Origin of the sequence: Streptomyces sp. NBC_00569 (assembly GCF_036345255.1) — a bacterium.
Classification (GTDB): Bacteria; Actinomycetota; Actinomycetes; order Streptomycetales; family Streptomycetaceae; genus Streptomyces.
In genome coordinates this window covers 8861675-8919345 of sequence record NZ_CP107783.1, presented here as the reverse complement: position 1 = coordinate 8919345, position 57671 = coordinate 8861675, and the positions used below count along the sequence as shown (strand labels likewise).

General features: G+C 70.7%; 44 protein-coding genes and 1 pseudogene (2 of these 45 running past the window's edge). 23 read left to right on the top strand and 22 right to left on the bottom strand.

Going from position 1 to position 57671, the window contains the following annotated elements:
- The 7 genes from OHO83_RS40220 to OHO83_RS40190 form a co-directional block, all read left to right on the top strand.
- Positions 1-503, top strand: the 3' portion of a protein-coding gene (locus OHO83_RS40220; RefSeq protein ID WP_266666817.1) for a TIGR03619 family F420-dependent LLM class oxidoreductase. It extends 406 nt beyond the left edge of the window; only the last 503 of its 909 coding nucleotides appear in the window; its start codon lies off the left edge, out of view; its stop codon occupies positions 501-503.
- Positions 504-640: 137 nt separating this feature from the next.
- Entirely contained in the window at positions 641-1663 is a 1023-nt protein-coding gene (locus OHO83_RS40215; RefSeq protein ID WP_266666819.1) for a LacI family DNA-binding transcriptional regulator, read from the top strand.
- A gap of 150 nt (positions 1664-1813) precedes the next feature.
- A complete protein-coding gene (locus OHO83_RS40210) occupies positions 1814-3226 on the top strand; it encodes an extracellular solute-binding protein (protein WP_266666821.1) in 1413 nt (470 codons plus the stop codon).
- A 30-nt stretch (positions 3227-3256) separates the two neighbouring features.
- Entirely contained in the window at positions 3257-4204 is a 948-nt protein-coding gene (locus tag OHO83_RS40205; protein WP_266666823.1) for a carbohydrate ABC transporter permease, read from the top strand.
- A gap of 31 nt (positions 4205-4235) precedes the next feature.
- Positions 4236-5111: a carbohydrate ABC transporter permease gene (locus OHO83_RS40200; RefSeq protein WP_266676107.1), complete on the top strand. Its 876-nt coding sequence runs from the start codon at positions 4236-4238 to the stop codon at positions 5109-5111.
- A gap of 78 nt (positions 5112-5189) precedes the next feature.
- Positions 5190-6791: a glycoside hydrolase family 13 protein gene (locus tag OHO83_RS40195; RefSeq protein ID WP_266666825.1), complete on the top strand. Its 1602-nt coding sequence runs from the start codon at positions 5190-5192 to the stop codon at positions 6789-6791.
- Between the two features lie 150 nt (positions 6792-6941).
- The gene (locus tag OHO83_RS40190; RefSeq protein ID WP_266666827.1) at positions 6942-8372 is read left to right on the top strand and encodes a PP2C family protein-serine/threonine phosphatase; all 1431 of its coding nucleotides are present in this window, start codon (positions 6942-6944) and stop codon (positions 8370-8372) included.
- A gap of 78 nt (positions 8373-8450) precedes the next feature.
- Here the strand turns inward: OHO83_RS40190 and OHO83_RS40185 are convergent, their stop codons facing one another.
- Positions 8451-9950 carry a DNA-binding protein NsdB gene (locus tag OHO83_RS40185; RefSeq protein ID WP_266666829.1) on the bottom strand — a complete coding sequence of 500 codons (1500 nt, stop codon included), beginning with the start codon at positions 9948-9950 and terminating at the stop codon, positions 8451-8453.
- Positions 9951-10182: 232 nt separating this feature from the next.
- On the opposite strand from OHO83_RS40185, the gene OHO83_RS40180 reads away from it, so the two are divergent.
- A complete protein-coding gene (locus tag OHO83_RS40180) occupies positions 10183-11361 on the top strand; it encodes an aminoglycoside phosphotransferase family protein (protein WP_266666831.1) in 1179 nt (392 codons plus the stop codon).
- A gap of 71 nt (positions 11362-11432) precedes the next feature.
- Here OHO83_RS40180 and OHO83_RS40175 read toward each other — a convergent pair whose 3' ends face one another.
- The 6 genes from OHO83_RS40175 to OHO83_RS40150 form a co-directional block, all read right to left on the bottom strand.
- A complete protein-coding gene (locus tag OHO83_RS40175; protein ID WP_266666833.1) occupies positions 11433-14531 on the bottom strand; it encodes a ThuA domain-containing protein in 3099 nt (1032 codons plus the stop codon).
- 90 nt (positions 14532-14621) lie between these two features.
- Entirely contained in the window at positions 14622-15497 is an 876-nt protein-coding gene (locus OHO83_RS40170) for a sugar phosphate isomerase/epimerase family protein (RefSeq protein WP_266666835.1), read from the bottom strand.
- Entirely contained in the window at positions 15494-16699 is a 1206-nt protein-coding gene (locus OHO83_RS40165; protein WP_266666837.1) for a substrate-binding domain-containing protein, read from the bottom strand. Before OHO83_RS40165 ends, OHO83_RS40170 begins: the two co-directional genes overlap by 4 nt.
- Positions 16696-17706 (bottom strand): ABC transporter permease, encoded by a 1011-nt coding sequence (locus OHO83_RS40160; protein WP_266666839.1) that lies wholly within the window; start codon positions 17704-17706, stop codon positions 16696-16698. Before OHO83_RS40160 ends, OHO83_RS40165 begins: the two co-directional genes overlap by 4 nt.
- The gene (locus OHO83_RS40155; RefSeq protein ID WP_266666841.1) at positions 17703-18704 is read right to left on the bottom strand and encodes an ABC transporter permease; all 1002 of its coding nucleotides are present in this window, start codon (positions 18702-18704) and stop codon (positions 17703-17705) included. The genes OHO83_RS40160 and OHO83_RS40155 overlap by 4 nt, the downstream gene beginning before the upstream one ends.
- Complete coding sequence (locus OHO83_RS40150) at positions 18701-20221, bottom strand: sugar ABC transporter ATP-binding protein (RefSeq protein WP_266676108.1); 1521 nt, start codon at positions 20219-20221, stop codon at positions 18701-18703. Before OHO83_RS40150 ends, OHO83_RS40155 begins: the two co-directional genes overlap by 4 nt.
- A 202-nt stretch (positions 20222-20423) precedes the next feature.
- On the opposite strand from OHO83_RS40150, the gene OHO83_RS40145 reads away from it, so the two are divergent.
- The gene (locus OHO83_RS40145) at positions 20424-21638 is read left to right on the top strand and encodes an ROK family transcriptional regulator (protein WP_266666843.1); all 1215 of its coding nucleotides are present in this window, start codon (positions 20424-20426) and stop codon (positions 21636-21638) included.
- Positions 21639-21958: 320 nt separating this feature from the next.
- Positions 21959-23944 carry an N-acetylmuramoyl-L-alanine amidase gene (locus tag OHO83_RS40140; RefSeq protein ID WP_389573524.1) on the top strand — a complete coding sequence of 662 codons (1986 nt, stop codon included), beginning with the start codon at positions 21959-21961 and terminating at the stop codon, positions 23942-23944.
- A 68-nt stretch (positions 23945-24012) separates the two neighbouring features.
- Here the strand turns inward: OHO83_RS40140 and OHO83_RS40135 are convergent, their stop codons facing one another.
- Positions 24013-24513 carry a hypothetical protein gene (locus OHO83_RS40135; RefSeq protein ID WP_266666845.1) on the bottom strand — a complete coding sequence of 167 codons (501 nt, stop codon included), beginning with the start codon at positions 24511-24513 and terminating at the stop codon, positions 24013-24015.
- A 435-nt stretch (positions 24514-24948) separates the two neighbouring features.
- Between OHO83_RS40135 and OHO83_RS40130 the strand changes: the two are divergent.
- Positions 24949-26187: pseudogene (locus tag OHO83_RS40130) on the top strand (RNA-guided endonuclease InsQ/TnpB family protein).
- Between the two features lie 7 nt (positions 26188-26194).
- Here the strand turns inward: OHO83_RS40130 and OHO83_RS40125 are convergent.
- Positions 26195-26824: a CGNR zinc finger domain-containing protein gene (locus OHO83_RS40125; protein ID WP_266666847.1), complete on the bottom strand. Its 630-nt coding sequence runs from the start codon at positions 26822-26824 to the stop codon at positions 26195-26197.
- Between the two features lie 74 nt (positions 26825-26898).
- Here OHO83_RS40125 and OHO83_RS40120 point away from each other — a divergent pair, with 74 nt between their 5' ends.
- The gene (locus OHO83_RS40120) at positions 26899-27609 is read left to right on the top strand and encodes a leucine-rich repeat domain-containing protein (protein WP_266666849.1); all 711 of its coding nucleotides are present in this window, start codon (positions 26899-26901) and stop codon (positions 27607-27609) included.
- Between the two features lie 15 nt (positions 27610-27624).
- On the opposite strand, the gene OHO83_RS40115 is transcribed toward OHO83_RS40120, so the two are convergent.
- The 6 genes from OHO83_RS40115 to OHO83_RS40090 form a co-directional block, all read right to left on the bottom strand.
- On the bottom strand, positions 27625-28539 hold the full coding sequence (locus tag OHO83_RS40115; RefSeq protein WP_266666851.1) for a universal stress protein: 915 nt from the start codon (positions 28537-28539) through the stop codon (positions 27625-27627).
- Positions 28540-28706: 167 nt separating this feature from the next.
- Positions 28707-28949: a DUF397 domain-containing protein gene (locus OHO83_RS40110; protein WP_116500600.1), complete on the bottom strand. Its 243-nt coding sequence runs from the start codon at positions 28947-28949 to the stop codon at positions 28707-28709.
- Between the two features lie 82 nt (positions 28950-29031).
- Complete coding sequence (locus tag OHO83_RS40105) at positions 29032-30213, bottom strand: thiolase domain-containing protein (RefSeq protein WP_266666853.1); 1182 nt, start codon at positions 30211-30213, stop codon at positions 29032-29034.
- The gene (locus OHO83_RS40100; protein WP_266666855.1) at positions 30210-31256 is read right to left on the bottom strand and encodes a thiolase domain-containing protein; all 1047 of its coding nucleotides are present in this window, start codon (positions 31254-31256) and stop codon (positions 30210-30212) included. The genes OHO83_RS40105 and OHO83_RS40100 overlap by 4 nt, the downstream gene beginning before the upstream one ends.
- Positions 31257-32204, bottom strand: coding sequence for a Zn-ribbon domain-containing OB-fold protein (locus tag OHO83_RS40095; RefSeq protein WP_266666857.1), 948 nt, complete (start codon positions 32202-32204; stop codon positions 31257-31259).
- 28 nt (positions 32205-32232) lie between these two features.
- Positions 32233-33069: a crotonase/enoyl-CoA hydratase family protein gene (locus tag OHO83_RS40090; protein ID WP_266666859.1), complete on the bottom strand. Its 837-nt coding sequence runs from the start codon at positions 33067-33069 to the stop codon at positions 32233-32235.
- Between the two features lie 196 nt (positions 33070-33265).
- Between OHO83_RS40090 and OHO83_RS40085 the strand changes: the two genes are divergently transcribed.
- The 3 genes from OHO83_RS40085 to paaK all read left to right on the top strand — a co-directional run bounded on the left by OHO83_RS40085 (position 33266) and on the right by paaK (position 37241).
- On the top strand, positions 33266-34882 hold the full coding sequence (locus tag OHO83_RS40085) for an acyl-CoA synthetase (protein WP_266666861.1): 1617 nt from the start codon (positions 33266-33268) through the stop codon (positions 34880-34882).
- Between the two features lie 108 nt (positions 34883-34990).
- Positions 34991-35782 (top strand): GNAT family N-acetyltransferase, encoded by a 792-nt coding sequence (locus tag OHO83_RS40080; RefSeq protein WP_266666863.1) that lies wholly within the window; start codon positions 34991-34993, stop codon positions 35780-35782.
- 163 nt (positions 35783-35945) lie between these two features.
- Positions 35946-37241: a phenylacetate--CoA ligase PaaK gene (gene paaK, locus OHO83_RS40075; RefSeq protein ID WP_266666865.1), complete on the top strand. Its 1296-nt coding sequence runs from the start codon at positions 35946-35948 to the stop codon at positions 37239-37241.
- Between the two features lie 47 nt (positions 37242-37288).
- Here the strand turns inward: paaK and thrS are convergent, their stop codons facing one another.
- Positions 37289-38623: a threonine--tRNA ligase gene (gene thrS, locus OHO83_RS40070; protein ID WP_266666867.1), complete on the bottom strand. Its 1335-nt coding sequence runs from the start codon at positions 38621-38623 to the stop codon at positions 37289-37291.
- 196 nt (positions 38624-38819) lie between these two features.
- Positions 38820-40340: an acyl-CoA synthetase gene (locus OHO83_RS40065; RefSeq protein ID WP_266666869.1), complete on the bottom strand. Its 1521-nt coding sequence runs from the start codon at positions 40338-40340 to the stop codon at positions 38820-38822.
- 140 nt (positions 40341-40480) lie between these two features.
- Between OHO83_RS40065 and OHO83_RS40060 the strand changes: the two genes are divergently transcribed.
- Positions 40481-42898: a penicillin acylase family protein gene (locus OHO83_RS40060; protein ID WP_266666871.1), complete on the top strand. Its 2418-nt coding sequence runs from the start codon at positions 40481-40483 to the stop codon at positions 42896-42898.
- Positions 42899-42957: 59 nt separating this feature from the next.
- Here OHO83_RS40060 and OHO83_RS40055 read toward each other — a convergent pair whose 3' ends face one another.
- A complete protein-coding gene (locus tag OHO83_RS40055) occupies positions 42958-44529 on the bottom strand; it encodes an acyl-CoA synthetase (protein ID WP_266666873.1) in 1572 nt (523 codons plus the stop codon).
- The gene (locus OHO83_RS40050) at positions 44526-45653 is read right to left on the bottom strand and encodes an NAD(P)H-dependent flavin oxidoreductase (protein ID WP_266666875.1); all 1128 of its coding nucleotides are present in this window, start codon (positions 45651-45653) and stop codon (positions 44526-44528) included. The genes OHO83_RS40055 and OHO83_RS40050 overlap by 4 nt, the downstream gene beginning before the upstream one ends.
- Before the next feature lie 161 nt (positions 45654-45814).
- Here OHO83_RS40050 and OHO83_RS40045 point away from each other — a divergent pair, with 161 nt between their 5' ends.
- Positions 45815-47635: a serine hydrolase gene (locus OHO83_RS40045; RefSeq protein ID WP_266666876.1), complete on the top strand. Its 1821-nt coding sequence runs from the start codon at positions 45815-45817 to the stop codon at positions 47633-47635.
- On the opposite strand, the gene OHO83_RS40040 is transcribed toward OHO83_RS40045, so the two are convergent.
- From OHO83_RS40040 to OHO83_RS40030, 3 genes are all read right to left on the bottom strand, one after another.
- On the bottom strand, positions 47624-47983 hold the full coding sequence (locus OHO83_RS40040; protein WP_266666878.1) for a hypothetical protein: 360 nt from the start codon (positions 47981-47983) through the stop codon (positions 47624-47626). The two genes, OHO83_RS40045 and OHO83_RS40040, sit on opposite strands and share 12 nt — an antisense overlap.
- Positions 47984-48065: 82 nt before the next feature.
- Positions 48066-49538, bottom strand: coding sequence for an IS607 family element RNA-guided endonuclease TnpB (tnpB, locus tag OHO83_RS40035; protein ID WP_266666880.1), 1473 nt, complete (start codon positions 49536-49538; stop codon positions 48066-48068).
- A 372-nt stretch (positions 49539-49910) separates the two neighbouring features.
- Entirely contained in the window at positions 49911-50975 is a 1065-nt protein-coding gene (locus tag OHO83_RS40030) for a LacI family DNA-binding transcriptional regulator (protein WP_266666882.1), read from the bottom strand.
- Between the two features lie 266 nt (positions 50976-51241).
- On the opposite strand from OHO83_RS40030, the gene OHO83_RS40025 reads away from it, so the two are divergent.
- The 6 genes from OHO83_RS40025 to OHO83_RS40000 all read left to right on the top strand — a co-directional run.
- Positions 51242-52513, top strand: a complete 1272-nt coding sequence (locus tag OHO83_RS40025; protein WP_266666884.1) for an ABC transporter substrate-binding protein — start codon at positions 51242-51244, stop codon at positions 52511-52513.
- A 12-nt stretch (positions 52514-52525) separates the two neighbouring features.
- The gene (locus tag OHO83_RS40020) at positions 52526-53497 is read left to right on the top strand and encodes a carbohydrate ABC transporter permease (RefSeq protein ID WP_266666886.1); all 972 of its coding nucleotides are present in this window, start codon (positions 52526-52528) and stop codon (positions 53495-53497) included.
- A complete protein-coding gene (locus tag OHO83_RS40015) occupies positions 53490-54365 on the top strand; it encodes a carbohydrate ABC transporter permease (protein ID WP_266666888.1) in 876 nt (291 codons plus the stop codon). The genes OHO83_RS40020 and OHO83_RS40015 overlap by 8 nt, the downstream gene beginning before the upstream one ends.
- Before the next feature lie 90 nt (positions 54366-54455).
- Positions 54456-55220 (top strand): SDR family NAD(P)-dependent oxidoreductase, encoded by a 765-nt coding sequence (locus tag OHO83_RS40010; protein ID WP_330280613.1) that lies wholly within the window; start codon positions 54456-54458, stop codon positions 55218-55220.
- Positions 55208-56998: a heparinase II/III domain-containing protein gene (locus OHO83_RS40005; protein ID WP_266666892.1), complete on the top strand. Its 1791-nt coding sequence runs from the start codon at positions 55208-55210 to the stop codon at positions 56996-56998. Before OHO83_RS40010 ends, OHO83_RS40005 begins: the two co-directional genes overlap by 13 nt.
- A gap of 58 nt (positions 56999-57056) precedes the next feature.
- A protein-coding gene (locus tag OHO83_RS40000) for a hypothetical protein (RefSeq protein ID WP_266666894.1) crosses the window boundary here: on the top strand, positions 57057-57671 show its 5' portion. 1314 nt of this gene lie beyond the right edge of the window; the window shows 615 of its 1929 coding nt (coding positions 1-615); its start codon is at positions 57057-57059; the stop codon falls past the right edge of the window.

Below are 57671 nucleotides of genomic sequence, written 5' to 3'. Positions count from 1 at the left end.
CGATCCGCGCCGCCTGGGCGCAGGACCCGTGCACCTTCGAGGGCCGCTACGTCTCGTACGAGGGCGTCCGTACGGCCCCCGCCCCCGCTGCCGAGCAGCTGCCGGTCTGGGTCGGCGGCGACTCGCCCGCCGCGCTGCGCCGGGCCGCGCGCCTGGGCGAGGGATGGCACCCGTTCATGCCGACCCTTCAGGGCCTGCGCGCGAAGCTGCCGGTCGTGGCCGCCGAGGCCGAGAAGGCCGGCCGGCCCGTACCGGAGCTGGTGCCACGGCTGCAGATCGCGCTCGGGGAGCGGCCCGACACCGATGACCGTCCGCTCGGCCACGGCAGCGTCGACCAGGTCCGCGCGGACGTGCACGCGCTGGCCGAACTCGGCGCCACGCACGTGCTGTTCGACACCTACCCGGGCGGGCCGGCCGCGCGCGCCACGGCCGACGAGGACCGCCGCGTCCTGGAACTCCTCGTGGACAAGGTTGTCGATCCGGCCACGGGCGACGTGCGCTGACGTCAGGACCCGTAAGCCGTCCGACCGCCTCCTCGACGGATGGACCGTGGGCCCAGGGCGCCTGTCTCCGCGCCCTGGGCGTCCATTCACCGAACTTACGCAAGCAGATTGCAAGTCTTGCGCTAATCTTGCGTTTCATGACACGGAGACTTGCTCAGGTGGCACAGAAGGTCGGCGTCAGCGAGGCGACCGTCAGCCGGGTGCTCAACAACAAGCCCGGCGTCTCGGAGGCCACCCGGCAGGCCGTGCTCACGGCCCTGGACGTCCTGGGCTACGAGCGGCCGACCCAACTGCGCGGCGAGCGCGCGCGCCTGGTCGGGCTCGTCCTGCCGGAACTGCAGAACCCGATCTTTCCCGCGTTCGCGGACGTGATCGGCGGCGCGCTCGCCCAGCAGGGCCTCACCCCCGTCCTGTGCACCCAGACCAACGGCGGCGTCTCCGAGGCGGACTACGTGGAACTGCTGCTCCAGCAGCAGGTGTCCGGCGTGGTCTTCGCGGGCGGCCAGTTCGCCCAGGCGGACGCCCGGCATGAGCACTACCGGCTCCTCTCCGAGCGCAAGGTCCCCGTCGTGCTCGTGAACGCGGCGATCGAGGACCTCGGATTCCCCTGCGTCGCGTGCGACGACGCCGTCGCGGTCGAGCAGGCCTGGCGGCATCTGTCCCTGCTGGGGCACGAACGCATCGGGCTCGTGCTCGGCCCGGACGACCATGTGCCCTCGATGCGCAAACTCGCCGCCGCGCGGGGCGTGGTGCGGGCAGCCGGGGGGACACTGCCCGAGGACGCGGTCGAGCGGGCCATGTTCTCGCTGGAGGGCGGCCGAGCGGCGGCGGCGCGCCTCATGCGGCGCGGCATCACGGGCATTATCTGCGCGAGCGACCCGCTGGCGCTCGGCGCGGTGCGGGCCGCGCGGCGCGAGGGTCTGCGGGTGCCGGAGGACATCTCGGTGGTCGGGTACGACGACTCGGCGTTCATGAATTGCACGGAGCCGCCCCTCACCACCATGCGCCAGCCGATCGAGGCGATGGGCCGGGCCGCCGTCGAGCTGCTCGTCACCCAGATCCAGGGCGGCTCGGTGACGCCCGGTGAGCTGCTGTTCGAGCCCGAACTGGTGGTACGCGGCTCCACGGCACAGGCTCCGTCCGGCGCAACCGAGGCGTAGTCAATATTTTGCGGAGTCTGCACGACATCTTGCGGGCACCTGTTCGCGGTGGTTGAGTGTGCCGCGCCCCGGCTGCGCGGTAGCCGTAGGCCTTCCTGCGGTTGTCGTCAGCCGTGGGCCCTCCATGCTCATGCCCGAAGGGGACCACCGATGAGAAGCTCCTGGTTCCGCCCCACCCGCCGTAGCTCCGCGGCCGCGGTCGCCGCCGTGCTCACCCTGACCTCCCTCGCCGCCTGTGGCACCAGCAGCAGCGACGACGACAGCGGGTCGGGCGGTGGCTCGAAGGCCGACATATCGGCTCCCCTGGATCCGAAGACCAAGGTCACGCTCACCATCGACTGCATGCCGCCGGCGGCGAAGGCGGCCGAGCTCAGGGAGTGGAAGGAGGACGTCAGGGAGTTCAACAAGAAGTACCCGAACGTCACGATCAGCGGGAAGTCGACGCCGGGCCAGTGCGAGGAGCCCGCCCGCTTCACCGCCCAGCTCAAGGCGAAGTCTCAACCGGACGTCTTCTACACGTACTTCACCGATCTCCAGCAGGTGCTCGACAACAACGGCGCCGCGGACATCACCGCCTACGTGACGCCCAGGACCGTGCCGGCGCTGGACTCCATCGACGGGAACGTCCTCGGCGTCCTCAAGAAGGACGGCAAGCTCTACGGCCTGCCCACCAGCAACTACACGATGGGCCTGCTGATCAATCGCAAGCTCTTCGAGCGGGCCGGACTCGACCCGGACAAGCCGCCGACGACCTGGGAAGAGGTCCGCACCGCCGCCAAGAAGATCGCCGGCCTCGGCAACGGCATCTCCGGTTACGGCGAGTACAGCGCGGGGAACACCGGCGGCTGGCACTTCACCGCGGCGATGTACGGCCTCGGCGCCGACGTCGTCTCCGCCGACGGCAAGAAGGCCGCGTTCAACGACGCCACCGGCAAGCAGGTCGCCCAGCAGCTGCACGACATGCGTTGGAAGGACGACAGCATGGGCAGGACGCAGCTGCTGAAGTGGGGCGACCTCCAGAAGCAGATCGCCTCCGACAAGCTCGGCATGTTCCTCGCCGCGCCCGACGACATCACGTACATGGTCCAGCAACTGGGCGCCGAGTACGAGAACTTCGGCATGGGGCCGATCCCCGGCGGCAAGACCACGCTCTTCGGCGGCAACGACTACATGATCAAGAAGGGCTCCTCGCCGGACAAGATCAAGGCGGCTGTCGCCTGGCTCAACTTCAAGACCCTCACCCCGGGCAAGGGCCAGTTCCAGTGGGAGCGCACCAAGGCGGACAAGCTCCCCGTCGGTCTGCCGCAGCCGAACTTCTTCACCGGTGACACCAAGGCCAAGGACCTCGCGTCCCGCACGGAGAACGCGACGATGCCCGTCGAGAACTTCAAGCCGTTCCTGGACAACCCGGTGCCCGGCAAGGCGGAGCCGCCGAAGGCGCAGGAGGTCTACAAGGTCCTCGACAACGTGATGTCGGGCGTGCTCACCAACCGCAACGCCGACATCGACAAGCTGCTCGCCACCGCGGAGCAGCAGGTCAACCAGGTGCTGGCCAACCAGTGACTCACGGCACCCGTGTCCCGAGGAGCGACCATGTCGGCCCCCACCGTGTCCAAGAGCTCGCCGGCGCCCGCACGTGCGCCGCACCAACTTCCGGTGCGGCGCGGCACGTTGGCGCGAGCGGTGCAGCGCAACCTCTCCGCCCACGGCTTCCTGATCGGCGCGGTGCTCTGCTTCTCCTTCTTCTCCTGGTATCCGATGGTCAGGGAGTTCCTCCTGGCCTTCCAGAAGAACAAGGACGGCCGGACCACCTGGGCCGGCTGGTCCAACCTCTCCTACGTCTTCGACGACCCGGCGTTCTGGCAGGCCTGGCGCAACACCCTCCTGTTCACGGGGCTCGCGCTCATGCTGGGCTTCGCGGTGCCGTTTCTCGTGGCGGTCCTGCTCAATGAATTCCGGCACGGCCAGGGCTACTTGAGGATGCTCGTCTACTTGCCGGTGATGCTTCCCCCGGTCGCCTCGGTCCTGCTGTTCAAGTACTTCTACGACCCCGGCTACGGGCTGTTCAACCGGATCCTCGGCATCTTCGGGATACCCGACCAGCAGTGGCTGCAGTCCACGAGTACGGCGATGATCTCCGTGGTCATCGCGGCGACCTGGATGAACATGGGCGGCGCGACCCTGATCTATCTCGCCGCGCTGCAGGGCATCCCCGGCGAGCTGTACGAGGCCGCGGAACTGGACGGCGCCGGACTGTGGCGCAAGATCTGGCATGTGACGATCCCTCAGACGAGGCTGATCCTCTCGCTGATGTTCCTCATGCAGATCATCGCCACGATGCAGGTCTTCACCGAGCCGTTCCTGCTCACCAACGGCGCCGGCCCCGAGGGGTCGACCATGACCGTCGTCTACCTCATCTACCAGTACGCCTTCAACTTCAACAACTACGGCGGCGCGGCGGCCCTCGGACTGGTCCTGCTCGTCCTGCTCGCGGGGTTCTCCGCGGTGTACGTACGCCTCAGCCGCACCCGAGAAGACTGACCGGCACGGAGTTCACATGGCTACCGACACGATGCGCCCCCGGACCCTGATCTCGCCGGCCCAGCTCGGCAGGCGGCGCGGCAAGGTCGTCTACTGGTGCGTCTTCGCCCTGGTGATGGTCCTGTTCACACTGGTCTTCCTGGGGCCGATGTACTGGATGGTCAGCGGCGGCCTCAAGACCACGCAGGAGTTCGTCAAGGCCCCGCCGACGCTCGTACCCACCAGCGTGCACCCCGGCAACTACGGGGACGCGTGGCGGGTGATGGATCTGGCGAAGCTGCTAGGCAACACGCTGTACTACGCGTTCGGCGCGCTCGCCTTCCAGCTCGTCCTCGACGTCGCCGCGGCCTACTCGCTGTCCAAGCTGCGTCCCCTGTTCGGCAAGGTCATCCTCGGCATGATGCTGGCGACGCTGATGATCCCGGCGACGGTCCTGGTCGTGCCGCAGTACCTGACCGTCCTCGACGTGCCGCTCTTCGAGCGCAATCTGCTCAACAGCCCCTGGGTGATCTGGCTGCCGTCCGTCACCAACGCCTTCAACATCTTCCTGCTCAAGCGGTTCTTCGACTCGATCCCCCAGGAGCTGCTGGACGCCGCGTCCATCGACGGCGCGTCCGCGCTGCGGACCCTGCGGTCGGTGGTGCTGCCCCTCTCGCGGCCCATCCTGGGCGTCGTCTCCATCTTCGCGGTCGTCGGTGTGTGGAAGGACTTCCTCTGGCCGATGCTGACGCTGCCCGACCCCGGCAAGCAGACCCTGAACGTCGGCATCTACTCGCTGGCGAGCGGCGTCCCGGAGAACTGGTTGATCGCCGCCCTCACCATCGCGTCACTGCCGACCCTGGTGCTGTTCCTGCTGTTCCAGCGCAACATCATGAGCGGTCTCACCGCGGGCGGCCTCAAGGGCTGACGCCCGCCGCCCCTCCCCCGTACGCCGCCTCTGTGACGGCGCGCCCCGGCGCGCCCTCCTGCCCGAAAGGACCTCCACGTGGCAGCCCCCCATTCCTCAGACACCGGCGACTGGTGGCGCTCCGCCGCCATCTACCAGGTGTACGTACGCAGCTTCGCCGACGGCGACGGCGACGGCACGGGCGATCTCGCGGGGGTCAGAGCCCGGCTGCCGCACCTGGCCCGGCTGGGGATCGACGCGATCTGGTTCACCCCCTGGTACCGCTCCCCGATGGCGGACGGCGGTTACGACGTGGCCGACTACCGGGCGATCGACCCGTCGTTCGGCACGCTCGCCGAGGCGGAGAAACTCATCGAGGAGGCTCGCGACCTCGGCATCCGCGTCATCGTCGACGTCGTGCCCAACCATGTCTCCGACCGGCACGCCTGGTTCAGGGCCGCGCTCGCGGCGGGCCCCGGCAGCCCCGAGCGCGAGCTGTTCCACTTCCGGCCCGGCCGGGGCGCGCACGGCGAACTGCCGCCCAACAACTGGCCGTCCCAGTTCGCCGGCGAGACCTGGACCCGCGTCCCCGACGGCGAGTGGTACCTGCATCTCTTCACGCCCGAGCAACCCGACCTCAACTGGGCGCATCCCGCCGTGCGCCACGAGCACGAGGAGGTGCTGCGCTTCTGGTTCCAGCGGGGCGCGTCGGGCGTACGCGTCGACTCGGCGGCGCTGCTCGCCAAGGACCCGGCACTCGCCGACGCCGCCGCGGACGACACCAGCGGCTACGTCGACCGGGACGAGCTGCACACGGTCTACCGCTCCTGGCGGGCCGTCGCCGACGAGTACGACGGTGTGCTCATCGGTGAGCTGTGGGTCCCCGACCCCGAGCGCTTCTCCCGCTATCTGCGCCCCGACGAGCTGCACACGGCCTTCAACTTCGACTTTCTGTCCCGCCCCTGGGACGCCGCGGAGCTGCGTGACTCCATCGACATGACGCTGGCCCACCACGCGCCGGTGGGGGCTCCCGCGACCTGGGTCCTGTGCAACCACGACGTGACGCGGACGGTGACCCGCTACGGCCGGACGGACACGACGTTCGCGTTCGCGTCGAAGCGCTTCGGCACGCCCACGGACCTGGCGCTCGGCACCCGCAGGGCGCGCGCGGCGGCGCTGCTGTCGCTGGCCCTGCCGGGCGCCGTCTACCTCTACCAGGGGGAGGAGCTGGGCCTGCCCGAGGCGGAGGTACCGCCCGCCCGCATCGAGGACCCGATGCACTTCCGCTCCGGCGGCACCGACCCGGGCCGCGACGGCTGCCGGGTGCCCCTGCCCTGGACGCAGGACGGTTCTTCGTACGGCTTCGGGTCGGCCGGGGCGCCCTGGCTGCCGCAGCCGGCGGACTGGGGGACGTACGCCGCCGCGCGCCAGGACGCCGATCCCGGCTCGATGCTCTCGCTCTACCGCGAGGCGCTGCGCCTGCGCCGCTCGGAGCCGGGCTTCGGCGACGGGCCGATGCGCTGGCTTCCCGGTCCCCCTGGCGTGCTGGCCCTTGCCCGGGGCGAGGGCCTGGTCTGCGTCGTCAACTTCGCCGATCCGGCCGCCGCGCTCCCGCCCCGTGCACGTCTCCTGCTGGCCAGTGGCCCCTTGGACGACGAGGGGCAACTCCCGCGGGACACGGCGGTGTGGCTGCGCGTGTGAACGGCACGCCCGGGAGGACTTAGGTATATGCCAGAAGCATCACCGCGCCGGGTGTTGCCAAACCCCTTACGGGGCCTGTCCGGCTGTGCGACAGTCATTACCGGTCCTTCCGTCAGTCTTGGTCGTGCCGCGCCTGTATCGGAGTACGTCATGTCACCCCATGTCTTCGCGGACCGCCCCGCCGCCCAGCCGCCGGAGCACGGTTCGGTCGACGCGCTGATCACGCAGACGCGTCGGCTGCTCGGTGACGTCGACGCCGTGCGCCGCGAGGCCGTCTCCGACGACGGTGACCCCGAGCGACGCTGGCAGCGCGCCCTCTACGAGCTGGCCGTGCACCAACTCAGCGACCTCGACAAACACCTGGCGCAGCTGCGCGACGGGCCACCGCGTCCGGCCGTGGACCCCCTGCTTCCCGAAGCACGCGGCTCCGCGCCGGCCGAGCCGCAGAGCGGCTCCCTGCTCAGCCGCGTGGGCAGCGCCGAATGGAATCTCCTCACCGACGAGGCGAGCTGGTCCGGAGAGCTGTTCCAGATCCTCGGCCGCAGCCCAGGTGCGCCCCCGCTGACCCTCGACGAACTGCCGTCCGTCGTGCACACCGATGACCAGGCCATGCTCACCAGAATGGTGACGGACTGCCTCATCGAGGGAAAGCCGATCGACGGCGAGTTCCGCATCCTGCGCGCCGACGGCACCGCCCGGACGGTGCACATGATGGGCGAGCCCGTGCTCGACGCCGACGGCGCCACCGCGTCGATGTGGGCGGTCCTGCGCGACGTCAGCGAGCTGCGCCGCACCCAGCGGACCGTACGCGAGACGCATGACTCGCTCCAGCGCCGGCGCCATATCGAGCAGACGGAACACCGGCTCGCGGCCGAGCTCCAGGAAGCCGTACTGCCGCCGTGGCGTGGCTCCCTGCGGTTCTCCCAGGGGGCACCGCACGACCTCGACCTCGCGGCCCGCCATCTGCCGTCGTCCACGGGCGAGCTCGTCGGCGGCGACTGGTACGACGCCCTCCAACTGCCCGACGGACAGACTTTGTTGAGCGTGGGCGGCCTGACCGGACACGGCGTGACCGTGACCTCCGGCATGGCGATGCTCCTCGGCGCCCTGCGCGGCATGGCCGTCACGGGGACCCGCCCCGACGAGCTGATGGGCTGGCTCAACCAGCTGACCGACACCTCGGTGCAGCCGTCCCTGGGCAGCGCGGTCTGCTGCCGTTACGATCCCGGGTCGCGCACCCTGACCTGGGCGCAAGCGGGACACCCCGCCCCGCTGCTGTTCCGCGACGGGGTGGGGCGTGCGCTGACGCCGCCGGAGGGCGTGCTGCTCGGAGCGACACCCGGTGCCACGTACGGGCAGGCCGAGGAGTCGCTCCGCGCCGGCGATCTGCTGCTGCTGCACACCGACGGCCTGGTCCCCCACCGCAGCGGCGCCGCGGCGGCGAACAGGCTCCTCGATCTCGCGCCACGACTCGCCGAGGCCGCCACCGCACAGGACTGCGTGCGGACGGTCTTCGAGGAGTTCGCCGCGCACGAGCGCGCGGACGAGGCCTGTGTGCTGGTCGCCAGGATCGGCTCCTGACGCAGACGGTCATGTGTTGAGGTCGGTCATGTGTTGAGGTCGGTCATGTGTTGAGGTCGGACCGCGTGCCCCGGAGGGTCACGCCTGGGCGCGCTTGCCTCCCGTGGACTTTCCGGGGACCTTCGGCAGCGCGAGGTTGATCTCCTCACGAAGGTCCACGATCTTCGGGTAGCCGGCGTACTGCCCGGTGAGCCGGTACATCTCGCGGAGCCGGTCCCAGGTGCGCTGGGAGGAGTTGGCCCCCATCGACACCAGCGCCAGGCGCGCGTACCGGTCGGCCTGCTCCGGGTCGTCGGCGATGAACAGGGCCGACGCGAGCGAGATGTAGTCGAAGATCTGCGACCGCTGCCGCCCGTTCGCCCGCAGTTCGAGGGCTTCCCTGGCGTGGCGCTGTGCGGTGTTCGCCGCGGCCGGCTCATGGTCGGCGAGGGTGCGATAGGCCAGGGCCTGCATCCCGTGCAGATCCGCCTCGTCGAACATCTGCATCCAGCTGGGCGGCGGCACGTCGCCCTTGTCGGAGACGAAGAGGTCCTCCGCCTGGCCGAGGGTGCGCCGCATGGCCTGGCCCTTGCCCATCGACGCCTGTGCCCAGGCCTCGATGGTGTAGAGCATGGCGCGGGTACGCGGCAGGGTCTCGTCGCCGGATCCGGACTTGGCGAGCTTCATGAGGTCGAGGGCGTCGTCGGGCCGGCCGAGGTGCACCATCTGACGGGCTGCCCTGGACAGGGCCTCCCCGGCGCGCGGCCGGTCGCCGCCCTCCCGCGCCGCGTGCGCGGCGATGACGAAGTACTTCTGGGCCGTGGGTTCGAGGCCGACGTCGTGGGACATCCAGCCCGCGAGGACGGCCAGGTTGGCGGCGACGCCCCACAGGCGCCGCTGGAGATGGTCGGGGTGCCGGTAGCTGAGCATGCCGCCCACTTCATTGAGCTGGCCCACCACCGCCTTGCGTTGCAGACCGCCACCGCGGGCCGCGTCCCAGGCCCGGAACACCTCGACGGAGCGCTCCAGTTCCTCGATCTCCTGCGACCCGATGGGGGCGGCCTCGTAGCGGTCGAACCCAGCGGGGTCGGCGTGCAGGGGGTCTTCGAAATGTGGGGCTTCGGCCGCGAGGGCCGGATCGGTGTGCAGCCAGTCGTGCATGGCGCCGCTGAGTACAGATCCTGCGGCGAGCGCGGCACCCGCGCCCACCAAGCCGCGTCGGTTGAGCATGAGGTCCATTCCCGTGAATTCGGTGAGGACCGCAGCCGTCCGCTCGGGCGCCCATGGCATTCCGTCGGGGTGTTCCACCGCCCCGGCGTCACGCCGTTTCCCCGTGCGCCCGTGCCGGACCAGACCGAGGTCCTCGATGGTCACGACACGGCCGAGTCGCTCGGTGAACAGCGCCGCCAGCACCCGTGGCACCGGATCGCGCGGGATCTCTCCCATGTCGATCCAACGCCGCACCCGTGAGGTGTCGGTCGCCAGCTGTGGGTGGCCCATGGCCGCCGCCTGCCGGTTGACCAGCCTCGCGAGCTCCCCCTTGGACCAGCCGGCGAGGCCGAACAGGTCGTTCAGGCGGGTGTTGGGTTGTCCGTTCACGTCAAGCCCCCAGGTTCTCGGCTGAGTTGACAGTAACCCTCTGTCAGTTGCTGAGCGACTATTCGCCAGGGTTCGCCAGGGTGCGCCAGATGGTGTGCCAGTGGGCACCGGGTGTCAGGTAGGAATGCGCCACCCCGACCCGGTTGCCGCGGCTCACTCCCCAGGGTGCACCACGGTTCCCGGGGCGGGTGGCGCAGGCAACTCGCAGGCACACGAAGGGATCTGTTCGCCCATGTACGCAGCATCGTCCTCCGTGTCCGCCCCGCCCCGGCCGTTCTACGCCCGGCCCCCGGCTCGCGGCAACGGCCGCGCCGGGGAGGCCCCACCGGCGGGCGGCGGCCCCTACCTCGACCCCGCGCGACCTGCGACCGCAGCGCTCGGCTCCGGTCGGACCAGGCGCCTCCCGGGGCTCGGCACCCAACCGCTCAGCGGGAGACTCGACTTGTCCGGCCCCCAGGGCGCGCAGCTGCGCACGGCGATCGCCTCGGTGCACCGGATCTGCCCGGAGTTCAATCCGGTGCAGGTACTGCGCCGCAGTGGACGGTCCGTGCTGCTCGTCGGCACCACAGGGCGCAGCACCGCCGTCGCCAAGTGCTTAGTGGACCACTCGCCCATCTGGACCGAGCGGATCCGCCATGAGATAGCGGCATACCGCTCGTTCGTCCGGCACCGGCCACCGGTCCGGGTGCCGCGGCTCATCGCCGCGGACCCCGACAACTGCACGCTGGTGATCGAGCGGATGCCCGGCCGGATCGCCGCCCTGCAGCGGCACCCGGCCGAGGCACCGCCCCGGGCGGACGTGCGGGCCGCGCTCAGCGCGATCTGCCGGCTCAACCTCTGGCGTCCGCCGGCCGGCACGTTCAACGCGCCGCTCGACTACGCGGACCGGATCTCCCGCTACCACGACCTCGGTCTGCTCACCGACCGGGACATGGGCGATCTGCAGAAGCTGCTGCACGGCATCGCTCACTCGTCGGGCCGCCAGGGCATGGGCCAGTTCTGTCACGGAGACGCGCTGCTCTCGAACGTCCTGCTGTCCCCCGCGGGCCCCGTGCTCGTGGACTGGGAGCACGCGGGCTGGTATCTGCCGGGGTACGACCTGGCGACCCTGTGGTCGGTGCTCGGTGACGCACCGGTGGCGCGGCGCCAGATCAGCCAGCTCGCGCAGTCCGGCGGACCCGCGGCGCGGGACGCGTTCCTGGTGAACCTGATGCTCGTGCTGACGCGGGAGATCCGGACGTACGAGACGGCCGTGCAGCGTTCGATGCACGACGCGACCCCTGCGGCATCGGGCACGGCCCCGCACGGTGCTGCGCCGTCCGGCGAGGAACAGCGGCTGCTGCTGAGGCGGCTGCACGACGACTGCCAGCTGGCCCGCCGGGCCGTGCGTGCGGCGGTCGGCACTCGCTGAGGGGACGGGAATCCGCGGTGCGCCAGGACAGCGGCGCACCGCGGATTCTCCTGTGCCTCACCTCCGGAGGGTTACGGGTTGCTGAACTGCACGGCGTCCACGTCGAACGAGTTGTCCTGCGGGGACTTGAACACGAGGTACAGCTTGTGCGTGCCGGTCAGCGCGTCGACCGGGACGGCGGGTGTGGCCTGGTAGGTGTCCCAGTCGCCGGTGTTCGGGACGGGTGTGGTGGCCAGGAGCTTGCCGTCGGGGGCGTCCGCGCGCAGCTCGATGGAGCCGACTCCGTACGGTGACGACAGTTTGTAGCTCACCTGTCCGATGCCCTCGACGCTCATCGGGTCGAACGCGACCCAGTCGCCGTCGCTGACGTCGCCGATGCGCTTGCCGTTCTCGGCACCTTCCTGTGCGACGACGCGCGTACCGGACTGGCCGTCGTAGTACTCCGCCTGCTTGTGCCTGGGCTGGAGCACGGACCGCCCGTAGCCGGTCAGGGCGCTGACGCCGTCGCCTCCCTGGTCGGTGTACTTGGCGTTGAGTACGTAGGTGAGGTCGGCGCCCTCGGGGTGGCCGCCCAGGTCACCGGTGTCCACGGTGCCTTCGCAGCCGGGGATGTCGGTGGTGGGGTGCTCGTGGTCGTCGTGGCCGAGGGCCGGGTTGACGGTGACCTTGGAGCAGTCGACCGTGCCGTCCTCGGGGTCGGTGACGGTCACCTTGTACGGGATCTTGTCGCCGAAGTCGATGAGCTTGCCGTCGACGGGGAACTCGATCTTCACCTTGGGCGCGGTGTTGCCCGCGGTGACGGGGACGTTGGCGTAGCCGGACTTGCCGGTGGAGTCGGTGACCTTCAGCTGGGCGTTGAAGTCACCCTTCGCCGTGTAGGTGTGGCTCGGGCTCGCCTCGGTGGAGTCGTAGGTGCCGTCGCCGTCGAAGTCCCAGGCGTAGGTGAGCGGGTCGCCGTCGGGGTCTTTGCTTCCCTCGCTGGAGAAGGAGACCTCGAGCGGGGTGGGGCCGTTGGTGACGGAGGCCTTCGCCTCGGCGATCGGTACGCGCTGACCTTGCGCGTAGTCGATCCGGTAGAGCCCGGAGTCGTTGTTGCCGCCGCCGAACTGGCTGCCCCATTCGAGGACGTAGAGCGAGCCGTCGGGGCCGAAGGTCATGTCCATCGGCTTGGCGAACTTCGCGGTCTTCAGGAAGTCGTTGATCTTGAGAAGCTTGCCGTCCTGGTCGAAGCGGATCTCCTTGACCTGGTCGCGGGCCCACTCGTAGAAGAAGCTCGCGCCCTCGAAGTAGGCGGGGAACTTGGTCTTCGAGGGGTTCTTCGCGTCGTAGTGGTAGACGGGCCCGCTCATGGGCGCGGAGCCGCCCTCGCCCATCTCCGGGAACTCCTTGGACTTGCCGTAGCCGTACCAGATCACCGGCTGCTGCACGGGCGGCAGGTCCTTGAGGCCCGTGTTGTTCGGCGAGGGGTTGACGGGCTTGTCGCAGTCGAACTTGGCGCCGACCTCCTTGGTGTCCGGGTTGTAGGGGGCGTACGGCTGGTTGTTGCCGTGGCAGAAGGGCCAGCCGTAGTTGCCGGGCTTCTTGATGACGTTGTACTCGACGAGGCCCTCGGGGCCGCGGTCGGTCGTCGGGCCGCCGCGGTCGGGGCCGTAGTCGGAGACGTGGAGGGCGCCGTTCTTGGGGTCGACGTTGAAGCGGAACGGGTTGCGGAAGCCCATCGCGTAGATCTCGGGCCGGGTCTTCGCGGTGCCCTTCGCGAAGAGGTTGTCCTTGGGGATGGTGTAGCCGCCCGCGTCGGTGGGCTTGATGCGCAGGATCTTGCCGCGCAGGTCGTTGGTGTTGCCGGCGGTGCGGGCGGCGTCGAGCATCTGCTTGCCGGGGCGCCAGTCGATCGGCGCGTAGCCCTGCCAGTCGGGGTCGAGGTTGGGCGGGGTGTCGTCGCCGACGCTGAGGTAGAGGGTGCGGTTCGGGCCGAACTCGACGGCGCCGCCGGTGTGTCCGGGCTCGGGGAAGTTGCGGTCGCGGTACGCGGGGACGTCGAGGAGCTTCTTCTCGCTCGCCGGGTCGAGGGTGTTGTCCGACTTCACGGTGAAGCGGGAGAGCCGGTTGACGTCTTCCTTGGCGTCCTTCGGCGCGTAGTACAGATAGATCCAGTGGTTGCTCTTGAACGACGGGTCGAGCTCCATGCCGACGAGGCCGTCCTCGCCGCCGGTGTAGACGTCGAGCTTGGCCGCGGTCGCGGTGGCGTGGGTGGCGGGGTCGTAGACCTTCACCTCGCCGCTGCGCTGGATGTAGAAGACCTTGCCGTCCTTGGCGACGTCGAGCTCCATCGGGTCGGCGGTGTTGTCGTCGAGTGCGGTCTTCTCGTAGCCGGACCAGACGGTGCCGCCGCAGTCGCCGGGCTTGTCGCCGGCGGCCCACTGGATGCCGCCGAGCACATGGGCGCGGAAGGCGGGTTCGCTGTAGGAGGCGGTGTCGTGGCCCATGGCGGTCGCCCAGACCTTGCCGCCCTCGGCGTTGCGGCACCAGGAGATGGGGTGGTCGGCGCCCATCGCGGAACCGCCCGGGTTGTACGTGGTCTCGTCGGCGGTGACGAGGACGTGCACGTCGCCGCGGGGGTTCTTGTCGAAGTTGTACCACTCCTCGGGGCGCTCCCAGCGCTCCGGAAGCCCCTTGGTGGAGGGGTGCACGCGGTCGGCGACCTTGGCCGTGCCCTGGAGCACGCCGGGTGAGTGGGCGGGCATGTGGGCGCCGCCGTTGATGGTCTCGTCCCACCAGGGGAACTGTTCCTCGACGCCCATGTCGAGGGTGTTGTGGATGGCGACGACGCCCTTGCCGCCGCGCACGTATTTCTGCAGGGCCTCGCGCTGGCCGTCGGTGTCCCAGACCATGCCGGAGTTCTGCAGCATGATGATGACGTCGAAGTCCTCGAGCTTCGCGTCGTCGAAGACGGTCGAGTCGTCGGTCTGGACGACCTCGAAGTTGTTCGCCGCGGCCTGCTCCTCGACCATCTTGATGCCGTCCGGGATGGAGCCGTGGACGTAGCCGACGGCCTTGGTGAAGAGCAGTGCGCGGAAGGCGGGGGCCTTACCCGCTGCCGTGGCGCCGGTGGGGAGGAAGCCTACGGCGAGCAGCAGTGCGGTCAGTAACGCGAGGGCAGCTCTTCGCATGCCTCTGATGTCACGAGCATGACATCCCATGAGGTGGTCCTTTCCGTGGAGACAGTGGACGGACGTGCGGGGTGCCGGAATTCGGAGGGTTCAGAGGGTTCGGCCGGTCGCGGCGCGCAGAAAGCGCAGGCCGTCCGCGGCCAGGGCGTCCTGGCTGTCGGCGAGCGGGCGCCACACGGAGGCGGCGACGGCGATCGCGTCGTTGTGCGCGGTGAACGACTCGATGCACAGGGGGCCTCGGTAGCCCGTCTCGCGCAGCGCGTCCAGGAAGCCGGTCCAGTCGAGATGGTCGGCCCCGGGCGTGCCACGGTCGTTCGCGCAGACCTGGACGTGCGCGACACGGTCCCCGGCCGCGCGGACGGCGGCGGGGAGCGAGCGTTCCTCGATGTTCTGGTGGTAGGTGTCGAGCGCGAGGCCGATCCCGTCGTGCGACAGCCCTTCGAGGGCGTCAAGACTCTGGGCGACGGTGTTGAGCAGGCTGGTCTCGTAGCGGTTGAGGGGCTCCACCGCGAGTCGCACCCCGGCCGTGCGGGCGTGCTCGACGAGGGGGGCGAGGTGCGTGCGCAGCTCGTCGTACGCGGCCTCGCGCGCGGCACTGTCCATCCGCCAGGTCCGGCCCACGGACGCGTACAGGGGGCCTGCGACCACCGGCGCCCCGATCGCGTGGGCGGTGTCCACGCAGTGGCGTACATAGTCCTGGGTGGTGCGCACCGTGGCGGCGTCCGCGTCGACCAGGTCGCGGCCGTGCGGCATGACGGCGATCACGGCTGCAGGGGCGAGACCGGTCGCGTCCAGGAGCTTCGCCGCATCGTCCGGGTCCCAGTCGCCCGCGCTCTCCAGGGGGAGTTCCACGCAGTCGAACCCCCAGGCGGCGAGGCGGGGCAGCGTGCCGGCGAGGGCGCGTCCGGTGACCGGCGAGTGCCAGATCCAGGGGTTGGCACCCAACTCCCAGGCGGGCGCGGTCACTTCTTGCCTCCCCAGTCCTTCGGGTAGCCGGGCAGGTCCTGGCAGCCGCACATGGCGTAGTGCAGCGGCGGCATGCCCTCCTGGAGGTACTCGTCGAGGTTGTCCTGGGTGACGGTGGGCTGCGGCAGCTTCCACTCCTTGGGGACCTGCTTGCCGTCGAGCACGCGCAGGGCGGCGATGACCGGCGTACGCCACTGGAAGGTGGGGTACGTGGGCGCGATCGCGGTCAGCTTCTTGTCCTTCCAGGCCTGGAGGAAGTCCTGCTGGTCCTCGCCGGTGATGGGCGGGACGTCCACACCGGCGTCCTCGAACGCCTCGACGGCGGCCACGGACGTGGCGCCCGAGTCCATCCAGACGCCGTCGACCGAGCCGTGCCGGGAGATCGCGTCCGCCACGATCGACTTCGTCTTTGCGGGATCGCCGTCAGTGAACTTGACGTCGACCACGTCGAGTCGACTCTTGTCGAAGGCGAGCTTCGCGGCGGACCACCGGGTCTCGAGGACATCGACGCCGGGTGAGATGCGCAGGGCGAGGATCTTGCCCTTGGGCTTGACCTTGTCGACGAGGAAGTCCGCGGCGACGGCCCCGTAGCCGTAGCCACCGATGGGGTTGACGAAGGTGACGGCGCAGTCCGTCTCGACGCCCCGGTCGAAGACGATGACGGGCAGCTTGCCGCAGGCCTCCTTCACGGCCGGGGTGAGGGTGGCGGTGGTGTTCGGGGACACGATCAGGGCGTCGCAGCTCTTGTTCCCGGCCAGTTCCTGGATGTCGGAGATCTGCTTGTCGTCCTTGCCCTGGGCGTCGAGGACGGTGAAGTCGGTGATCTCCTTGTGGAGTTTCACCTCGGCCTTCATGTTCTTGAGGCCCACCTGGCGCCACGGGTTGAAGACGCCGGCGTTGGAGAAGCAGAGGTGGGTGCCGCCGGAGCCCTTCTTCCTGTACTGGGCCGTGTCGGTCATCTCGGGTTCGAGCATCTGCTCCCAGGGCTTGTCGGCGGGCCCCTCTGGCGTGGCCTTGGCGAGCGCCAACTGGCGTTCGTACTCAGCCTGTTGGAAGAACTTCGACGGCTTGTCGGCGCCTTTCGCGGCGCTCTTTGACGCCGTGCCCGTGGCGGAGTCGGCCGGCATGTCGCTGGAGCACGAGGTGAGCAGCGCGGCGGCCGCCAGGGCGGTGGCGACGGCGAGTGGACGTCTGCGGGTCATGAGGGGGTCCCTCCCGAGGGGTGAGTACGTCGGCGGCGCAGGCGGGAGAAGTCGGCCGCTCCGAGACCTACGGCGGCGATGACGATGACGCCTTGGACCGTGGATTCGAGGGCGCCCGAGACGCCTTGAAGGTTGAGCAGCGTGAACAGGGCCTGGAGCGAGAAGGCACCGGCCATCGCGGCGACGACGCTGCCACGGCCTCCGCCGAGCGCGACGCCGCCGAGCACGACGGCGGTGATGGCCTCGAACTCGTAGCCGCGGCCCGCCTGTGCGGACACTCCGGAGAATCCGCCGACGAGGACGGCGGCGAGCGCGGCCGCGACGCCCGACAGGACGAACGCGATGACGCGGACCCGGTGGACGCGGACGCCCGCGAGGGCGGCGGTGCGTTCGCTGTCGCCGGTCGCGATCAGGGTGCGGCCGAAGTCCGAGCGCATGAGGAACACGGCGGCGGCGCCCGCGACGAGGCAGGCGAGGACCGCCCAGGGCAGCCAGCCGCCCGTCGTGCCGCGGCCGAGCCGGCGGAACTCCTCCGGGAGCGAGCCGTGCGGGGAGCCGCCGGTCCAGAAGAAGACGGCACCTTCGAGGATCAGCATCATGCCGAGCGTCGTGATGAACGACGGCACGCGCAGCTTCGTCGTGATCAGTCCGCTGACGAGACCGGTCAGCGCCCCGGCGAGCAGCAGCCCGCCCGTCACCACGGTCCAGGAGGCGTCCGGGTACGAGCCGTAGAGTTCCGCCGCGACGACGACACCGGCGGTGACGATCGCCCCGACGGACAGGTCGAACTCCCCGCACACGATGACCAGGTACTGGCCCGCCGCCAGGATGACGAGCGGCGCCGCGCGTTTGACGAAGGCGAGGAAGCGGTCGGGTTCGTAGAAGCCGGGGTCGGTGGCGGCGAGGGCCACGAGGAGCACGGCGAGGAGTACGTAGACAGGGGCGCCGGCGCCGAGGGAGCGGGCAATTCGCCTGTACGGGCTGACAACTGGGTTCGCCGTGGTCATGCGGGCCTCCCTGTGCCGCGCCGGGCGTAGAGGGCGACGGCAGCGATGATGACGACGCCGCGCACGACGTTCTTGAAGAACGGGTCGACGCCCAGCTGGTTGAAGACGGAGTCGAGCACGGCGAGGACCAGGACGCCGCCGAGCGTGCCGGCCACTCCCCCGCGCCCGCCCGCGAGTGCGGTGCCGCCGAGGACGACGGCGGCGATCGACTCGAGGTCGTAGCGGGCCTCCGTGCCGGCCCAGGGGGCGCCCGCGCCGAGCCGCGCGGCGAGGAAGAGCGCGGCGGCTCCCACGCACAGCGAGCACAGGACGTGCGCGGCGACGACGGTGCGCCGGGTGCGGACACCGGAGAGTCGGGCCGCGTGCTCGTCGCCCCCGGTCGCGTACAGGTGGTGGCCGAAGCGTGTGCGGCGGGTGACGAGCCACAGGACGGCGGCGACCGCGGCGAGCAGGAACAGGGAGACGGGGGCAGGCCCCATCCGGTCGTAGCCGAGGTGCTGGAAGGACTCGGGGACCTTGCCGGCGGGGCCCGTGTAGTTGTCCTCGATCCAGCCGCGCAGGATGAACGCGGTGCCGAGCGTCGCGATGAACGCGTTGACCTTCAGCCCGGTGACGACGAGGCCGTTGGCGAGGCCGACGGCCGCGGAGAGCGTGAGCACGGCGAGGACGGCCGTGACGACGCTGCCGCCCTCCATCGTGGTGGCGGCGACGAGCGTGCCGAGGCTGATGAGGTACGCCACGGAGAGGTCGAGGGAGCCGGTGAGGATCACGGCGGTCTGTCCGACGGCGACGAGCCCGAGTGCCACGCAGTTCTGGAGGATGCCGACGACGTTGGCGAGGGTCAGGAAGTCCCCGCCGCGCGCGGCCACCACGATCCAGCCGGCCGCGGTGACGGCCCCGGCGGCCAGCCAGACGCCGACGGCGGGGTCGGCAAGGCGGGTCCTGCGCGGCAGGGCGGACTTGGCGGCGGTCGGCGGGGCGACGGCGGTCCCGGTCATGAGCTTCCCTCCGGAGAGGCGGGGACGGGCGGGTGAGCTGCCGGGCCGCCGCGTGTGGCCAGGCGCATGATGTCCTCCTCGCTCGCGCCGGCGGGGAGTTCGCCGGCGAGGCGGCCCTCCGCCATGACGAGGATGCGGTCGCTCATGCCGATGAGTTCGGGGAGTTCGGAGGAGACGATCAGGACGGCGAGCCCCTCGTGGGCGAGGTCGCGGACGAGGGTGTGGATGGCGGCCTTGGCGCCAACGTCGACGCCCCGGGTCGGCTCGTCGAAGAGCAGGATCCGCGGGCGGGCGGCGAGCCATTTGGCGATGACGACCTTCTGCTGGTTGCCGCCGGAGAGGAACTGGGCCTGCTGGTCCTCGCCGCGCGCATGCAGCCGGACCCGCTCCAGAAGGGCGGTGAGGTCGCGGGCCGCGGGCGGGCGGCCTCGCGCGGGCACGGCCCGGGTGACGAGGAGCGCGTTGTCGCGCACGGACTGACGCAGGGCGAGCCCTTCGGTCTTGCGGTCCTCGGTGACCAGGGCGATCCCCGCGCGGATGGCCCGGCGCGGGCTCGTGGGGCGCAGGTCGCGGCCGTCCACGGTCATGGCACCCGTGGTGAAGGGTGCGGCGCCGAACAGGGCGCGGGCCAGTGATGTGCGTCCTGATCCCTGGAGGCCCGCTATGCCGGTGACCTCGCCCGAGCGCAGCGTCAGGTCGATGTCGCGCAGGCGTGCGTTGCCTCCGCCGCGCACGGTCAGCCGGACGTCGCCGGCCTCGCCGGGGCGTGCGCGCGGCGGGTAGTAGGCGCTGAGCTCCCTGCCGACCATGGCGCGGACGACCTGGTCGGTGTCGGTGTCCTCGGTGCGTACGGTCGTGACGTGCCGGCCGTCCTTGAGGACGGTGATGCGCTGCGAGAGGTCGAACACCTCGCGGAGGCGGTGTGAGATGTAGAGAACGCCGAGGCCGCGCCCCGCCAACCGGCGTACGAGCGCATGAAGTTGGGCTGCCTCGTGATCGGCGAGCGGCGCGGTCGGCTCGTCCATGACGAGGACGCGGGCCGGCACGTTGTCGGAGGCGAGCGCCTTGACAATCTCGACGGTCTGCTGGCGTGCGACCGGCAGATCACGGACATAGGTGCGCGGGGTGATGCCCGACTCGCCGAGTTCGGTGAGGAGTTCGGCGGTGCGCGCCTCCATGGCCCGGCGGTCGACGAGTCCGCGCCGGGTCGGTTCGCGGCCGAGGAACACGTTCTCGGCGACGGTGCGGTGGGGCAGGAGCGCGAACTCCTGGTGGATGATGCCGATTCCGGCGGCCTGGGCCTGCGCGGGATGGGTGAAGGACTGCTCGGCGCCGTCCAGAGTGATGGTGCCCTCGTCGGGAACGTGCTCGCCCGCGAGGACCTTCATCAGGGTGGACTTTCCCGCGCCGTTCTCCCCGACGAGCGCGTGCACCTCGCCCGGGGCGAGGTCGAGGGAGACCCCGTGCAGCACCCGTACACCGAGAAAGCTCTTGGACACGCCGTGCATCGCCAACATCGTCTGTGTCGCCTGCATCGTTCAGCCTCTCCGGCCTCTTCGGCAGTCTTCCGCAGCGGTCTGCATTGCAATGTGATGACCCTTCTTTGACCTGTCAAGAGTCCAACCCTGGTCCGTACAAAGGAAATTGACAGGTACTTAAGTCGATGAGCGAACAGCATCGGGCTTGTGAGCAGCGGAACTCGTCCCTATCGTGACTGCCATGTCTGGAGCGCCGGATCACCTCAGTTCCGCGCCGCCGTCGTCGCCCGGTGACGTCCTCGCCCTGCTGCGCACAGGGGCCGCCGCGACCCGCGCGGACATCGCGCGGATCACCGGGCTCGCGCGGTCGACCGTGTCTCAGCGCGTCGACGCGCTCATCGCGCACGGCTTCCTCATCGAGGCCGGGGCGGAGGCCGGGGACTCGACGGGCGGCAGGCCCCCGCGCCGCCTCCATCTGCGCACCCGCGAGCACGTGGTGGCGGGCGTCGACCTGGGCGCCTCGCACTGCCGGGTCGCGCTCCTCGACATCGGAGGGGATCAACTCGCGCTGCGCGAGGACCAGTTGTCGATCGCCGACGGTCCTTCGTCGATTCTCGGCCACGTCGAGCGGACGCTCCACGCGCTCCTGGACGAGGCGGGCCTCGACCCGGCCTCGCTCCAGTCGATCGGTGTGGGCGTGCCGGGCCCCGTCGAGTTCACCACCGGCCGGCCCGTGGATCCGCCCATCATGCCCGGCTGGCACCAGTATCCGATCCCCGAGTTCTTCGCCGACCGGTTCGGTGTGCGGGCCCTCGTCGACAACGACGTGAACGTGATGGCGCTGGCCGAGCAGCGCCGCGCGTTTCCGGACACCCGCTATCTCCTCTACATCAAGGTCGGTACGGGCATCGGCTGCGGCATCGTCGCGGACGGCCGGCTGCACCGAGGCGCGCAGGGCAGCGCGGGCGACATCGGGCACATCCGCGTCGGCGACAGCCGGCAGGAGGCGGCGCCGTGCCGGTGCGGGAACTCGGGCTGCCTGGAGGCGGTCGCGGGCGGCGCGGCACTGGCCCGCGAGCTGTCGGGCCTGGGTCTGGACGCCGCGTCGAGCCGCGACGTCGTGCGCCTGGTGAAGTCCGGCAACCGTGACGCCGTACGGATGGTGCGTGAGGCGGGGCGTGCGGTCGGCGAGGTCCTCGCGGGCCTGGTGAACTTCTTCAACCCGGACACGGTGGTGGTCGGCGGTGCGCTGGCGGTCGTCCACGACCAGCTCCTCGCGGGCGTGCGGGAGGCGGTGTACCGCCGCTCCCACCCGCTGGCCACCCATGTCCTGCGCATCGAGCCGAGCCGTACCGGAGCCGACGCGGCCGTGGTCGGCGCGGCCATCCTGGCGATCGAGCACGCCCTCTCGCCGGAGCAGGTGGACCGGGTCCTCGCGGGCGCGTCGCCGCGCTGACCGGGCCGGGCCGGGCCGCCGGGGAACATCCGCGCGGTCGATCCCCCGATCAGGTGGAGTACACGGTCGAGTTCGCGGCGCCCTCCCGCATGCCGAGACGGCGGCCCCACTCTTTGCGAACAGTCATTGGTCCATTCCACTGACGCGCCGCAGGCGGTGAGGCCTCCCCGGAGAAAGCCCGCCGAACGGGCGCTGACATGGGAAATCCCTTGCCCTGAGCATGATTGACGGATCGTCGGCAAGCCGATACCACTGACCCACGATCGCCCCCGCACACCCGTCGAGCCCACATGTCCCAGGACCGTTCCCAGGAGGCCGCTTTGCCCTCGACCACCAGCGACCGCTCGCCGGCCGCCCGCAGACGCACGAACCAGGCGGCCCGGGCGGCGGGGACGCTCGCGACGGCGGCCCTTCTGCTCCCCCTCCTCGGCGCCGCACCTCCGAGCGAGGCCCGGGAGGCGTCGGGCGCGGGGCTCCAGCACGCGTTCGCGACCGCGGCGGCCGAGTACCGGGTGCCCCAGAGCGTCCTGCTCGGCGTCTCCTACCTCCAGTCCCGGTGGGACGCGCACGGCGGTGCGCCCAGCGTCACCGGCGGCTACGGCCCCATGCACCTCACGGACGCCCGCGCCGCACTCGCCGGCGCCGCCGCGCACAGCGAGGCCGGGGGCGATCCGCGCGGTGACACGTCACGTCCGGCGCTCACCCCGAAGACGAAGGTGCCGCGGAACTCCCAACTCCCGGCCCGCCTCAAGTCGTTGACGCGCGCCGCCGAGCTCAGTGGCATTCCCGCCGAACAGCTGCGCTCCGACCCCGCGGCCAATGTGCGCGGCGGCGCCGCCCTGCTCGCCGCGGCACAGAAGGCCCTCGGCAAGCCCCTCAGCTCCGACCCGGCCGACTGGTACGGAGCGATCGCGAAGTTCTCCGGCGCCGACGACACCGCCACGGCCGCGACGTACGCGAACGACGTGTTCGCCGTGATCCACGACGGCGAGCGACGCACCACGGACGCCGGACAGCGCGTGGAGCTCGCGGCCGACCGCAGTCTCAAGCCCGACGCGGCGCAGGTGCGGAGCATGGGCCTGCGGAAGTCCGACGAGAGCGGCACCGAGTGCCCGCCGACCGTGTCGTGCGAGTGGATCCCGGCGCCGTACGAGGAGTTCGGGGACGGCGACTACGGCAACCACGACCTCGCCGACCGGCCGAACGACCAGAGCATCGACTACATCGTCATCCACGACACCGAGGCGACGTGGGACACGACGCTTCAGCTGGTGCAGGACAAGACGTATCTGGCCTGGCACTACTCGCTGCGCTCCACGGACGGGCACATCGCCCAGCACGTGAAGGCCAAGGACGTCGGCTGGCACGCGGGCAACTGGTACGTCAACGCCAAGTCCCTGGGCCTTGAGCACGAGGGATTCCTCGCCGAGCCGGACTCCTGGTACACGGAGGAGATGTACCGGGCGTCGTCGCGCCTGGTGAAGTACCTGGCGAAGAAGTACGACATCCCGCTGGACCGGCAGCACATCCTCGGCCATGACAACGTGCCGGGGACGACGACGGCCGGGATCAAGAGCATGCACACGGACCCGGGTCCGTACTGGGACTGGGCGCACTACTTCGCGCTGATGGGCAAGCCCTTCAAGGCGACCGCGGGCCCGAAGGGCGGCCTCGTGACCGTGGCCCCCGACTTCGCCAGGAACAAGCCCGTATACACGGGCTGCGTCAAGGCGGGTGAGACCTGCGCCCCGCACGGCTCCGGCGCCGTGCGGGTGCACACCGCGCCCAGCGACGACGCGCCGCTGATCAAGGACATCGGACTGCGGCCCGGCGGCGAGGACTCCACGACCGACGTGAACGACATGGGCGCACGCCTGTCGACCGGCCAGCAGTACGCGGTCGCGGAGCGCAAGGGCGACTGGACGGCGGTCTGGTACCTCGGCCAGAAGGCCTGGTTCAAGAACCCGAAGAAGCAGCCCACGGCCGTGGACGCGGCGGGCCTGGTCGTCACCCCGAAGGCCGGCCGCACCGACGTCCCGGTGTACGGGCGCGCCTACCCCGAGAAGGAGGCGTACCCGGCGGACATCACCCCGCAGGCGGTCTCGCCGCTGCCGTACAAGCTGCTCGCCGGGCAGCGGTACGTCGCCGGCAGCAGGACGACCGCCGAGTACTTCTTCTCGCCGACGTTCGACACGACGTCGCACCGGGTGGTGCGCGGCAAGGACGTCTACTACGAGATCCAGTTCGGTCACCGGGTGGCGTACGTGCGCGCCGCCGACGTGCAGCTGCTGCAGTCGGGCGCCTGAGGGCACATGACTCGGCCGGGCCCGGAACTGCCGTGGGGGCAGGTCCGGGCCCGGCCGGTTCTCATGGCTCAGCCCTGCTGGAACAGCTCCGGGGGCAGCGGCTTCAGGAGCGCGTAGAGGTCGTCCGTGATGGGGCGGTCCCAGGCCGCGATGGTCACGAGGACGTTGTCGCTGCGGTCGAACTGCACGCAGGAGATACGGCTCTCGGAGAGCTTGAGGCGGCGCACGATGAGGAGGTTGTCGCCCTGCATCACCGGGACGTCCTCGGTGCCGACGACCGTGACCTCCTCGTCGTTCTCCAGCGCGAGGAGGAGCTGGGCGACCTCGAAGGGGATCTCGCCCTCGGCGGTCTCGCGGGCCGAGGAGCCCTCGGGCAGGTTCCCGATGATCATCGCGGGGCCGCGGCCGCCGAACAGGTCGTAGCGCAGGAAGACGCCCTGGCAGCTGCCGTCGGGGGCGGGCAGCAGGCCCGCGCCGAGATTGCCCGGCCAGTCGCCCGGGTCCATGGCGAGGACATCGAAGTCAGGACCCGCGGGTGTGGCGGAGCTGCGTCGGCGGAGGAAGGACATGCCGCAATGGTACGTGCACCGGGCGGCTCCGCGGCCCGGGGGCCGCGGCCCCGACGGGGTCCCCGGCGGACCGGCGCGGGCGTTTCCCGGGGCATCGGGGTTCCCGCCCGCACGGTCCGCTCTGCTCAGGGGTGTGCAACCGGCCGGGGCCACGGTCCGGGCGCACGCCGGTGATGATGTTCATCGTCCTCTCCCCCGTCGCGAGTTCAGCGTGGTCTCGTGAGGAACCCCGGGGCTTCAACCCCGGGAGGAATCGCGTCTGGTATTGGCGACGCGGAGCGTCGCAGCGTCTGGGGGTTCGGGCGCGGAGCGCCCGTGGGGCTCGCCCGGCGGAGCCGAGAGGAAACCGAACGCGCGGTCGATGTGTCGCTGGATGGTGGCGCAGGTGTACGAAAGTCGTCTGTTTGTATGGTTGCGCGCGTAGGGTCGCGTGCCATGAAGCTGGTGGTGCAGGTCAAACTGCTGCCGACGCCTGTGCAGGCGGCGGCACTTGAGGCGACCCTGCACGCCTGCAACGAGGCCGCTACCTGGGTGTCCGGGGTTGCCTTCGCCAAGGACGTGAAGCGGAACTTCGCCCTGCGCCGGCACACCTACAACGAGATCAAGCAGCGGTGGGGACTCGGCGCGCAAGCCGCTCAGCACATGATCAAGAAGACGTGCGACGCATACACCGCACTGGCGGCGGACGCGCGGGCCGGGAACCTGGGCAAGCCGTGGTCCAAGCGCTGCCGGCGGGCCACCGGGAACCCCGTCGCCTTCCGGCCAGAGGGCGCCCAGCCCTATGGCGACCGGATGCTGTCCTGACGCATCCCAGACCGCACCGTCTCCATCTGGACACTGTCCGGCCGGATCAAGGGGGTAGCCTTCACCGCCTCCCCCGAACAGCTCGCGCGCCTGGCCCTGTACCGCAAGGGCGAGTCCGACCTGCTGTATCGGGACGGCATGTGGTTCTTGAACGCCACCTGTGAGATCCCCGAGACGGAACCAAACACCGACCCGGACGGCTTCCTCGGCACCGATCTCGGCATTGTGAACATCGCCACCACCTCGGACGGCGAGATCATGGCCGAACGCGGACTGAACCGAGCGCGGCTGCGCGAGCGCACGTTGCAGACCAAGCTGCAGCGCAAGAACACCCCGTCCGCCAAGCGCCGACTGAAGAAGCGCCGGCGCAAGGAGGCGCGGCGGGCCAAGGACATCAACCATAAGATCGCGAAACATGTGGTGGCCGAGGCAGAACGCACCGGCCGCGGAAGCGCCCTCGAGGATCTGACGGGCATCCGCGAACGGGTACGGCTTCGCAAGCCCCAACGGGCCACCCACTCCAGCTGGAGCTTCGCTCAGCTCGGGCAGTTCATCGCGTACAAGGCCCGCAGAGCGGGGGTGCCGGTGGTGTATGTCGATCCGGCGTACACCTCCCGCACCTGCGCCGAATGCGGCCACACAGACAGAGCGAACCGGGTCTCCCAGGCCTGGTTCGCGTGCCGGTCCTGCGGATTCGTTGATCACGCGGACCGCAACGGCTCCCGCAACATCCGCCATCGCGCGGAACAGTTGTGGCGACGCGGGGCGCAGTCAACCGTCCCAGACCCACCCCCGGAATCCGGGCGTGAGACCAGACGCAAGCACAGCACCACAGCCACTGGCGCCCGCTCTGCAAGCCCGTCGCTCTAGCGACGGGTCAAGTTGACTCCCGTACGGCCTCGGCGCGGTGCCGCTCGTGATGCCGGGCGACCCGGGCACGGTTGCCGCAGGACGGCTTGCACCACTCCTGACGGGGATGGTCCTTGAGGAAGTAGCGCACACAACGCGGGGCGTGGCAGGCGCGCAGCCGCTCACGGTCGTCGCTCGCGAGGAAGCCGACCGCGGCGCGGGCCAGGGCCGCGGTGAGCAGGTCGGAAGCGGGCGCCGGGGCGCGTGCCTCCAGGCGCACGAGGGGGGTGGCGCCGTCGTCCCAGGTGAGGACGGGGACGGTGGGGGCGAGCGCCGCCGCCGTGTTGAGTCGCCGTACCGCCTCACCCACGGGGAGCAGCCGCTGGGCGTCCGCCGGGCTCGGCTCTCCGGGGCGCACGGCGTGGGCGAGCAGTGCTCGCACGGCGGCCCGCACCTCGCGCACCTCGGCGAGCGCAGCCCCGTCGGCTTCGAACCCTGCGATGTCCGGCAGCTCCTCGGCGTGCTCCCGCACCCAGGCCGTCAGCGCTTCGGGCCGTTCGAGGTCGTCGGCGACGCCGCCCTGTCCGTCGTGGCGGATGGTGAGGGCGAGGTCCAGGGCGAGCGGTGTGGCGTGTGGGCCTGTGATGATGTCGCGCATGGGGCTAATGATAAGGTCCCGCGCATCCATTAGATCTGTGGGCGGAGGTCCAGATCTCCGAGGGGAGGCCGGCGATGCTCTCGTACTGGCGGGCGGGTCTGAGCGACGTGCCGGACGAGGTGTGGGATCACCCCCGCGTCGAGGTTCTCCTCCTGCCCGACAACGCGCTCACCCGGATCCCCCACCGCATCGGATCGCTTTCCCGTCTGCACACCCTCGATCTCGGGCACAACCGCCTCGCATCGGTCCCGGACACGATCGGCGACCTGACGGGCCTGACCCGATTCCTCTACCTGCACGACAACGAGCTCACCGCGCTCCCAGAATCACTCGGCAGGCTCTCGCGGCTGGCCTATCTGAACGTCGGCGAGAATCCGCTCGGCGGTCTGCCCGAATCGATCGGCTCGATGACGGGCCTCGTGGAGCTGCGCGCCCAGCACGCCACCCTCACCCGGCTCCCCGAATCGATCGGCGCCCTGGGGGCGCTGCGCGAGCTGTGGCTGCGCGGCAACCGGCTCACCGCCCTCCCCGATTCCGTCCGGCACCTGCGGGAGCTGCGGGAACTCGAACTGCGGGAGAACGCCTTCACCGACGTACCCGGACCCCTGCGCGGCCTCCCGCTGCTGCGCCGGCTCGACCTGCGGTCCAACCGGCTGCGCGAGCTGCCCGGCTGGATCACCTCGCTGCCCGCGCTGGAGAAGCTGGACCTCAGATGGAACGACCTGAGCGCGCCGCCCGCGCTGCTCGAGACACTCACGGCGCGAGGGTGCGCGGTCCTGTACTGAGCCGCCAAGGATCTTCTAGGGCGTGTCCTCCGGTACCGGAGGCACCACCGCGACCGGGCTCGCCGCGTGCAGCAGCACCGCCATCGTCACCGTGCCGAGCATCGGTGCGGGGCGGGTGAGGCGGCGCCGGTGGCGGCCCACGACCACGAGGCCGGCTTCGCGGGAGTTCTCGACGAGGTGCCCGGCCGCGTCGCCCGGCGCCACGTACAGGTCGACCTCGATGTCGGGGTGCGCCTTGCGGAAGGGCGCCACCGCGGCGTTCAGCAGGGTCAGGGTCTCGTTCTCGGCCGCTTCCTGGTCGACGGTCGTGGGCGTGAAGTCGCCGAAGGTCGTCCAGGCGAGCACCGGCCACGGGAAGGCCGCGATCACCTGGAGCCGCGCCTCGCGCCGGTCGGCCTCCTCGAAGGCGAAGGCGAGGACGGTGTCGTCGGGCTCGTCCACCTCGACACCGACGACCACGCGCGGTCCGGGCGGTACGTCGCTGTCGCCGTGCACGGGTCGTCCGGGCCTGGGTACCACGACGACGGGGCAGGCGGCGTCCCGCGCCACGGCCACACCGTTCGAACCGAGCAGCAGACTGGCGAAGCCGCCGCGCCCCCGCGAGCCGAGGACCAACAGCTGTGCCTCGGCGCCGAGTTCGGCCAGGACGGCCGCCGGGTCGCCCTCCAAGGTCACGTATTCGACCGGTGGCAGATCATCTCGACCGGTCACGTTGGCGCGCACCTCGTCGAGGACCGCGTCGCCCGCGGGCTCCGGCGGGCCGGAACTCAGTACCCCTCGCCGCGTCCAGGGGCCGTACTGGCGCACATGGGCGATCCGCGCGGGCGCCCCGCGCCTGGCCGCTTCCGTCAGTGCCCACTCCAGGGCTCGCAGGCTGTCTTCGGATCCGTCGACGGCGGCCACGACGGGCAGGGGGCGCGGGGTACTCATGTCCAACCTCCGACACCGGGGCGCGGTGTCACGGGCCCCGGCAAGAGCGACTGTTCCTGCCCCCAGCCTCGCGCACACCGGGACCAGGGGGCAGGGCCGAACGTCACATGTCGTCGGAAAAGCCGGAAACGTCACCTGACCGCGGCTCGGGCCAGGCCGGACCCGGCTCAGGTCAGGTCGAACTCCCCCTCGCGTGCCCCCAGCACGAACGCGCCCCATTCCGCGGGCGTGAAGATCAGGGACGGATTCTGGGGACTGCCGCCGTTGCGCATCGCGATGAAGCCTTCGACGAAGGCGATCTGGACGTCGCCCCGCCCCTTGCTGCTCGAATGCCAGTCCGCGGCACTCAGATCGAGGTCCGGCTTGTCCCAACCCGCGAGCGTGTGCTGCTCGATGGTGCTTTCGGCCACGTCCGTGCTCCTCCCGGTTCGTCGTCCGCCCGCCAGCCTAGCGATCGGCCCGCGCGGCGGACAGGCCGCGGCGGCGAGCCGTTCAGGACGTGGGCGGCTGCGCCCCGACGAGCCACATCGAGAAGAACTGCGAGCCGCCCCCGTAGGCATGCCCGAGGACCTTGCGGGCGCCCTCGACCTGGTGTTCCCCGGCCTGCCCCCGTACCTGGAGCGCGGCCTCCGCGAAGCGGATCATGCCGGAGGCGCCGATGGGATTGGTGGACAGTACGCCGCCCGACATGTTGACGGGGAGGTCGCCGTCGAGTTCCGTGACGCCCGACTCCGTGAGCTTCCAGCCCCCGCCCTCGTCGGCGAAGCCGAGGTTCTCCAGCCACATCGGCTCGTACCAGGAGAACGGCACGTACATCTCGACGGCGTCGATCTCGCGGCGCGGGTCGCCGATGCCCGCCTGCCGGTAGACGTCGGCGGCACAGTCCTTCCCGGCCTGCGGCGAGACGAAGTCCTTGCCCGCGAACATGGTCGGCTCGCTGCGCATGGCGCCGCCGTGCATCCAGGCCGGCGGCTGCGGTGAGCGGGCCGCGCCCGCACGGTCGGTGAGGATCATGGCGCACGCGCCGTCGGAGGACGGGCAGGTCTCGGAGTAGCGGACCGGGTCCCACAGCATCGGCGAGGACTGGACCTTCTCCAGGGTGATGCCGTGCTCGTGCAGATGCGCGTAAGGGTTCTTCAGCGCGTTGCGCCGGTCCTTGTACGCGACCAGGGAACCGACGTGGTCGGGTGCTCCGGTGCGCCGCATGTACGCGCGGACGTGCGGGGCGAAGAAGCCGCCGGCGCCGGCGAGCAGCGGCTGCGTGAAGGGGATCGGCAGGGACAGGCCCCACATGGCGTTGGACTCGGACTGCTTCTCGAAGGCGAGGGTGAGGACGGTCCGGTGGACGCGGGACGCCACGAGGTTGGAGGCGACGAGGGCGGTGGAGCCGCCCACCGAACCCGCCGTGTGCACCCGGAGCATCGGTTTGCCCACCGCGCCGAGGGCGTCCGCGAGATACAGCTCGGGCATCATGACGCCCTCGAAGAAGTCGGGCGCCTTGCCGATCACCACCGCGTCGATGTCCGCCCACGTCAACTGGGCGTCTTCCAGGGCACGTTGCGCGGCCTCGCGGACGAGTCCGGCGATCGAGACGTCCTTGCGGGCCGCGACGTGCTTGGTCTGGCCGATGCCGACGACGGCGACGGGTTCCTTGTGCGTGGCCGTACTGCTCATCGGGTGTCTCCTTCCAGGACGGCGACCAGGTTCTGCTGGAGGCAGGGGCCGGAGGTCGCGTGCGCGAGGGCCCGGTCGGACTCACCGCGGTGGATACGGGCGGCGGCCTCGCCGATCCGCAGCAGACCCGCGGCCATGAGCGGGTTGGCGGCGAGCGCGCCGCCGGAGGGGTTCACGGCCACGCCGTCGCCCAGCTTCAGCGCCTTGCGCAGGACGACCTCCTGCGAGGTGAACGGGGCGTGCAACTCGGCGGTGTCGACGGGCCGTTCGAAGGCGCCCGCCCGCTCGGCGGCCAGCCGGACGGACGGGGAGTCGGTGAGGTCGCGTACGCCGAGGCTGTGCGCCTCGATGCGGTGGTCCATGCCGCGGATCCAGGCGGGCCGCTCGCACAGTTCGCGGGCCTTGTCACCGGCGGCCAGGATCACGGCGACGGCGCCGTCGCCGACCGGCGGGCAGTCGCCCTTGCGCAGCGGCCGCACCTCGTAGTCGCCCTGCGGCACCGAACCCTTCACCTGTGCGTGGGGGTTGGCCGACGCGGACTCCCGGCTCCTCGCGGCGATCCCGGCGAGCGCGGTCTCGTCGGTCTCGCCCGCGTCGATCAGGGCTTGCGCCTGGAGTGCGGCGAGCGCGACCGAGTCCGGCCACAGCGGGGCCACGTAGTACGGGTCGAGCTGGCGGGTGAGCACATCGCGCACGGAGCCGGGCGAGGACTTGCCGTACGAGTAGACGAGCGCCGTGTCGACCTCGCCGGTGAGGAGCTTCACCCAGGCCTCGTACATCGCCCAGGCCCCGTCCATCTCCACGTGGGACTCGGAGATCGGCGGCCAGGCGCCCACGCCGTCGAGGGTCATGGTGAAGGAGAAGGCGCGGCCCGCGAGATAGTCGGAGGAGCCGGAGCAGGTGAAGCCGATGTCGCTGGCCTTGAGGCCGGTCTGCGCCAGCACCTGGTGCAGCACCGGCATCACCATGTCGACCTCGGAGAGTTCGTCGGTGGTGCGCAGATGGTCGCTCTGCGCGAAGGCGACGATCGCTACCTCTCGCATCTACACCAGCTCCTTGTACGTGTCGTAGTCGGCGTCCGGTTCGCCGGTGGGCCGGTAGTGGTCGGGGTAGCGCCCGCCTTCGGTCCATACGGGCTCGACCCTGAGGCCCATCCGCACCTGGTCGTACGGGATGCCGGCGATGCGGCCGTGCAGCGCGAGGTCGGCGCCGTCGAGCGCGATGTGGGCGTAGACGTAGGGCAGTTCGATGTCGAGGTTCTTGGCCTTGACGTTGACGATGCAGAAGGTGGTGACGGTGCCGGCCGGGCCGACCTCGACCCGGTCGGTCGTGGCGACGCCGCAGGTGGGGCAGGCGCCGCGCGGCGGGACGTAGACCTTGCGGCAGGACGGGCAGCGTTCGCCGACGGTGCGGCGGTCGGCGAGGGCGTTGATGTAGGCGGTCTGGGCGCGGCCCGGGGAGTACACGTAGTCGAGACGGGCCTCGGCGACGATCCCGCTGACCGCGTCGTCGAACCGCCCGTCGTGCGCGGCGGGTCCGGTGTCCGCCGCCGCCCCCTCGTACGGCTCGAAGCAGGCGATGTCGGTGATGGCGCCGGTCCGTTCGGCGGCCCAGCGGACGCGGACGCGCATGCCGGTGGTCACGGCGTCGGGGCCGGGTGCGTCGAGGGCGTGCAGGAGGCCGGTGTCCGCGCCGTCGAGCTTGACCAGGACCCAGGCGAAGGGGGTGTCGAGGGGCTGGCCGCGGCGGGGTCCGGGGTTCCAGGCCCAGGTGGTGACGGTGCCGGTGGGCTCGACCTCGACGAGGTCGCGGAGCTCGTCGGCGGTGACGGGGTCGTACTCGACGGGTGGGACCAGGACCTTGCCGTCGGTGGTCTTCACGCCGAGGACGGTGCGTTCGCGCAGGCCGGTCAGGAACGCGCTCTGGACGGGGCCGAGCGAGCGGGTGAAGGGGAACTCGACGACGAGCGGGGCTTTGAGGACTTCGGGCACTTCATGACTCCTTGGCGGTCGGAGGGCTTCACGCGCGCCGGTAGACGGCGGGGCGCTTCTCGGCGAAGGCCCTGGGGCCTTCCTTCGCGTCCTCGGTGGCGAAGATCGGCCAGCCGCGCTCCAGTTCGGACTTGAGGCCGTCGGTCTCGGTCATCTCGGCGGTCTCGTACACCGAGGCCTTCACCGCCTCCACCGCGAGCGGGCCGCAGGCGTTGACCTGCTCGGCGATCTCCAGGGCCCGGTCGAGCGCGGTGCCGGCCGGGACGACACTGCCGATGAGCCCGATGGAGAGGGCTTCGGCCGCGCTGTAGTGCCTGCCGGTCAGCAGCATCTCCAGGGCGTGGGTGCGCGGGATCTGCCGCTGAAGCCGCACGGTGGAACCGCCGATCGGGAAGAGGGCGCGCCTGACCTCGGAGAGGCCGAAGGTCGCGGTCTCGGCGGCGACGCGGATGTCGGTGCCCTGGAGGATCTCCGTGCCGCCGGCCACGCAGTAGCCCTCGACAGCGGCGATCACGGGTTTGCGGGGGCGGTGATGGCGCAGCATCGCCTTCCAGTGCAGTTCGGGGTCGGCCTTGAGCCGGTCCCGGTACTGCTCGCCCTCCATCCCCTTGCCGGCCAGGGCCTTGAGGTCCATGCCCGCGCAGAACGTGCCGCCCGCGCCGGTCAGGACGATCGACCGGACCGAGTCGTCCTCGTCGGCGGCGACCCATCCGTCGTGGAGGCCGACCAGCATCGGCAGGGAGAGCGCGTTCTTGGCCTCGGGCCTGTCGAGGGTGAGTACGAGGGTGGCGCCCTCGCGCCGCACCGTGAGGTGTTCCGTCCCGTGACCCGCCCCGTGTCCCGCGTCGTGTTCCGTGCCACCCATGGCCGTGCTCCCGTCTCGGATGCGTCTCGGCTGCCGCGTACGTCTCGGATGCGAGAACAGGTTGCAGTAGGCGGGTGGCCAGTTCAAGAGTTTTCTGACAGTCAGTCAGATTTCTTGTGCGGGAGCCCTTCCCTGTTCCCTGCGGCTCTGCTGAGATGACGGCCACATCGAGATGGCGCCTGGGTCAGGAGGAGCGGTGGAGTACAACCTTGCCGACCTGTTCGAGTCGGTCGTCGACGTGGTCCCGGACCGCGAGGCGCTCGTACACATCGACCATCCCGGCACGGGCGCGGAGCGCCGGCTCACCTACGCCGGACTCGACGCGGCGGCCAACCGCCTCGCCCACCATCTGATCGACAGCGGGATCCGCCCCGGTGAACACCTGGGCCTGCACCTCTACAACGGCATCGAGTACCTCCAGACGGTGCTGGCCTGCCTCAAGGCGCGGATCGTCCCCGTCAATGTCAACTACCGCTACGTGGAGGAGGAGCTGGTCTACCTCTACCGCGACGCCGACCTCGCGGCGCTCGTCTTCGACGCCGAGTTCACCGAACGCGTCGCGGCCGCTCTCCCGCAGACGGAGAAGCTGCGCCACCTCGTGCGTGTGGGGACCGCGCCGACCGGCGCGCCGCCCGTCAAGGCCGTGGACTTCACGGAGGCGGAGGCCATGGGCTCGCCGGAGCGCGGCTTCGGGCCGCGCTCGGCCGACGACCTCTTCATCATCTACACGGGCGGCACGACCGGCATGCCCAAGGGCGTGATGTGGCGCCAGGAGGACCTGTTCTTCTCGGGGCTGGGCGGCGGCGCCCCGACGGGCGAGCCCGTGAGCAGGCCTGAGGAGCTGTCCGAGCGCGTCGCGGCCGGCGGCGACGGGATCACCTTCTTCCCCACGCCTCCCCTGATGCACGGCACTTCCACCCTCACCGCCTTCATCGGCTTCAACTTCGGCCAACGCCTCGTCATCCACACGAAGTTCGTGCCCGAAGAGGTCCTGCGCACGGTCGAGAAGGAGAAGGTGACGAGCATGTCGCTCGTCGGGGACGCGATGCTGCGGCCCCTGATCGACGCGCTGAACGGGCCCCTGAAGGGCACGGACTGCTCGTCCATGTTCAGCGTCTCGTCGTCGGGCGCGATCATGTCGGAGACGGTGCGCGCACAGTTCCAGGCGCTCGTCCCGAACGTGATGCTCCTGAACAACTTCGGCTCCTCCGAGTCCGGCTTCAACGGCACGGCGACGGACGACTCGGGCCCGGAGAAGGGCTTCCGCCTCCGGGTCAACTCCCGCACGCAGGTCGTCGATCCGGCGACGTACGAGCCGATCGCCCCCGGGGAACCGGGCCGCATCGCCCAGCGCGGGCACGTCCCGCTCGGCTACTACAACGACCCCGCGAAGACGGCCGAGACGTTCTTCCAGAAGGGCGACGAGCGGTGGGTGCTGCTCGGGGACATGGCCACGGTCGACGAGGAAGGCATCGTCACCGTCCTCGGGCGCGGCTCGCAGTGCATCAACACGGGCGGCGAGAAGGTGTACCCGGAAGAGGTCGAGCAGGCCCTCAAGTCCCATCCGGACGTGTACGACGCGCTGGTCGCCGGAGTGCCCGACGCGAAGTGGGGCAACCATGTCGCCGCCGTCGTCCAGCTGCGCGACGGCGCGGCACCGCCCTCGCTCGACGACATCCAGACCCACTGCCGCACCCGCCTCGCGGGCTACAAGATCCCCCGCCAGCTCGTCCTGACCGACCGCATCCAGCGCTCACCCAGCGGCAAGGCGGACTACCGGTGGGCGCGGGCGGTGGCGGCGGACGGCTCGTGACGGGGCACGGGCTCGCAGCGGGCACGGCAAGCCCTCCGGGCACGACGCGTCCGCGTACCGGGACACAAATCGTTTGCCGCCCCGACGCGCCGGTGCTGGAGTGGCCGGATGGATCATCAAGCGGTGTTGTCCCGGTTCGACCGGCAGATGAGGCGGAACGCCGAGCCCGACGGCCCTGGGGGGCGGGTGGAGCGGGTGGACGGCGTGGTGCGGCAGACCGGCGCCGAGGTCGGCTCCTGGAACGGCGTCGTGTGGTCGGACCTCGACCAGAACTCGGCGGACGCGGCGATCGCCGCCCAGGTCCGACATTTCACCGAGCTCGGACGCGAATTCGAGTGGAAGGTGTACGGGCACGACCTGCCGCACGACCTTCCGCAGCGGCTCACGGCCGCCGGATTCGTCCCCGAGCCCGTGGAGACGCTCCTGGTCGCCGAGGTCGCGGACCTGCCGACGGACGTCCCGCCCCCCGAAGGAATCCGGCTGCTCCCCGTCACCGACGAGACGGGCGTCGACCTCATGTCGCAGGTGCACGACAAGGCCTTCGGAAGGAGTCTCGGCCTCACCCGGCAGCAGCTCCTCGCCCAGCTCGCCGAGGACCCGGACGCCGCGCCCGCGGTACTCGCACTGGCCGGGGACGTGCCGGTGAGCGCGGCCCGCATGGAGACGCACCCGGGCACGGACTTCGCGAGCCTGTGGGGCGGCGGCACGGTCGCCGAGTGGCGCGGGCGCGGGATCTACCGCAGCCTCGTCGCGTTCCGTACCCGCATCGCCGCCGAGCGCGGCTACCGCTACCTCCAAGTCGACGCCTCCAGCATGAGCCGCCCGATCCTGGAGCGCCTCGGCTTCACGGCTCTGAGCACCACGACTCCCTACGTCCACGGCGCCGCCGGCGGCTCCTGAGGCCTCCCGGCGGCCATTGAGTCCGTCCCGCCTCTTGACGCCTGCCCCCGCCCCTTGAATTACTGACCCTGAACGGATCAACCGAATGATCGGTCGGCCGATTCGCCCATGATGTGGATCCGGGTGGACGGCCGGCCCTCAGGGCTCGGGAGTGCGGTCGACGATGACAGAACTGCTGGACGCGGGGGAACAGCTCGGCCCCGAGCAGCTGCACGCACAGCAGCTGGAGCGGCTGCGGGCGACACTGCGCCGCGTGTACGAGCGGGTGCCGTTCTACCGCGCGTCCTTCGACAAGGCGGGCGTGCACCCCGACGACTGCCGCTCGCTCGCCGACCTGGCCCGCTTCCCGTTCACGACGAAGACCGACCTGCGGGACAACTACCCCTTCGGGATGTTCGCCGTACCGGAGACGGATGTGCGCCGGCTGCACGCGTCCAGCGGGACCACGGGCCTGCCCACCGTCGTGGGCTACACGGAGAACGACCTCTCCATGTGGGCCGACATGGTGGCGCGCTCCCTGCGCGCGGCGGGCGCCCGGCCCGGCCACAAGGTCCATGTCGCGTACGGATACGGCCTGTTCACGGGCGGGCTCGGCGCGCACTACGGCGCCGAGCGGCTCGGCTGCACGGTCATTCCCGCGTCCGGCGGCATGACCGCCCGCCAGGTGCGGCTGATCCTGGACTTCCGCCCCGAGGTCATCATGGTCACCCCCTCGTACATGCTGACGATCCTCGACGAGTTCGAGCGCCAGGGCGTCGACCCGCGCAGCACGTCGCTCGAGGTCGGAGTCTTCGGCGCCGAACCGTGGACCGAGGAGATGCGCCGCGAGATCGAGGAGCGCTTCGCCATCGACGCCGTCGACATCTACGGCCTGTCGGAGGTGATGGGCCCGGGCGTCGCCCAGGAGTGCGTCGAGACGAAGGACGGGCTGCACATCTGGGAGGACCAGTTCTATCCGGAGGTCGTCGACCCGATCACCGGAGAGGTCCTGCCGGACGGTGAGCAGGGTGAGCTGGTGTTCACCTCGCTCACCAAGGAGGCCATGCCCGTGATCCGCTACCGGACACGCGACCTGACCCGGCTTCTGCCCGGCACGGCCCGCCCCTCCTTCCGCCGTATGGAGAAGGTGACGGGCCGCAGTGACGACATGGTGATCCTGCGCGGGGTGAACCTCTTCCCGACCCAGGTCGAGGAGATCGTCCTGCGCACGCCGGGCGTCGCCCCGCACTTCCAGCTCCGGCTGACCCGCGAGGGCCGCATGGACGCCCTGACGGTACGCGCGGAGGCCCGCGCCGACGCGACCGCTTCCGAGCGCGACGCGGCGGCCCGCGCCATCGCGACCGGCGTGAAGGACGGCATCGGCGTCTCGGTGACCGTGGAGGTCGTGGACCCGGAGACGCTGGAGCGGTCGGTGGGCAAGATCAAGCGCATTGTGGACCTGCGGGGGCGGGAGGCGTGAGCCGTACGGCGGGGGCCTGCGCGCCTGCCCCCGCCGGGCCGCCCTCGTCAGCTCGCGTCGTCCCACAGGTCGTGCGCGTACCCGTCCACGACCGCCCCGATCCTGGTGAGCGCCTCCTCGGCGGGCAGCGGTGCGGGGCGGCGGCCGTCACGCAGGCGCAGCGCGACCCGGCCGTCCACCGCCTCTCTCGCACCGATGACCGCCTGGTACGGCACGAGGCGGGCCTCCCGGACGCGGGCGCCCAGGGTGCCGCGCTCGGGGCCCGCGACCTCGGCCCGCAGACCCAGCTCGGCGCACCGGTGCGCAAAGGCGTCGGCGTGCGCCGACTCGGCGTCCGAGATCGGCAGGATCGCCACCTGGGTGGGGGCGAGCCACGCCGGGAAGGCGCCGCCGTGCTCCTCGATGAGGTGCGCGACGGCCCGTTCCACGCTGCCGATGATGCTGCGGTGGACCATCACGGGACGGTGTTTCGCCCCGTCCGGGCCGATGTAGTGCAGGTCGAAGCGCTCCGGCTGGTGGAAGTCGACCTGGACGGTCGAGAGGGTCGACTCGCGCCCCGCACCGTCGACGACCTGCACGTCGATCTTGGGACCGTAGAAGGCGGCCTCACCCTCGGCGGCCTCGTAGGGAAGGCCCGACCGGTCGAGGACCTCGGTGAGCAGCGCGGTGGAGCGCTGCCACATCTGCGGGGCGGCGACGTACTTGCCGCCCGGCCCCGGCAGTGAGAGCCGGTAGCGCGCCGGGGTGACGCCCAGCGCCTCGTAGGCCCCGCGGATCATCTCCAGCGCCGCCTGCGCCTCGGCGGCGACCTGGTCGAGGGCGCAGAAGATGTGCGCGTCGTTGAGCTGGATGGCCCGTACGCGGGTCAGGCCGCCGAGCACGCCCGACAGCTCAGAGCGGTACATGCCGCCCAACTCCGCCATGCGCAGCGGCAGTTCGCGGTAACTGTGGGAGCGGGAGCGATAGATCACGGCGTGGTGGGGACAGAGGCTGGGCCGGAGGACGACCTGCTCGCCGCCCAAATCCATCGGGGGAAACATGTCGTCGCTGTAGTGCGACCAGTGCCCCGAGATCTCGTACAGCTCGCGCTTGCCGAGGACCGGCGAGTACACGTGCCGGTAGCCGGCCCGCCGCTCAGCGGTGCGGATGTACTCCTCGAGGGTGTGCCGCACGACCGCGCCGTCGGGCAGCCAGTAGGGCAGGCCCGCCCCGATCAGCGGGTCGGTGTCGAAGAGGCCGAACTCGCGACCGAGCTTGCGGTGGTCGTGCTGCGGGCGCTCGTGGGGCGGGTGTTCCTGCCCGTGCTTCTCGTGCTGCCCGTGCTTGTGCGGGTCCTGCTTCAGTGGGTCGTGCTTCTGCGGGCCCTGCTTCTGCTGGTTCATTTCGGGATCCCTCGCGGTCGTCGGGCGAGTGGTCCCATGGCGAAGCCCCGGGGCACTCGCCCCGGGGCTTCGGACAATCACAGCTGTCAGCGCGCCGGGACACTCTCCGGCGTCGTCGTCCTGACAGCAGCGCGTCGCTTCATGCCCGGACCGTAACAGGGCCCCGGCCGGGCCCGCGCGTCATTTTCCGGCGGGCTCAGTCCGCCGTACCGAACCGGTCCCGCAGTTCCCGCTTGAGGATCTTGCCGCTGGCGTTGCGCGGGAGTTCGTCCACGAAGACGATCCGTTTGGGCGCCTTGAAGTGGGCGAGCTTCTCGCGTGCGTGGTCGATGAGCTCCCTCTCGGTGACCTCGCCGCCACGGACGACGACGGCCGTGACGGCCTCGATCCAGCGCTCGTCGGGCAGTCCGATGACGGCGGTCTCGGCCACCTGCGGGTGGGTGTAGAGCGCGTCCTCGACCTGCCGTGAGGCGACGAGCACTCCCCCGGAGTTGATGACGTCCTTCACACGGTCGACGACGGTGAAATAGCCCTCGACGTCGCGCACCGCCAGGTCCCCCGAGCGGAACCAGCCGTCCCGGAAGGCTGCCTCGGTCTCCTGAGGCTTGTCCCAGTAGCCGTCACACAACTGCGGTGAGCGGTAGACCACTTCACCGGCGGTGCCGTCGGGCACCTCCTTGCCGTCCTCGTCGACGACCCGTGCCTCGACAAACAGGACGGGCCGCCCGCAGGAGTCCATGCGGCCCTCGTGCTCGTCGGGGCCGAGGACGGTGGCGAGCGGTCCGATCTCGCTCTGGCCGAAGCAGTTGTAGAAGGCGAGTCCGGGCAGGTGCGCGCGGAGCCGTTCCAGGACCGGTACCGGCATGATCGAGGCGCCGTAGAAGGCCTTACGCAGGCCGCTCAGGTCCCGCGTCGCGAAGTCCGGATGCTGCGAGAGACCGATCCAGACGGTGGGCGGCGCGAAGAGGCTGTCGGCGTCACCCGCCTCGACGAGGTCGAAGATCTTCACGGCGTCCGGCGCGTCGAGAATCGTGTTCTGCGCGCCGACGGCGAGGTACGGCAGCAGGAACACGTGCATCTGCGCCGAGTGGTAGAGCGGCAGGGAGTGGACGGGCCGGTCCGTCTCCGCGAGGCCGAGGGCGTGGATCGCGCTGACGTACTCGTGGACGAGCGCCCGGTGCGACATCATCGCGCCCTTGGGCAGCGCGGTCGTGCCGGAGGTGTACAGGAGCTGCACCAAGTCGTCGGCGTCGGGCTGCTGTCCGTCGTACGGCTCGGCGGACGGGATCCGGGCGAGAAGGGAGTCGTCCGCGTCGCGCAGTGCCAGGCTGCGCACGCCCGCGGGGAGCCGGTCCGCCAGGTCGGGGTCGGTCAGTACGAGCGCGCAGCCCGACTGGCCGACGATGTACGAGAGGTCGTCTCCCGTGAGGTTCTGGTTGACCGGCACGTGCACGAGCCCGGCGCGCGAACAGGCCAGGAAGCCGATCAGGTAGGCGTCCGAGTTGTGCCCGTAGGCGCCGACGCGGTCCCCTCGTTCAAGGCCCAGGCCACGCAGCGCGCCGGCCGCGCGCGAGACGGCCGCGTCGAGTTCGGCGTACGTCCAAGTGCGCGGGCCGTAGCGGACGGCGACGCGCTCGGGGGCGCGTCGTGCGCTGCGGCGCAGCGTCCCGTCGACCGTGCTGGCACGTACGTCTTGTTCATCCCGGACACCCGTCATGGCGCGATCCTGTGCCCCGGCCGACACGAAATCAAGGCCGATGACGCGCGTCACGCGAAGGCCCCACCGGACGCCACCCTTCCGTGCCTACCCGTTGGTACGCTCAACCGCCCCTTCCCTCACTCCAGTTGGGAGGCACGATGCGCACCCGCCCGAGACGTCTCGCGGTCGTCGGCTTCGCCCTGTTGACCGCGTTGAGCACCACGGCCTCGCTCCCGCCGTCGGCCGCCGGCGGCCACGGCCGGCCCGAGCACCACCCGCACGGCGGCGGCCTGTCCGCCACGATCCGCTACACCGAGTACGGCATTCCGCACATCGTCGCCAAGGACTACGCGGGCCTGGGCTTCGGCACCGGGTGGGCGCAGGCGGCCGACCAGGTGTGCGCGCTCGCCGACGGATTCGCCACCGTGCGCGGGGAGCGCTCCCGCTACTTCGGGTCCGACGCTGCCCCTGACGGCTCCCTGTCGTCCGCCACGACGAACGTCTCCAGCGATCTCTACTTCCGGGGTGTCCGTGAGGCGGGCACCGTGCAGAAGCTCCTCGCCGAACCGGCGCCCGCGGGCCCGAGCCGCGAGGTGAAGGAGACGATGCGGGGCTTCGCCGCCGGGTACGACGCGTGGCTGAAGCAGAACCGGATCACCGATCCCGCCTGCAAGGGCGCGGACTGGGTGCGCCCGGTGACGACCCTGGACGTCGCGGCGCACGGCTTCGCGCTCGCCGTGCTCGGCGGACAGGGCCGCGGCGTGGACGGCATCACGGCCGCACAGCCACCTTCCGCGGGAGCTCCTGCCCGTACGCCGGACAAGGCCGCGACGGCCGCGGCCGCCAAGGAGCTGTTCTCGAGCGAGGACGCCGACATGGGGTCCAACGCCGTCGCGTTCAGCGGCGCCGCCACGGCGAACGGCCGCGGTCTGCTCCTCGGCAACCCGCACTATCCCTGGCAGGGCGGCCGCCGCTTCTGGCAGTCGCAGCAGACGATTCCCGGCGAACTGAACGTCGCCGGCGGCTCACTCCTCGGCTCGACGACGATCTCGATCGGGCACAACTCCCGTATCGCCTGGAGCCACACCGTCGCGACGGGCGTGACGCTCGATCTCCACCAGTTGACGCTGGACCCGGCCGACCCGACCTCGTATCTCGTCGACGGCAAGCCGGAGCGGATGACGAAGCGGACCGTGAGCGTCGCGGTGAAGGACGGCGCGCCGGTCACCCGCACCCAGTGGTGGACGCGGTACGGGCCGATCGTGAACTCGCTGGGGGCCTCGCTGCCGCTGCCCTGGACGGCCACGACGGCCTATGCGCTGGGCGACCCGAACGCCCTGAACCTGCGTGCCTCCGACACGGGGCTCGGGTTCAGCAAGGCACGCTCCACGGACGACGTGCTGCGCTCGCTGAAGCGCACGCAGGGACTTCCCTGGGTGAACACGATCGCCGCCGACGCGTCCGGGCACTCGCTGTTCGCGCAGGCGCAGGTGCTGCCCCGGATCACCGACGACCTGGCCGCGCGCTGCTCGACGCCGCTCGGCAAGGTGACGTATCCGGCGTCCGGCGTCGCGGTCCTGGACGGCTCGCGCGGCGACTGCGCGATCGGCTCCGACAAGGACGCCGTGCAGCCGGGCATCTTCGGACCGTCCAGGATGCCGGTCCTCAAGGACGCGCCGTACGTGGCGAACTCGAACGACAGCGCCTGGCTGGCCAACGCCGACCGGCCGCTGACAGGGTACGAGCGGGTCTTCGGGACGGTCGGCACGCAGCGGTCGATGCGGACGCGCGGCGGCGTCGAGGACGTCTCGGCGATGGCGAGTCGGGGCGCGCTCACCGTCCCCGACCTCCAGCGTCAGCAGTTCGCCGACCGGGTGCCCGCGGCGGATCTGGCGGCGGCGGACACGGCGCGCGCGTGCGCGGCCCTGCCGGGCGGCACGGCAACAGGCAGTGACGGCAAGGCCGTTGACGTGAGCCAGGCCTGTGATGTGCTCAAGAAGTGGGATCACACGATGCGCACGTCGAGCCGGGGCGCGCTGCTCTTCGACCGGTTCTGGCGCAAGCTCACGGCGGCCGTGCCGAACGACAAGCTGTGGAAGGTGCCGTTCTCGGCCGCCGACCCGGTGCGCACGCCGAACACGCTGAACACGCAAGCGCCGGGCTTCGCGACGGCTCTCGCCGACGCGGTGGGTGAGCTGCGGTCGGCCGGGATCGCCCTGGACGACCCGCTCGGCGCGCACCAGTTCGTCGTACGCGGCGGCCCGCGCATCCCCGTCCACGGCGGCACGGAGTCACTCGGCGTGTGGAACAAAGTCGAGACGGTGTGGGACGCGAAGGCGGGCGGCTACACGGAGGTCGTGCACGGGTCGAGCTACATCCAGGCCGTCGGCTGGAACGGCGGCGGCTGCCCGGTGGCCCGCACCCTGCTGACGTACTCCCAGTCCTCGGACCCCGGCTCGCCCCACTTCAGCGACCAGACGCACCTGTTCTCGGACGGGCAGTGGGTGACCTCGCGCTTCTGCGAGAAGGACATCCTGAAGTCACCGGCGCTGAAGGTGGTGCGGGTGCACGGCTGAACGACGGGAGCGGCCCGGGGAATGCCCCGGGCCGCTCCTGCGTCAGACCTCCGCGTGGGTCACATCGCGCGGGTGCGGCCCTCCCAGTAGGGGTCGCGCAGGCGACGCTTGTAGAGCTTGCCGTTCGGGTCGCGCGGCATCGTCTCGATGAAGTCGACGGTCTTGGGCCGCTTGTAGCCCGCGAGTTGGCGCTCGCAGTGAGCGAGGATCTCGGCGGCGAGCGCGTCTGAGGCGGTGTGCCCCTCCGCGGGTTCGACGACCGCCTTGACCTCCTCGCCCCAGTCGTCGTTCGGGATCCCGAAGGCCGCGGCGTCGGCGACGGCCGGGTGGGTGAGGAGCGCGGACTCGATCTCGGCGGGGTAGATGTTGACGCCGCCCGAGATGATCATGTCGATCTTGCGGTCGCGGAGGAAGAGGTATCCGTCCTCGTCGAGAATGCCGAGGTCGCCGACGGTGAAGAAGTCGCCGATACGGTTCTTCTTCGTCTTGGTCTCGTCCTTGTGGTACGAGAATCCGCCGGTGCTCATCTTCATGTAGACGGTGCCGAGTTCGCCGGGCGGCAGCCGGTTGCCGTCGTCGTCGAACACGGCGAGTTCGCTGATGGGCCAGGCCTTGCCGACCGTGCCCGGCTTCTTCAGCCAGTCCTCCGCGGTCGCGAAGGCGCCGCCGCCCTCACTGGCCGCGTAGTACTCCTCGACGCAGTGGCCCCACCAGTCGATCATCGCGCGTTTGACGTGGTCGGGGCAGGGTGCGGCGCCGTGGATGGCATGCCGCATCGCCGACACGTCGTACGCGCTCCTGACGCTGTCGGGCAGGGCGAGCAGGCGGTGGAACTGGGTCGGCACCATGTGTGTGTGCGTGCACTTGAAGGTGTCGATGAGGCGCAGCATGTCCTCGGGGGTCCACTTGTCCATCAGGACGAGAGTGTGTCCGATGTGCAGGGACGCGCCCGCGAACTGGAGCACGGCGGTGTGGTAGAGCGGCGAGCAGACGAGGTGCACGTTGTCGTCGAACGGCTTGATGCCGAAGATGCCGAGGAAGCCGCCGAGGTAGGTCTCCTCGGGGAGCTTGCCGGGCAGGGGGCGGCGGATGCCGCGGGGGCGGCCCGTGGTGCCCGAGGTGTAGTTCATGACCCAGCCGAGGGTGCGGTCGTCCGGCACCGACTCGGGCTGCCCGTCGAGGAGTCGGGCGTAGGGGCGGAAGCCGTCGACGGTTCCGACCGCGTACCGCTGCCCGGCGGGGAGCGCCGCCTCGTCGGCGGCGGCCACGGCCTGTTCGGCGAACCGCTCGTGCGCGATGAGGACCTTCGCTCCGGAGTCGGCGACGATCCAGGCGATCTCGGGGCCGACCAGATGGTGGTTGACCGGGACGAGGTAGAAGCCGGCCTGGGAGGCGGCGAGGAACGCGGTGAAGAACTCGACTCCGTTGGGCAGGACGACGGCGAACGCGTCACCTCGTTCCAGCCCGGCGGCCCGCAGGCCGTGCACGAGCTTGTTGACGTCGGCGTGCAGCCGGCCCGCGGTCCACTCCTCCCCGTCGGGTGCGACGAGGACGGTGCGGCCGGGATCCGCGGTGGCCTGGGCCCAGAATCCGTTGGGGGGCGCGCTGTCGGTGTGGGGGCCTGTGCTCACGACTGGCCGCTCCTTCCTGCGATGCGGTTGATCCGGTCGACGGCGCGCTCGAAGCCGCGCGTGAGGTCGTCGAACACGGCCTGGACGGGACGTTCGCTCGTCATCCGGCCGACGATCTGCCCGACGGGCGTGCCGAGCAGCGGATCGACCTCGTACTTCTGGATGCGGGAGACCGCCTCGGCGACGAGCAGCCCCTGGAGCGGCATGGGCAGCGTGCCGGGGCCCGACGGGTCGTCCCAGGCGTCGGTCCACTCCGTGCGGAGCTGTCGCGCGGGCTTGCCGGTCAGGGCGCGGGAGCGGACGGTGTCGCCGGACCCGGCCGCGAGGAGTTTGGCGGTGAGGGCGCGGGAGTGGAGGTCGGCCTCGGTGGTGGTGAGCCAGAGGGAGCCGAGCCAGACGCCCTGGGCGCCGAGCGCGAGGGCCGCCGCCGCCTGCTCCCCGCTGCCGATGCCGCCGGCCGCGAGGACGGGCAGCGGCGACACGGCGTCGACCACTTCGGGCGTGAGCACCATGGACGCGATCTCGCCGGTGTGCCCGCCCGCCTCGTAGCCCTGCGCGACGACGATGTCGATGCCCGCGTCCGCGTGTTTACGGGCGTGCCGGGCGCTGCCCGCGAGAGCCGCCACGAGTACGTTCTGGTCGTGGGCGCGCCGGATGACGTCGGCGGGCGGTGAACCGAGCGCGTTGGCAAGGAGTTTGATCGGGTAGTCGAAGGCGACGTCCAGCTGGCTGCGGGCTACCTGCTCCATCCAGCCGGTGATGCGCCAGCCCGAGGCCTCGCCCTCGGCGAGCTCGGGCACACCGTGCTTGGCGAGGGTGTCTCTGACGAACTGGCGGTGTCCTTCGGGGATCATCGCCTCGACATCGGCCTCGGTCAGTTTCTGGTGGCCGGGGCCCTCGACCTTCTTCGCGGGCATCACGACATCGAGCCCGTAGGGCGCGCCGTCGACGTGTTCCTCCATCCAGTCGAGGTCGCGGGCCAGGTCGTCGGGTGCGGTGTAGCGGACCGCGCCGAGCACACCGAACCCCCCGGCCCTGCTGATGGCGGCGGCCACCGCCGGGAAGGGCGTGAAGCCGAAGATGGCGTGCTCGATCCCCAGTTTCTTGCTCAGCTCCGTCTGCATGGGCGCAGAATGCCGCACTCCTCCGAACGAGGGAAGACACTTTCTGATGCTGCGTCAGATTTCTGCGGCGTCATTCCGAGGCTTGACACGACCGTAACCTGACATGAAAGTTTCATCCGTCGAGCTAGATCCCGAAAGATACTTTCAGAAGGGGTTCGTTCATGACCGACGGCGCGGCGGACAGATTGCACGACACGGACGACGGGCTCTCCCGTCGCCAACTGGGCGCGAGCGTGCTGGCGTTGAGCGGGGCACTGGCCCTCGCCCCGTTCCCGGCGGGGCCCGCCGCCGCGGCGGACACACAGACGGACGGGCACGCCGAGGGGCACGGAACCACACTGCGCCGTGGGTCCCCGGAGCGGGCCGGTCTGATCGCCGGGCATCTGCGCCAACTCGTCGCCGACGCCGAGAAGTTCCTCGCCCCCTCCCCCAAGCACCCCTGGTACGCGGGCGCCGTACTGCTCGCCGGCCGCGGTGGAACGGTCGCTCTCCACCAGCCGATCGGCAAGGCCGTGCGCTACTCGGCCTACGACGACAAGACCGACACGGGTGTGGAGTTCCCCGCCGACCAGCAGATCGCGGCGGCCGAGGACACGGTCTACGACCTGGCCTCCGTGTCGAAGCTGTTCACCTCGCTCATCGCCGTGCAGGAGATCGAGCGCGGCAAGCTGGAGCTGGAGGCGACGGTCGCCTCGTACATCCCCGACTTCGCGGGCGCCGGCAAGCAGGACATCACGATCCGTCAACTCCTTACGCACACCTCGGGATTCCGCGCCTGGATCCCCCTCTACAAGGAGACGACGCGCGAGGGACAGCTCCGGCTCATCTGGAACGAGGCGCCCCTCAACCCGCCCGGCACCGTGTACCTCTACTCCGACCTCAATCTGATCTCGCTCCAGCTGGTCCTGGAGGAGCTCACGGGACAGAGCCTGGACGTACTCCTGCGCGAGCGGATCACCGGCCCCCTCGGCATGCGCCGCACCCGTTACAACCCGCCCGCTTCCTGGAAGCCGAAGATCGCCGCGACGGAGGACGCGCGCCTGCCCTGGTCCGGCCTCGACCGCGGACTCGTCTGGGGCGAGGTGCACGACGAGAACGCGTTCGGGCTCGGCGGTGTGGCGGGCCACGCCGGTGTCTTCTCCTGCGCGTGGGACCTCGCGATCCTCGGCCGTACCCTCCTCAACGGGGGTTCCTACGGCAAGGCGCGCGTCCTGTCCGAGGAGTCCGTGCGGCTGCTGTTCACCGACTTCAACCAGGCGTTCCCCGGCGACGAGCACGGCCTCGGCTTCGAGCTCTACCAGCACTGGTACATGGGCGCGATGGCGACGCCACGCACGGCCGGGCACACCGGCTTCACCGGCACGTCCATCGTCCTCGACCCGACGACCGACTCGTTCCTCGTCGTGCTCGGCAACTCCGTGCATCCCGTGCGCACCTGGCGATCCGGCTCCGCTCCCCGGGTCGCCGCGGGGAACAACCTCGCCCGCGCCGTCGCCGTACGCCCCGCGCACGGGCGCACCTCCTGGTTCTCCGGCATGGCGAGCGCCACGTCGGCGACGCTCACGCTGCCCGCGGTCGACGTCACCTCCGACACGGCGAGCCTCGGCTGCGACCTGTGGTGGGACACGGAACCGCACTCCGACCTCCTGTATCTGGAGGTGTCGGCCGACGCCGGGGCGACCTGGCAGCCCCTGCCATTCGCCACCACCCGTAAGGGAGAGGACATTGAGGACCACCCCAAGGGCACGGCCGACGGCTGGTCGGGCCGCACCTGGCATCGCCTGAGCGCCGCTCTGGGCGCCTTCGAGGGCGGCAGCGTCCGCCTGCGCTGGCGCTACGCGACCGACCAGCTGTACGTGGGACGCGGGGTGTACGTGAACGGGGTGCGCGTCACCGACGGCCGCCGGACGGTGTTCGACGAGACACGCCCGTCCGACGCGGCCCGGATCGAGGCGGTGGGGTGGTCGCGCTCAGAGGACTGAGCGCGGTGCCGACGACGCCGATGCCTGGGCGGGCAGGCGGGTCCGGGGACGTTCGATCGCGTACAGCGTGAACGTCTCCAGCTCGGACGCCGCCGCGTCCAGGTCGAGTTCGGGATGCGTCAGCCAGTGGGACACCACGCCCTCGATGGCGCCGCCGACGGCGAGCGCCACCGTCTGCGGGTCGAACTCACGGAACACGCCCGCCCGTTGGCCGTCGGCGAGCAGCCGGGCCAGCATGCCCCAGCGCCCCACCGGGGACGCGGCGCCACTTTGCCGGTCGAGGAGCATCTCGGCGATGACGCGGACGTGGCGCCGCTCCGTCCGCTGGTAGCCGACCACCGAGCGCACATAGGCGACGACGGCCCGTTGCTGAGGTCATAGTCAGATCTCAGCAATCCGTGCGTTTGCGCACAGATGGTCCTTAACGGTGTCACCGCAGCCCGAGCTGGGCGGTGGTGTCCTGTTGAAGGTCTCGCGGTTCCTTCCGCCTGTGGGGCGGTTTTGCGCCACCTGCCCGCACCGGGTCAGCTTTGCGGCTGGCCCGGCTGGCACGGGTCTTCTGGTCGGCTCCACGCGGTTTCGGCACGCTGGGCGTGCCCCGGTCTCCGGCCACTCCGGTACCGTTTGTGCTGGCCGATGCGAGGTCGGCGAGGTTGCGGGCGGCGTTCTCGTCCCGGTCGATGACCAGGCCGCACGCGTCGCAGGAGAACACTCGGACGTGCAGGGGCAGTTTGGCTTTCACTGTCTTGCACGACGAGCAGGTTTTCGAGGACGGGTACCAGCGCGAGGCGACGACCGTGGGGCAGGCGTTGCGCTGGCCTTTGTAGGCGAGCTGACGGCGGATCTCTCCGAATCCGGCATCGGCGATCTTCCGTGCCAGACGACGGTTGCGGAGCATGCCGGCGACGTTGAGGTCTTCGACCACGACGGTGCCGTACTCGGCACGCACGGCGGTGGTGAGCTTGTGCAGGGCGTCTTCGCGGAGGTTCGCCACGCGGTGGTGCACGCGGTTGCGTTCGACGTTCGCCTTGACCCATCGTTTCGACGGTTCCCGGCGGATGGTCTTGCCGGTGGCGGGGTCGTGCACGGCCGGCCCCTGGCGGCGCGACACACGACGGGACAGACGCCGCAGCCGCTTCCGTTCGCCCTCGTAGTGCTTGGGGTTGTCGACGTACCGGATCTCCCCGGCACTGTCGGCCATCACCGCGAGCACCTTCACCCCGAGGTCGATACCGACTGCGACACCAGGACGGGCCACGCGGGTGATCTCCCGCTTGACCTCGGTCTGGAAGGACACGAACCAGCGGCCCCGCTCATGCCGCACCGTCGCGGACAGGGTGCGTGCCATTCCGGCCTGCACGCGGGCCAGAAGCTTGACGGTGGACTCATGGGTGCGGATGGTTCCGAGCACCGGCAGCGTCACGTGCCGGTCGTCGGCCACGCGGATGCTACCGGTGGTGAACCGGCACGCAAGACGGGCCTTGCGCTTGGACTTGAAACGTGGCGTACCCATGCGGGCGCCCCTGCGGCGGCCGTTCTTCGACTTCGCGTAGTTGTCGAACGCGGCAGCCGCGTTGGCCAGGCCGGTGCTGTACGCCTCCTTGGAGTTCTCGTGCCACCAGTCGGCATAGCGCGGATCGGTGCGCTTGACCTGGTTGAACTCCTTACGCAGCGCGGGCAGCGACCACGGCCGCCACGGCGTCAGCTCCTCCTCGGCGACCCCGTACGAGGCTTCCGCCTTCCGCTGCCACCACGAGGCCGTCACCCAGCCGACAGCCCAGTTGTACGCGGCCCGAGCAGCCCCGCAGTGCGACCGCAGCGCGGATTCCTGAGTCGCATTCGGGTCCAGGGCGAAACGGAACGCCTGCACCACAAAGCCCGGCTGCGCCTGGAACGTCTTCACCCTGAACACCCCCTCACTAGCCAGTCATTGACTATGCACTACGGATCACGGGACAGATCAACGGATGGATCACCAGGGGTGAAGCCTGCGAGCGGCCGGAAATCGCCCGGCGCACCCTCTGCCACCTCCACCGCCAAAGCCCGGACTTTCCCAAACCTAAGAAGATTCGAACGAACCCTCCCATGGGAGGCAAAAGCCCTGGATGCCTGGCAGGACGAGCACCCCAAGCGTCAGAGAAAAGAAGACGTTCGTTGAGATCCGAGTATGCATCCCGCAGCAGTTGTTAGCCCCCTCGGTACCTCGACCGTACCCCGGGCACACACTCCCGTTGACAGGCCCGACGTCCCTCGCGCGCGGGCCTTTGTACCCTCCTCACCGGGCACCAAGGCCTGCGGCGGGGCCCGCCGCGGTCGACTCCCGCACCACGAGCCGCGGCCGGATCAGGAGCGAACGCCCTGCGCCCGACGTGGACTCGATGCGGGCGCGCAACTGCTGGAAGGTCTCCGCCGCCATCTCCGGGAGCGGCTGACGGACGGTGGTCAGCGGCGGCTCGAAGAGCTCGGCGAGAAGGATGTCGTCGAACCCGACCACCGAGACCTCGCGGCCCGCGCTCAGCCCCGCGTCGCGCGCACCCCGGCACACGCCGATCGCGCACATGTCGTTGATCGCGACGAACCCGGTCGGCGGCTCCGGCGCGGCCAGCAATTCGCGCGCGGCCGAGCGGCCCAGTTCGGCGGACTCCTTGTCGCCGAACTCGCTGGTGGCCGCGCCCGGCCAGACCACCCCCCGGGCGGGGTCGATGCCCGCCTCCTCCAGGGCTGACCGGAATCCGCGCAGCCGCTCCCGCCGGTTGACGCTGTTGACCGAGCCGGAGACGAACGCGAGCCGCTGGTGTCCGAGGTCGAGGAGGTGGCGGGTGGCCAGTTCGGCGCCCATCGCGTTGTCGACGCTGATGCTGGCCAGGGACGGAGGGTCGCCGGCCTGGGCGGCGCGGTCGAAGGCCACCATCTTGAGCCCCCGCTTCAGCAGGGGCGCCACGTGGTCGAGTGAGGGGAGGGAGGAGCACAGCACCACCCCGCTCACCCCGTCCGCGAGGAGCTCCTCGCCGTACTTGAGCTCCCTGGCCGGGTCGCGCTCGCTGTTGCACAGGAGTACGTGGTAGCCCTCGGCGAGCGCGACGGCCTCCAGCTCACGGGCGAGAGCACCCCAGAACGGGTTCGCGACGGAGGGCACGATGAGGCCGATGACCTGGATGCGACCGGTGCGGAGCATGCGGGCCGCGCGATTGGGCCGGTAGCTCAGCCGCTCTATCGCCTGCTCGACCCGGGCCAGGGTCGCGGGCTGCATCCGGTCGGTGCGGCCGTTGAGAACGTTGGACACCGTGCTCGCGGACACCCCGGCCGCCTCCGCGACCTGATGGATCGTAACCCCGTTCAATGCCGTGCCACCTCCGGCTAGCTGCGACTTCCCGACTGTCCCGTGCAGTGTTCCACTCCAGTGTACCGATTTACTAGATCTGGTTCACAGGTTCGACAGAACGGCAACTCCTCGCGATCGGCCCAAAAGATTGTTGTGCACGGGCTGTTGACGCCTCTCGCGAGCGGCTCCTAGCCTCACTGCATCGATTTACCAGCGTCTCCGGCCGCTCACCGGCCACTCTCCGCTGTATCGATTGACCATCTCCGCCTCACAAGGGGTGTCCCATGGAACTCACGAGACGACTGCTGCTGACCGCACTCGGTGCGGGCACGGCGGCCGCGGTCACGGGCTGCGGCACCGGCTCCTCGTCCGGCGGCTCGGCCGGCGGCCCCGCCGAAGGTGAGATATCGCTGCTCACCCCGATCTTCGAAGGCTCCGACGGCAAGAAACTCCTGGAGCAGGAGATCCTCGGCGGCTTCCGCAAGAAGCACCCGGACGTCAAGGTGAACGTCGACTACACGACGTACACACAGCTCAACGAGAAGATCACCACCGCGCTCGCGGGCGGGCTGCTGCCCGACGTGCTGATGATGGGCGTCGGCTGGATCCCGCCGTTCGCCGCGAAGAAGGTGCTCGCCCCGCTGCCCGAGTCGCTGGCGACCCGCCACGACTACGAGCCACGGGTCCTCGAACCGTCCCGCTACGACGGGAAGCTGTACGCCCTCCCGACCGTGATGGCCACCCGGCTCGTCGCCTACCGCAAGGACCACTTCGCCGCCGCCGGCATCAAGAAGCCACCCCGCGACTGGACCGAACTGCGCGCCATGGCCAAGCAGTTGACCAAGGGCGACCGGCTGGGCTTCGACCCGTTCTCGATCGACCTGCGGCAGTGCTGGGAAACCTTCCTGTACGCCAACGGCGGCTCCCTGTTCAGCGCCGACGGCAAGAAGGTCGCCTTCACCGACGGACGAGGCGTCGAAGCGCTCCAGTTCTTCAAGGATCTGAGCGCGGACGGTTCGGCCGACTACGCGAAGAAGACGGACGCGGACGCCGGGGCGCCCACCAATCTCCAGACGGGCAAGGCCGCCATGATGATGACCGGCAGCGGCCTGTGGAAGCAGCTCCAGGACCAGACGCCCGAGCTCATCGAGAAGGACCTGATCGGAGCGTTCGTCCTGCGCAACCGCAAGCCCGCGATGCTCACGGGCGGGACGCTCGTCACGCAGTCCGCGCACAGCCGGCACCCGGCGGCGGCCCGCGCCCTCGTCGAGTACCTCGCCGCGCCCGATTCGATCCTCGGCGCCGCCGAGCAGCGCGCCACCGTGCCCGGCCTGCGCGAACTGCGCTCGACCTCGTACGTCAAGAAGAACAAGCTCGTCGACTTCTCCCTGCAGAACCTCGGCAGCGCCTGCGCCGAAGGCGGCACCCCGGCCTGGATGGAGATCCGCGAGAAGATCAAGCCGACCCTCGAACCCGCCGTCGTGGGCGGCCGGTCCGCGAAGAGCGCGATCGCGGAACTCGGGCGTCTCGCCGAGGCCGCCATCGCGCGGATGTGAGGGGCTGCCACCGTGGGAGCACTCTCCGTGGTGAAGGCCGGCTCCGCGCGGCCGTCCTCGCCCCCCGAGTCACCGAAACCCTCTCGCAGCAAGGCCGTTCGCGGCGGCGCCGGTCCCGGCGCACGCCGCCGCAGGGCCGGTCTCCTGATGGTCGCGCCCGCCCTGCTGCACGCGGCGCTGTGGATCGGCCTGCCGGTCGTCGCCGCCGTCCTCCTCGCGTTCACGTCGTACGACGTCCTGTCCGCACCGAAGTTCGTCGGCCTGGACAACTTCCGCGACATGCTCGGCGACGCCGTGTTCCGCAAGTCGGTCCTGAACACCGTCGTGTACACCTTCTTCACCGTGCCGTTCGGCATGGCGCTCGGGCTGCTGCTCGCGCTCGGCCTGAACGCGGGGCTGCGGGCCCGCGGGGTCTTCCGGACCGCGATCTTCCTGCCGCAGGTCACCGCGACCGTGGCCATCGCCCTCGTCTGGCTGTGGATCTACAACCCGCGCAACGGCCTGTTCACCACGTTGCTGAGCATCTTCGGCGTGGAGAGCCCGGCCTGGCTCGCGTCCACGACGTGGGCGATGCCGTCGGTGATCCTCGTGGGGATCTGGCAGGGCATCGGCATGAAGATGCTGATCTATCTGGCCGCGCTGCAGAACCTGCCGAAGGAGCTGTACGAGGCCGCCTCCGTGGACGGCGCCTCGAAGGTGCGCCAGTTCTTCTCCCTCACGCTGCCCCTGCTCAAGCCCGCCACGTTCTTCGTCCTGATCACCTCGATGATCAGCGCGTTCCAGTCCTTCGACCAGATCTACATCCTCACCGACGGCGGCCCCGCCAACAGCACCACGATGATGACGTACGAGATCTACAAGTCCGCCTTCCGGGAGTTCCGCGTCGGCTACGCCTGCGCCCAGTCCCTCGTGCTGTTCGTCCTGCTGATGGCGTTCACCCTGGTCAACCGGCGGATGATGGGAGGCACCCGTGGCCATGGCTGAGTCCCGTCCCCGGGTGTCACCCGGGCGCGTCGCCCTGTACGTGACGCTCGCGCTCACCTCGCTCCTGATGGTCGTGCCGTTCGCGTGGATGGTGCTGACCTCGCTCAAGACACCGGCGGAGATCGCCTCCGAGCACGCCGGACTCCTGCCGTCGCACTGGGAGTTCGGGAACTACGTCGACGCCTTCAAGGCCGCTCCGTTCGCGACGTACGCGCGCAACAGCTTCGTCATCGCGATCAGCCACACGGTCATCAACGTGCTCGTCGCCTCGATGGCCGGCTACGCACTGGCGCGGATCAGGTTCCGCGGCAGCGACCTCATCTTCTACTGTTTCATCGCCGCCCTGATGATCCCGACGTACACGAAGGTCCTGCCGGAGTTCCTGATCGTGCGGTTCATGCCGCTCGCCGGCGGCAACGACCTCTTCGGCCAGGGCGGCAGCGGCTGGCTCGACTCGTGGTGGGCGCTGATCGTGCCCGGGGCCGTGACCCCGTTCGCCGTGTTCCTGTTCCGGCAGTTCTACCTGGACCTGCCCGTGGAGCTGGAGGAGGCGGCGCGGCTCGACGGGCTGGGCGAGTTCCGGATCTACGCCCGGATCATGACCCCGCAGGTCAAGCCTGCCCTCACCACGGTGGCCCTGCTCACCTTCGAGTCGTCCTGGAACAACTTCCTGTGGCCGCTGCTCGTGACGCGGACCGACAGTCTGCGCGTCATCCAGGTCGGTCTGTCCGTCTTCAAGACGGAGAACGGCACGCAGTGGCACTTCCTGATGGCGGGGACGACGCTCGCCACGCTGCCGATGGTGATCCTCTTCCTCATCGGCCAGCGCTACTTCGTCCAGGGCTTCGCCACCGCCGGCCTCAAGTGACCCTTCGCCCCACCCCTCTTCGTCTCATCCTTCTTCGCCTCATCCTTCTTCGCCTCATCCCCCACTTGCTCGTGAAAGGGCCCTGTCCCCATGTCTGTTGATCTCCGAGGTTCCCGTGCGCTCGTGACGGGAGCCGGCCACGGCATCGGCCGTGCCATCGCCGTGGGACTCGCCGCGGCCGGCTGTGACGTCGCCGTGCACTTCCACAGCTCGCCCGAGGAGGCCGAGCGGACCGTCGCCGCGATCGGGGCACTCGGCCGCCGCGCCAAGGCGTTCCACGCGGACGTCACGGTGACCGCCGACGTGGACCGCCTCGTCGCGGAGGCCACCGGATTCCTCGGCGGTCTCGATGTCCTGGTCTGCAACGCCGGGCATCTCATCGGGCGGGCCACCGTCGCCGAGATGACCGACGAGCACTTCGAGCGGGTCGTCGACACCAATCTGACGTCCACGTTCCGCACCTGCCGCGCCGCGCTCCCCCACCTCACCGGGTCGTCGGCCGGCCGGATCGTCACCATGTCGTCGCTCGCCGCGCACAACGGCGGCGGCCCGGGCTCCGTGCCGTACGCGGCGGCCAAGGCCGGGATCCGCGGCTTCACCAAGGCCCTGGCCAAGGAGGTCGCGGCGGCGGGCATCACGGTGAACGCGGTCGCGCCCGGCTTCATCAAGGGCACCGCGTTCCATGACACGTTCACCGCGCCCGAGGCCCAGCAGGCGATGGAGGCGGGGATCCCCGTCGGCCGCGCGGGCACACCCGAGGACGTGGCCGCCGCCGTGGTCCATCTCGCCTCCCCGGCCTCCGGTTTCCTGACGGGCACGACGCTCGACATCGACGGTGGCGTATGGCCGCGGTGAAGCGGATCCCCCGCGAGCGCGGCGGCTGGTGGCACGCGTACGTGTGCCCGGCGCACGGCGTCGAGCTCGACCACGGCGACGTCCTCGGCGGCGCGTTCCCCGAGGACGGTGCGCGGTGTCCGCGCGGCTGCCGGGTGGACACCCCGGCCGTGCGCGGCGCCTGGACCGTCCTCTCCCATCAGGCGTGGGCCCGCCGCATCCGTCTCCTGGCCGAGCGCGGCGAGGACACCGAGGCGGTGTCCGCACTCGTCGAATACACCGCTCTGTACGCGGAGTTGGCGGGACTCCACCACGACGAGGCGCAGCCGTGGATGCTGCGCGGCCGGCTGTTCCACCAGGCGCTCACCGACGCGATCTGGGCCGTGAACATCGGACACGCGTCGTGGACGCTCGGCGCACGCGGCACGGCCGGGCTCGCCGCGGTCCTCCCCCTGCTCGACGAGCTGGAGCGGGCGGCCCTCGACGCCCGGGACGTGCTGGTCGGCCGGGGCGACCTGGCCTCCAACTACACGACGTGGCTGACCGCGGCGGGGATCGCCACAGGCCGGGCCGCCGCGGCGGTGCGAGGCGTCCCCTGGGACGGGGCGAAGCAGTGGCTGGAGGGCCCGCACGGCCTGTACGCCCATCTGCGGGCCTGCGTCGCGGACGACGGCTGGGAGTGGGAAGGCAGCACGTACTACCACGGGTTCGTGCTGCGCGCGGCGCTCCTCGCGCTGCGCGGCACCGACCCCTCCGCGCTGCCCGGCGACGTGGCCACCCGCCTCTGCGGCATGGTCGACGCCCTGGCGGCGATCGCCACGGACGGCGGTGTCCTGCCCGCCCTGCACGACGGCCCGTATCTGCGCCAGCCCCTCTCCCTCGAGTGGCTCGAACTCTGCTCGCTGTCACGGCAGTTCGCGCCCGCACCACGTGTGGACGCGGTGGCGGCGCGGGCCCGCGCGGATCTCGCCGGCGCGGACGACGGCCTGGACCGGCTCCTCGACGGCTGGTTCACGGGGACCCCGCTCCCGGAGCGCTCCGCACCCGCTCCGGTCACGGTGTTCGGCGACGCGGGTTACGCCGTCGTGCGCGCCGCGGGCGTCCACACCGTCCTCGACTTCGGACCGCACGGCGGCTCGCACGGCCACCGCGACAAGCTCTCCCTGTACCTGTATGGAGTGACGGCTCCATGGCAGCCCGATCCCGGACAAGTGCCCTACGCCCACGAGGAGTTCCGCGACCTGTACGCCTCCACGGCCGCCCATCCCGCGTTCCGCGTGGACGGCGCCGAGCAGGCCGAGTGCGCGGGCAGGCTGCTGAACGCGGACGACACGTCGGCAACGGCCGAGGTGACCACCGCCTACGACGGGGTCCGCGCGGTCCGGCGGGTCGAGGCGGGAACCTGCCACCTGGTCGACGTACTGACGGTGACGGGAGAGCGGGGCGCACTCGCACGGGTCTCGGCGCAGCTGCGGCCGGGCGTCGCCCTCGACCTCCAGGTGCAGGCATCCGGTCCGGTGCGCACCACCTGGTACGGGGACGAGCTGCTGCACGGCTGGCACACCGCGTCCACGCCGGTCCGGCCCTTCTGCCGGCCGGGTCCGGGTCCGGCCGACGATCCTCAGCAGCAGCGCACCTGGGCCGACTTCACCGCCCGGGACACGACGCGGGTCGTCTTCGCGTCGGTGTACCAGTCGGCGTCCGCCGGGCCCGCCGTGACGGACGTCCGGCTGGCCGAGGAGGGCCTGGTCGTCTCCCTGGCCGACGGCTCCCGCCACGTGCACCGGACGGAGGCCTGAGATGCTCCTGTCCGCGACGCCGCCTCCGGGGCCCCGCCCGTTCCAGGAGCGGCGGCTCATGGACGAGGCCGTCCGCCACCGCGCCCTCGCACCGCCCCGCCGGCACCCCGAGGCGTCGATCACCTGGCTCGGGCCGGCCGCGTCGAACCCCGCCCTCGCGTACCGCGTGAGCGGCGACCCCGCGCACCTGGCGGAGGCCGAGCGGTGGATCGGGGCGGCGACGGGCTTCCCCCACTGGGGCAGGGCCCACATGCCCGACCACGACCTGGACACGGGCTGGCTCCTGCACCATCTCGCCCTGGCCCACCACTGGCTGGGCGACACCCTCTCCGACGAGACGCGCACGCTGCTGCGGTACAAGCTGATGGTGCAGGGCCGGCGCCTGTATGACTTCGCGGTGGCCACGGAGGGCCGCTGGTGGTCCTCCTCGTACTGGCAGAACCACAACTGGATCTGTTACGCGGGCCTGGCCACCGCCGGCTACGTCCTCGGCCGCGAGGAGTGGACCGAGCGGGCCAAGGACAACCTGGGACGCGTCCTCGACCTGCTCCCCGAGGACGGTTCGCACGCCGAGGGCGTCGTGTACTGGCGCTACGGCGTGCCCTGGCTGGCGATCCACCTCGATCTGCTCCAGGAGCGCGAGGGTCTCGACTGGTGGGGGCGCGGCGGGTTC

Excerpts from the sequence above, each read along its gene's own strand:
- OHO83_RS40160 (WP_266666839.1), bottom strand. The coding sequence starts at position 17,706 with ATGACCACGGCGAACCCAGTTGTCAGCCCGTACAGGCGAATTGCCCGC.
- OHO83_RS40115 (WP_266666851.1), bottom strand. The coding sequence starts at position 28,539 with ATGAGTACCCCGCGCCCCCTGCCCGTCGTGGCCGCCGTCGACGGATCC.
- OHO83_RS40175 (WP_266666833.1), bottom strand. The coding sequence starts at position 14,531 with ATGCGAAGAGCTGCCCTCGCGTTACTGACCGCACTGCTGCTCGCCGTA.
- OHO83_RS40060 (WP_266666871.1), top strand. The coding sequence starts at position 40,481 with ATGCGCACCCGCCCGAGACGTCTCGCGGTCGTCGGCTTCGCCCTGTTG.
- OHO83_RS40050 (WP_266666875.1), bottom strand. The coding sequence starts at position 45,653 with ATGCAGACGGAGCTGAGCAAGAAACTGGGGATCGAGCACGCCATCTTC.
- paaK (WP_266666865.1), top strand. The coding sequence starts at position 35,946 with ATGACAGAACTGCTGGACGCGGGGGAACAGCTCGGCCCCGAGCAGCTG.
- OHO83_RS40210 (WP_266666821.1), top strand. The coding sequence starts at position 1,814 with ATGAGAAGCTCCTGGTTCCGCCCCACCCGCCGTAGCTCCGCGGCCGCG.
- OHO83_RS40215 (WP_266666819.1), top strand. The coding sequence starts at position 641 with ATGACACGGAGACTTGCTCAGGTGGCACAGAAGGTCGGCGTCAGCGAG.
- OHO83_RS40165 (WP_266666837.1), bottom strand. The coding sequence starts at position 16,699 with ATGACCCGCAGACGTCCACTCGCCGTCGCCACCGCCCTGGCGGCCGCC.
- OHO83_RS40090 (WP_266666859.1), bottom strand. The coding sequence starts at position 33,069 with ATGGGTGGCACGGAACACGACGCGGGACACGGGGCGGGTCACGGGACG.
- OHO83_RS40010 (WP_330280613.1), top strand. The coding sequence starts at position 54,456 with ATGTCTGTTGATCTCCGAGGTTCCCGTGCGCTCGTGACGGGAGCCGGC.
- OHO83_RS40125 (WP_266666847.1), bottom strand. The coding sequence starts at position 26,824 with ATGCGCGACATCATCACAGGCCCACACGCCACACCGCTCGCCCTGGAC.
- OHO83_RS40145 (WP_266666843.1), top strand. The coding sequence starts at position 20,424 with ATGTCTGGAGCGCCGGATCACCTCAGTTCCGCGCCGCCGTCGTCGCCC.
- OHO83_RS40005 (WP_266666892.1), top strand. The coding sequence starts at position 55,208 with ATGGCCGCGGTGAAGCGGATCCCCCGCGAGCGCGGCGGCTGGTGGCAC.
- OHO83_RS40025 (WP_266666884.1), top strand. The coding sequence starts at position 51,242 with ATGGAACTCACGAGACGACTGCTGCTGACCGCACTCGGTGCGGGCACG.
- OHO83_RS40150 (WP_266676108.1), bottom strand. The coding sequence starts at position 20,221 with ATGTTGGCGATGCACGGCGTGTCCAAGAGCTTTCTCGGTGTACGGGTG.
- OHO83_RS40205 (WP_266666823.1), top strand. The coding sequence starts at position 3,257 with ATGTCGGCCCCCACCGTGTCCAAGAGCTCGCCGGCGCCCGCACGTGCG.
- OHO83_RS40065 (WP_266666869.1), bottom strand. The coding sequence starts at position 40,340 with ATGACGGGTGTCCGGGATGAACAAGACGTACGTGCCAGCACGGTCGAC.
- OHO83_RS40105 (WP_266666853.1), bottom strand. The coding sequence starts at position 30,213 with ATGAGCAGTACGGCCACGCACAAGGAACCCGTCGCCGTCGTCGGCATC.
- OHO83_RS40080 (WP_266666863.1), top strand. The coding sequence starts at position 34,991 with ATGGATCATCAAGCGGTGTTGTCCCGGTTCGACCGGCAGATGAGGCGG.
- OHO83_RS40180 (WP_266666831.1), top strand. The coding sequence starts at position 10,183 with ATGTACGCAGCATCGTCCTCCGTGTCCGCCCCGCCCCGGCCGTTCTAC.
- OHO83_RS40045 (WP_266666876.1), top strand. The coding sequence starts at position 45,815 with ATGACCGACGGCGCGGCGGACAGATTGCACGACACGGACGACGGGCTC.
- OHO83_RS40135 (WP_266666845.1), bottom strand. The coding sequence starts at position 24,513 with ATGTCCTTCCTCCGCCGACGCAGCTCCGCCACACCCGCGGGTCCTGAC.
- OHO83_RS40155 (WP_266666841.1), bottom strand. The coding sequence starts at position 18,704 with ATGACCGGGACCGCCGTCGCCCCGCCGACCGCCGCCAAGTCCGCCCTG.
- OHO83_RS40120 (WP_266666849.1), top strand. The coding sequence starts at position 26,899 with ATGCTCTCGTACTGGCGGGCGGGTCTGAGCGACGTGCCGGACGAGGTG.
- OHO83_RS40100 (WP_266666855.1), bottom strand. The coding sequence starts at position 31,256 with ATGCGAGAGGTAGCGATCGTCGCCTTCGCGCAGAGCGACCATCTGCGC.
- thrS (WP_266666867.1), bottom strand. The coding sequence starts at position 38,623 with ATGAACCAGCAGAAGCAGGGCCCGCAGAAGCACGACCCACTGAAGCAG.
- OHO83_RS40190 (WP_266666827.1), top strand. The coding sequence starts at position 6,942 with ATGTCACCCCATGTCTTCGCGGACCGCCCCGCCGCCCAGCCGCCGGAG.
- OHO83_RS40200 (WP_266676107.1), top strand. The coding sequence starts at position 4,236 with ATGCGCCCCCGGACCCTGATCTCGCCGGCCCAGCTCGGCAGGCGGCGC.
- OHO83_RS40015 (WP_266666888.1), top strand. The coding sequence starts at position 53,490 with ATGGCTGAGTCCCGTCCCCGGGTGTCACCCGGGCGCGTCGCCCTGTAC.